Annotated in this window: 32 protein-coding genes and 1 pseudogene; 10 read left to right on the forward strand and 23 right to left on the reverse strand. The window is 37.6% G+C overall.

Translation table 11 applies throughout. From position 1 onward, the window contains the following. Nucleotides 1–78: 78 nt before the first annotated feature. The 3 genes and pseudogenes from I6E72_RS18775 to I6E72_RS18785 all read right to left on the reverse strand — a co-directional run. Nucleotides 79–2,100, reverse strand: a pseudogene (locus I6E72_RS18775) (S46 family peptidase); the annotation flags it as partial. 98 nt (nucleotides 2,101–2,198) lie between these two features. After that, complete coding sequence (locus I6E72_RS18780; protein WP_197113754.1) at nucleotides 2,199–4,289, reverse strand: bifunctional diguanylate cyclase/phosphodiesterase; 2,091 nt, start codon at nucleotides 4,287–4,289, stop codon at nucleotides 2,199–2,201. 180 nt (nucleotides 4,290–4,469) lie between these two features. Then, the gene (locus I6E72_RS18785; protein WP_197113757.1) at nucleotides 4,470–6,257 is read right to left on the reverse strand and encodes a M61 family metallopeptidase; all 1,788 of its coding nucleotides are present in this window, start codon (nucleotides 6,255–6,257) and stop codon (nucleotides 4,470–4,472) included. Between the two features lie 204 nt (nucleotides 6,258–6,461). Between I6E72_RS18785 and I6E72_RS18790 the strand changes: the two genes are divergently transcribed. The 6 genes from I6E72_RS18790 (at nucleotide 6,462) to I6E72_RS18815 (ending at nucleotide 13,557) form a co-directional block, all read left to right on the forward strand. Next, complete coding sequence (locus I6E72_RS18790; protein WP_007580677.1) at nucleotides 6,462–7,997, forward strand: GGDEF domain-containing protein; 1,536 nt, start codon at nucleotides 6,462–6,464, stop codon at nucleotides 7,995–7,997. Nucleotides 7,998–8,062: 65 nt separating this feature from the next. Next, nucleotides 8,063–9,406 carry a nucleotide 5'-monophosphate nucleosidase PpnN gene (gene ppnN / locus I6E72_RS18795; RefSeq protein ID WP_007580678.1) on the forward strand — a complete coding sequence of 448 codons (1,344 nt, stop codon included), beginning with the start codon at nucleotides 8,063–8,065 and terminating at the stop codon, nucleotides 9,404–9,406. 10 nt (nucleotides 9,407–9,416) lie between these two features. Then, nucleotides 9,417–10,190 carry a flap endonuclease Xni gene (gene xni / locus I6E72_RS18800; protein ID WP_024609155.1) on the forward strand — a complete coding sequence of 258 codons (774 nt, stop codon included), beginning with the start codon at nucleotides 9,417–9,419 and terminating at the stop codon, nucleotides 10,188–10,190. A gap of 69 nt (nucleotides 10,191–10,259) precedes the next feature. Next, nucleotides 10,260–10,643, forward strand: coding sequence for a DUF3192 domain-containing protein (locus tag I6E72_RS18805; protein WP_024591078.1), 384 nt, complete (start codon nucleotides 10,260–10,262; stop codon nucleotides 10,641–10,643). Between the two features lie 11 nt (nucleotides 10,644–10,654). Beyond that, nucleotides 10,655–12,343: a hypothetical protein gene (locus I6E72_RS18810; RefSeq protein ID WP_197113759.1), complete on the forward strand. Its 1,689-nt coding sequence runs from the start codon at nucleotides 10,655–10,657 to the stop codon at nucleotides 12,341–12,343. Between the two features lie 206 nt (nucleotides 12,344–12,549). Continuing rightward, nucleotides 12,550–13,557 (forward strand): isocitrate dehydrogenase, encoded by a 1,008-nt coding sequence (locus I6E72_RS18815; protein WP_007580684.1) that lies wholly within the window; start codon nucleotides 12,550–12,552, stop codon nucleotides 13,555–13,557. A 66-nt stretch (nucleotides 13,558–13,623) separates the two neighbouring features. Here the strand turns inward: I6E72_RS18815 and I6E72_RS18820 are convergent, their stop codons facing one another. Next, nucleotides 13,624–16,644, reverse strand: a complete 3,021-nt coding sequence (locus tag I6E72_RS18820) for an immune inhibitor A domain-containing protein (RefSeq protein ID WP_197113775.1) — start codon at nucleotides 16,642–16,644, stop codon at nucleotides 13,624–13,626. A 490-nt stretch (nucleotides 16,645–17,134) separates the two neighbouring features. Between I6E72_RS18820 and I6E72_RS18825 the strand changes: the two genes are divergently transcribed. Then, nucleotides 17,135–18,859: an acetolactate synthase 3 large subunit gene (locus tag I6E72_RS18825; RefSeq protein WP_010552970.1), complete on the forward strand. Its 1,725-nt coding sequence runs from the start codon at nucleotides 17,135–17,137 to the stop codon at nucleotides 18,857–18,859. Beyond that, nucleotides 18,859–19,356, forward strand: coding sequence for an acetolactate synthase small subunit (gene ilvN, locus I6E72_RS18830; protein WP_007580691.1), 498 nt, complete (start codon nucleotides 18,859–18,861; stop codon nucleotides 19,354–19,356). Before I6E72_RS18825 ends, ilvN begins: the two co-directional genes overlap by 1 nt. A gap of 92 nt (nucleotides 19,357–19,448) precedes the next feature. On the opposite strand, the gene I6E72_RS18835 is transcribed toward ilvN, so the two are convergent. The 15 genes from I6E72_RS18835 to I6E72_RS18905 all read right to left on the reverse strand — a co-directional run bounded on the left by I6E72_RS18835 (nucleotide 19,449) and on the right by I6E72_RS18905 (nucleotide 30,730). Beyond that, on the reverse strand, nucleotides 19,449–19,724 hold the full coding sequence (locus tag I6E72_RS18835) for an HU family DNA-binding protein (RefSeq protein WP_002962474.1): 276 nt from the start codon (nucleotides 19,722–19,724) through the stop codon (nucleotides 19,449–19,451). Nucleotides 19,725–19,934: 210 nt separating this feature from the next. Then, nucleotides 19,935–20,474, reverse strand: coding sequence for a DUF3833 domain-containing protein (locus I6E72_RS18840; protein WP_197113778.1), 540 nt, complete (start codon nucleotides 20,472–20,474; stop codon nucleotides 19,935–19,937). Between the two features lies 1 nt (nucleotide 20,475). Continuing rightward, nucleotides 20,476–20,964 (reverse strand): chalcone isomerase family protein, encoded by a 489-nt coding sequence (locus tag I6E72_RS18845; protein ID WP_024609161.1) that lies wholly within the window; start codon nucleotides 20,962–20,964, stop codon nucleotides 20,476–20,478. A gap of 54 nt (nucleotides 20,965–21,018) precedes the next feature. Further along, nucleotides 21,019–21,519 carry a DUF2878 domain-containing protein gene (locus I6E72_RS18850; RefSeq protein ID WP_197113781.1) on the reverse strand — a complete coding sequence of 167 codons (501 nt, stop codon included), beginning with the start codon at nucleotides 21,517–21,519 and terminating at the stop codon, nucleotides 21,019–21,021. Next, on the reverse strand, nucleotides 21,497–22,759 hold the full coding sequence (locus I6E72_RS18855; protein WP_165735776.1) for an SAM-dependent methyltransferase: 1,263 nt from the start codon (nucleotides 22,757–22,759) through the stop codon (nucleotides 21,497–21,499). Before I6E72_RS18855 ends, I6E72_RS18850 begins: the two co-directional genes overlap by 23 nt. Nucleotides 22,760–22,796: 37 nt before the next feature. Then, entirely contained in the window at nucleotides 22,797–23,534 is a 738-nt protein-coding gene (locus tag I6E72_RS18860) for a DUF1365 domain-containing protein (RefSeq protein ID WP_007580701.1), read from the reverse strand. Next, the gene (locus I6E72_RS18865) at nucleotides 23,527–24,783 is read right to left on the reverse strand and encodes an NAD(P)/FAD-dependent oxidoreductase (protein ID WP_007580703.1); all 1,257 of its coding nucleotides are present in this window, start codon (nucleotides 24,781–24,783) and stop codon (nucleotides 23,527–23,529) included. Before I6E72_RS18865 ends, I6E72_RS18860 begins: the two co-directional genes overlap by 8 nt. After that, nucleotides 24,780–25,490, reverse strand: a complete 711-nt coding sequence (locus I6E72_RS18870) for an SDR family NAD(P)-dependent oxidoreductase (protein WP_024591087.1) — start codon at nucleotides 25,488–25,490, stop codon at nucleotides 24,780–24,782. The genes I6E72_RS18865 and I6E72_RS18870 overlap by 4 nt, the downstream gene beginning before the upstream one ends. Before the next feature lie 2 nt (nucleotides 25,491–25,492). Next, nucleotides 25,493–25,921, reverse strand: a complete 429-nt coding sequence (locus tag I6E72_RS18875; RefSeq protein WP_197113784.1) for a nuclear transport factor 2 family protein — start codon at nucleotides 25,919–25,921, stop codon at nucleotides 25,493–25,495. A gap of 1 nt (nucleotide 25,922) precedes the next feature. Next, nucleotides 25,923–27,317, reverse strand: coding sequence for a deoxyribodipyrimidine photo-lyase (gene phrB / locus I6E72_RS18880; RefSeq protein ID WP_197113787.1), 1,395 nt, complete (start codon nucleotides 27,315–27,317; stop codon nucleotides 25,923–25,925). Beyond that, entirely contained in the window at nucleotides 27,317–28,270 is a 954-nt protein-coding gene (locus I6E72_RS18885; RefSeq protein WP_165722968.1) for a YbgA family protein, read from the reverse strand. The genes phrB and I6E72_RS18885 overlap by 1 nt, the downstream gene beginning before the upstream one ends. Before the next feature lie 8 nt (nucleotides 28,271–28,278). Beyond that, complete coding sequence (locus tag I6E72_RS18890; RefSeq protein ID WP_010552977.1) at nucleotides 28,279–28,959, reverse strand: ChrR family anti-sigma-E factor; 681 nt, start codon at nucleotides 28,957–28,959, stop codon at nucleotides 28,279–28,281. Continuing rightward, nucleotides 28,952–29,575, reverse strand: a complete 624-nt coding sequence (locus tag I6E72_RS18895) for a sigma-70 family RNA polymerase sigma factor (RefSeq protein ID WP_010552978.1) — start codon at nucleotides 29,573–29,575, stop codon at nucleotides 28,952–28,954. Before I6E72_RS18895 ends, I6E72_RS18890 begins: the two co-directional genes overlap by 8 nt. Before the next feature lie 68 nt (nucleotides 29,576–29,643). Next, on the reverse strand, nucleotides 29,644–30,222 hold the full coding sequence (locus tag I6E72_RS18900) for an LON peptidase substrate-binding domain-containing protein (RefSeq protein ID WP_024591092.1): 579 nt from the start codon (nucleotides 30,220–30,222) through the stop codon (nucleotides 29,644–29,646). Nucleotides 30,223–30,457: 235 nt separating this feature from the next. Next, complete coding sequence (locus I6E72_RS18905; RefSeq protein ID WP_007580717.1) at nucleotides 30,458–30,730, reverse strand: hypothetical protein; 273 nt, start codon at nucleotides 30,728–30,730, stop codon at nucleotides 30,458–30,460. Between the two features lie 298 nt (nucleotides 30,731–31,028). On the opposite strand from I6E72_RS18905, the gene I6E72_RS18910 reads away from it, so the two are divergent. Continuing rightward, nucleotides 31,029–32,720 carry an alkaline phosphatase D family protein gene (locus I6E72_RS18910; protein WP_197113789.1) on the forward strand — a complete coding sequence of 564 codons (1,692 nt, stop codon included), beginning with the start codon at nucleotides 31,029–31,031 and terminating at the stop codon, nucleotides 32,718–32,720. A 60-nt stretch (nucleotides 32,721–32,780) separates the two neighbouring features. Here I6E72_RS18910 and I6E72_RS18915 read toward each other — a convergent pair whose 3' ends face one another. From I6E72_RS18915 to I6E72_RS18925, 3 genes are all read right to left on the reverse strand, one after another. Further along, a complete protein-coding gene (locus I6E72_RS18915) occupies nucleotides 32,781–34,265 on the reverse strand; it encodes a cellulase family glycosylhydrolase (RefSeq protein ID WP_197113791.1) in 1,485 nt (494 codons plus the stop codon). A gap of 389 nt (nucleotides 34,266–34,654) precedes the next feature. After that, nucleotides 34,655–35,005 carry a hypothetical protein gene (locus I6E72_RS18920; RefSeq protein ID WP_197113793.1) on the reverse strand — a complete coding sequence of 117 codons (351 nt, stop codon included), beginning with the start codon at nucleotides 35,003–35,005 and terminating at the stop codon, nucleotides 34,655–34,657. An 88-nt stretch (nucleotides 35,006–35,093) separates the two neighbouring features. Then, nucleotides 35,094–37,445, reverse strand: a complete 2,352-nt coding sequence (locus tag I6E72_RS18925; protein WP_165735784.1) for a TonB-dependent receptor — start codon at nucleotides 37,443–37,445, stop codon at nucleotides 35,094–35,096. A 219-nt stretch (nucleotides 37,446–37,664) separates the two neighbouring features. Between I6E72_RS18925 and trhA the strand changes: the two genes are divergently transcribed. Further along, nucleotides 37,665–38,294, forward strand: a complete 630-nt coding sequence (gene trhA / locus I6E72_RS18930; protein ID WP_197113799.1) for a PAQR family membrane homeostasis protein TrhA — start codon at nucleotides 37,665–37,667, stop codon at nucleotides 38,292–38,294. A 133-nt stretch (nucleotides 38,295–38,427) separates the two neighbouring features. On the opposite strand, the gene I6E72_RS18935 is transcribed toward trhA, so the two are convergent. Further along, entirely contained in the window at nucleotides 38,428–40,953 is a 2,526-nt protein-coding gene (locus I6E72_RS18935; RefSeq protein ID WP_197113802.1) for a metallophosphoesterase family protein, read from the reverse strand. Nucleotides 40,954–41,252 lie beyond the last annotated feature (299 nt).

Below are 41,252 nucleotides of genomic sequence, written 5' to 3' on the forward strand. Positions count from 1 at the left end.
TTTTTTCACCCAAATTTGTATGCAAATAGCATAACATTTCTTTCTTAATGGGTGACCAAAATTACTCTACCACTACACAAACAGTAAGCCTACAAGCTCTGCTTTACCGTTAAGTGTTGGCGAACCTGAGTTACCACCGGTAGTGTCTACATTTGATAAAAAGTTAACGGGTACTGTATTCATGCCGCCCGTGTAATCACCATAAAGCTTGGCTTTAATTTGCTCTTGTAACTTTTTAGGTGCATTAAATGGGTCAACATCGGTGTTTTTAGCAAGTAATCCTTCAAGCGATGTAAACGGTGTTGCTACCAAGCCATCTTGAGGTGAGTAGCCGCCTACAGTGCCATAGGTTACTCGTAGTGTGCTGTTGGCATCGGCGTATACAGGTTTGTTTTTAGCTTTGTTAAACGCAATTATTGCGCTCATTAACTCTGGGCGAGCTGCTTGTAATTTACCTGCAAGTGCTTTTGATTTATCTTCCTCAGCTTTCATTACTTTAAAGATTGCTTTAGCGTACTGCACAAATGGGTCTTGGCTTTGATTTAGCTGGCTAAACGATTGCTCAAATAATGAATTGCGAACAGTGGCATTATCGAGTCTTGACTGCTCATACATGCTATCAAGTAACGCGCTTTGGGTTGCTTTATCAAACCCATTTTGTACTTTAAATACGTTATCAACGTCGCTAAAACGCTCTTCTTTTGGAAGTGCTGCATACAGTTCTAAAAAGTGCAGTAAAATAGCTTTGTCTACTTTGCTATCATAACGGCGCGTCATGCGCTCAAGCCCTGCTTTAATGCGAGGTAAGTCACGTTCTTGATAACCAGATTCGCGTTCGCTATTTGGCTTTTGTTTTTCGTAAGCTAAACGGTATAAACGTCGTGCTGTGCTGATCATTTGTGAGCGGTGTACATAACCTAACATACGGTCGCGTTCACTGTGCTCTTGTGATTGTGCAATTAGCTCAGATAGCTCACCTAATACGCTTCCGTATTGTTCTTTACGCTCACCATCACTATTGATCCATTGTGTTAACTCTTGCTCAAACTGTTTTTTGCGCTCAAGCATAGTGCCTTTTTTGAAGCTTTCGATCATCGAACCATAGTTTTTAATATAGTTGTTATAACCTGCAATGGTGCTTTCGTAAGCAATACGCGCTTTACTGCCGTCTTCTGAATTTTCTTCAATAAGCGACACGTATTTTGAGTTATGAACGCGTGCTTTAGGGTAGCTGCCGTTAAATACGTTATCTACCTCTGTTGCAATGCGGTATCGGTTAGTACGCCCTGGGTAGCCTGTAACCATTACAAAGTCGCCTTCTTGCACGCCTTTGGCACTTACTTTTAGGTAAGAGTCAGGTACGTAAGGTACGTTGTCTTCGCTGTACTCTGCAGGTTTTCCATCTTTGCCTACATAAGCGCGGTAAAAACCAAAGTCGCCAGTATGGCGCGGCCACATCCAGTTATCTATATCGCCGCCGTATTTACCTACGCCCATTGCCGGTGCATAAGTTAACCGTACGTCTTTAATTTCAAGTGACTTAATTAGGTAAAACTCTAAACCACCATGAAACGAATACACATTACAACGATAGCTTTCGTCGGCTTCACACTGGGCTACTAGCGCTTTTTCATTTTTTTCGAGTGCGTCGTAGCGTGCTTTTGCTGTTAGCTCGTTAGTACCTTTAATTACTTCATCTGTTACGTTGGTAACCGTTTTTGTTACATATACGCGTGAGCCCGGCGCTGCAGGTAAATCTTCAGTAGGGCTTTTAGCTAAAAAGCCATTTTCTAAAATATTGTTTTCAGGCGTTGAGTTGTATTGTACCGAGCCATAAACACAGTGATGGTTTGACACAACTAAACCTTTAGGCGATACAAACGATGCTGTACAACCACCTAGGCTAATTACCGCATTCATTGGGAATTCGGTTAATTTAGAAATAGATTCAACATCAATTTCAAGCCCCTTGGCTTTTAAAATTGATTCTAATTCTGGAATTTGGTGTGGTTGCCACATGCCTTCGTCGGCTATGGCACTACTTGAAAGTGATAAAGAAAATGTGGCTACTAATGTAGCTACAAGAGGTTTTAAACGCATTATAGAATCCTTTTTATTTGTTTCTATAACAGGTTACTCGCGATGGGACAATAAGGTCAATAGCCGTGCAATGAATTGTTACAATCGAGTGTTTAATCTTACTTTTTATCAAAATTCATCGAAAAATCAAGAAACTGTTTTGCTGGTATTGGTTTACTAAAATAGAAGCCTTGCATAAAATCACAACCCAATTCGTTCAATAAAGTATGCTGCTCTTTTGTTTCTACACCTTCGGCTACCACTGTCAGTCCTAAGCTGTGCGACATAGCAATAATTGCCTTTACGAGATTACAATCTTCATTGTTTAGTACAATACCATCAATAAAACTTCTATCTATTTTAAGTACATTAAAAGGGTATTCTCTCAAATAACTTAATGATGAATAACCTGTGCCAAAGTCATCCATCGATAAGTTAATGCCTAATGCAGTAATTTCAGTCAGTATATCTACAACATTAGTGTGGCAACTCATCAATACACCTTCAGTTATTTCAAGCTCTAAACTTTCGGGATTTACGTTTGCTTCACTCAATGAGTTTTGAATGAAACTGAGCAACCCTACGTCTCTAAATTGGCGAGGAGATAAGTTAACAGCCATTGTATATTTTTGTTGGCGTTTACAGGTACTTTGCCATGTGTTTAAAAAGTGTAAAGCTTGGCTAATGACAAACTTGCCAATAGGTACAATTAATCCTGTATTTTCGGCAATAGGTATAAACTCATCGGGTGTTACGTTACCTAATACAGGGTTATGCCAGCGTAATAACGCTTCTGCACCAATGATGTGTTTATTTTTGGCGTCAAATTGGGGCTGGTAGAATAACTCGAATTCATTACGCTCAAGGGCGCCACGCATCTGCTCTTCTATTACTAGTCGGCGCTGAATAATTACGTTCATCTTTTTAGTGAAAAATGAATAAGTATTACGACCATATGATTTTGCTTGATACATTGCAGTGTCAGCATTTCGTAATAAATCAGCAACGGTTGTACCATTTTCAGGATATATGGCTACACCAATACTCGCTGTAAGTATGTGCTCCCGGCCCTCAATTTTAAAAGGGGCTCTAAAGTTATTGAGCAGTTTTTCAGTAATTTTTAGCGCTGCATGGTGATCAGTTATACCTCGTAGTAATACGATAAACTCATCTCCACCGAGTCGCCCTACTGTGTCGTCTTTTCGAAGTGCCTCTTGCAGCCTTTGCGCTGATTCAATTAAAAGTTTGTCTCCTGTTTCATGGCCTAAAGAGTCATTTATTTTTTTAAAATCATCTAAATCCAAAAACAGTACTGCCGCTTTCTCGTTATTTCTTTGTGCTTCAATAAGTAATTGCGACAAACGATCAAGTGCTAAAAAACGATTTGGGAGTAAAGTTAGACTATCGTAATACGCTTGATGTCTAATTACTTCATCTGATTTATGCTGTTCTGTAATATCTCGAATAATAACCATTAACTGGTTATGTTCTGTTATTTTATTTATTCTTGCTTCAAAAAAAACGAGCCCATGGGGCAAAGCTAGCTCGTATTTAAAGCTCATCATCTGCTCTTTTTCTAATACAAGGCTGATATAAGTTTCAAATTTTTTGGCTACTTCCTCAGGTAATACATCTCCCATCTTTTTACCAATAAACTGCATTGGCTTGGTATAAAGATCGGTTTCATTGCTCGCATGATACTCTAGGATAGTTCCATCATTTTCCATCAGGAAAAATAAGTCAGGAATTGCTCCAAAAATAGTTTTTAGCATATCCTCATTAAATGAAGCCTCTGCTTGTGCTTTTTTCACATCCGACAAATCGATATCAATACAGTACATTTGTTTTGTATTGTATTGATTTGTAAACATAACGTGGCTGGAAAAAACCGATACGTTGTTTCCATCTTTGTCTTGTAAGATAATTTCAGATGCTGGAATTTCTATATCTTTTTTTACCCAATCACTATGTGCGTTAATAACTAACTCACACATTGGCTCTGGAATTATAAGATCTTCTATTTTTTTCCCTATGGCTTCTTCTTTGGTATAGCCATAAAGTCGCTCACTGCCTTCATTCCAATAAATAACACGACGTTCATTGTCATAACCTTGAACAGAAATAACATTTACTGCATCAAATAACTGATGCAAATAGTCGTTAATTACAAATTGATGGGTTAAGTTTGAAGTCGGGTTATCTGATTTCATTTTGAGGCTATATCCATAATAATTTTATTTAATAATAGAGAAATACTAAATAATAATTAAATTTAACTTTAATGTTAAATTTCCATATACATTTTATACGTCATTATGCAAAACAAAAAAAGAGCCGAAGCTCTTTTTTTAATGGTAGTTATTTATATTTAAACACTATAAAAACTGAGTTTAATTTTTTGTCACATCATTTGGATGTTCCACGCCAATCCATGCTTTGAATAGTGCTTTTTGCTCAGACGTTGCCTCTTTATCAGCAACTACTTTTTTAGGCTTATCAAACTCTTCTGATAATACTAATGTTAAGCTTTCAAGTGCATCGCGACGAAGATAGTCAATAGTTACTTTATCGCCTGTTTTAAACGTTTCTAAGCTGGTTTTTAAATCTTTACCTACGTGATGTTTGTTTATAGCAACAATTTTATCATCGGTAGTTAAACCTGCTTTCCACGCACTGCCACCACGGCGAACGTAACTTAACGTAAGTAACTCGCCTGTGTTTTTAGCGATAGCATCAATGCTTGCAAGGGCTTTTGCTTTTTCAGGACGTTCTAATTTCAAGCCTACTTTAGTAAGTAAGTCGTCAAAGTTAATACTTGCAGGCGACTCAACATTTTCTTGCCACCAGCTTGAGTAATCACGCCCTGTTAAATCTTTTAAGATATTAAGTACATCTATGTCTGTAAAACCAGCTGGCATTTTATGGTTGTTATAAAGTGCTTTGTGTACGTCGCGATAGCTTATTTTACCTTGGCTTTTTTCTAGCAACTCGATATCTAAAACTAATGAAAGTAATGAACCTTCTGAATAAATATTAGTGCTGTAGTTACGTGCATGATCGCCACCTTGGTTAATCCATTTATCAAAGCTTGTTTCGCTTGCGCTTTGCACTTCACGGCCCGGTGTTTGTAAATGACGATTAATGGTTTTACTCATCACTTTAAAAAATTCATCTGTGGTTTCAATACCAGAGCGAACCATTAAATGATCTTCAAAATAACTTGTTGAACCCTCTGCAATCCAAAGTAGTTTAGAGTAATTCATATTAGTGTAATCGTACGGCACTAAACCTTGAGGGCGGTATGCTTTAACATTCCACGTATGAACAAACTCATGCGCAGCGGTGCTAATAAAGGCTAGGTAATCTTCGCGGCTACCAAATCTATCGCGTGGACGTTGAATAATTGTTGAGTTTAAATGCTCTGTTGCACCACCAGCACCCGACGTAGCATGAACCATAAATACATAACGTTCATATGGATAGCCATCCCAAATTACATTACCAGTAGCAACTAATTTTTTAAGATCGGTAAGCATTTGCTCTACATCGTAGTTACCGTCGCCCCATATAACTAAATCGTATTCACGGCCATCTACTTCAAATGTGTGTAGTTGGTTAATACCCGTTTCGATTGGTGAATCAACAAGCACGTCGTAATCTGCTGCTTTAAATGAATTTTTGCCTTTTAAATTATCCATACCCGATACAGAGCGCCACTTTTTAGGCACCTCTAAATTAACGGTTACTGGCTCTTGGCGAAATGATTCACTAAACATAAAAAAGCCTGATGCATCTATAAATGCATGGCTGTCGTCAATGTGGCGAGCGCGCTTACCAAGCTCATTTGCATACACCTGGTAGTCAATATTAACTTCGGTTGGCTCATTAAGGTGTACACGCCATGTACTGTGATCAATTTTTTCCCATTTTAACTCTTTGCCATCTTCATCTTTAGCTTTGAAGTAACGAATGCCATTGGCAAGGTTTAGCATTTCATAGCGACCCGTTCGCCATGCAGGAAGTTTTATATCAAGATGTGCTTGCGCTGTTTTTGGAAACTCAACACTTACATCGCCTAAATGATGTTGTGGTTGTGAGATTTCTAAAGAATAATTTACATCGGCAAATACAGGTGCTGAACATGCAGCTAAAATAGATAGGGCTAATAACTTTTTCATAGAGACTCTTAGTGGAAACTTAATTGCCTGCAAGACTAGCAAGCCCCTATTTAAAAGTGAATTAAATACGACAAATTGCCCCGTATACGAGTTTATACGTAGTAGCTTATTAAAATTTCTAAGTTTTTTACTAGATAACTACACATAATAAAAATTTGTTGTAAACTGAAGATAATAAAATTAATTTGATGGCGGTACGCTTAGGTGTCTGAAAGATCTAATCCAACAGATAAAAAACTCAAACAAGCAATTGATGCTCGTATGGCTATTGAGAGTGCACGCAAACATCAAGTGGATATTTTGTGCGACTTTGCAGCTAAACTTTCGCTAAGCTGTAAAGGGCTTGATATTGAGTTAGATAATCGCCTTGCTAAATTTAGAAGTGCACTCAATAAAGGTATGAGCTTTGAAGACCTCTCTCCCCTTGTTAGTGAAACTTTGATATTACTTAAAAATCAAGAATCGATTCAGCAAGCTCAGCAACGTGATTTATTCAACAGTGTACAAAATGCAGGTAAACAGTTACAAAAAACTAAAGGTTTACCTGACGATACTCGCAGAGCCCTGAGAAATTTACTCGATCAAGAGATTAATAACGTTCAGTCAACCCATGGTTATATTCCGCTACTTGATCAACTTATTCTCTTTTATCATGAAGCATTGCTAACTAAGCAAGACCCTCAAGCCGATAATCAGCGCCCTGTAAAACAAGCTCGTGCAAAAAAACTACTTGAGCTGGCTAACGAACTTATACTTGAAGAAGAAGCTACACTACAAATTAATAGTATAAAAAATAATATTACAGAAAGTGACACAATCGATGCATTACTCGATGTTGCGATTAACATAATTGAAGTCGTAGTAAAAAACATTAGCAAAGAGCGTAAATCTGCACAAAGCTTTTTAGTTTCATTAAATCAAACCCTCGAAGATCTACATAATTCTATTGTCTCTACTAGCAGGCACTCTGAATCGATGAGTATTGAGTTTGATTCGTTGAATAAAAGCATTGAACTAAAAATTAAAAACCTCAACGAACAAACACAAAAAGCAACGTCAATCTCATCTTTAAAAGAACTCGTAGATAACGAATTAAAATCACTAAGCGAAGATTTTCTAGCAAAAGAAAAGTTAGAACGAAAAGATAGAGAAATGCTTAGCACTAGCTTTAGTGAAATAAACAAACGAATTGTTACTTTAGAAGATAAGTTAACAACGTATAAAAAACGCTTAAACGAACAGCGCTTTAAAAGTTTACTTGATGGGCTTACAAAACTGCCTAACCGAGCTGCATTTGATGAACGTTACAATCACGAAATGCATTTGTTTAATGTGCAGCCATCAGATGTTACGCTTGCGGTTATTGATGTTGACCACTTTAAATCTATCAATGATAGATTTGGCCATACCGCAGGTGACATTACCTTACAGGTTATATCAAAAGCGTTGCAAAAATCGGTAAGAAAGTCCGATTTTATAGCGCGTTACGGCGGTGAAGAATTTGTATTGTTAATGCCAGGTGTATCGCTTGAAAACGCAACATTACCTCTGGATAAAGTAAGAAAGGTAATTAAAAATATACCTTTTAAATTTAGAGAAAAACAAATTGAGATCACTATTTCGGTAGGTGCAACTCAGTTTAAAAAAGGCGATACTCTGTTAAAGGCATTTGATAGAGCAGATGATGCTCTTTACGAGGCCAAAAATTCAGGACGAGATAGACTTTGTACCAGTAAATAATGTCATAGCCATTATAAATTTTATGACAAGTAGTTTTTTACGATTTAGCAGTAAGGAGAACGTCTATGTTAATACAGTTAAACCCAACTGGGGTTTTAGATTTACTGTCGCAATTAGAAGTTGATTTATTAGAGCAATCTTCTGCTAGTGAGCGTTATAAGTTATTTAGAAACTGCGTACTAGCAGTGCTTAATGTAGGTAGCCATACCGACGAAAGTAGCGATATATACGACAAATACAAAGATTTTGATATTCGTTTAGTAAGCCGCGAGCGAGGCATTAAAATTGAGCTTGAAAACCCACCCGAAACCGCATTTGTTGATGGCGAAATAATTACCGGAATTCACGAGCATATATTTTCTGTTATTCGCGATATTTTGTTTATTTGTCAAAAATACGAAAAAGATTTAAAAGAGCAAAAAGCCATTACTCATATGGTATTCGATATGCTCAGAAATGCAGGTGCATTGCGTGTTAATAGCGAGCCAAGTATGGTTGTATGCTGGGGCGGACACTCAATAAACGAAGTTGAATATAAATACACAAAACAAGTAGGTTACGAACTGGGCTTACGTGGATTAAATATTTGTACTGGTTGTGGCCCTGGTGCCATGAAAGGCCCAATGAAAGGTGCCACTATTGGCCATGCAAAACAGCGCAATACCAATAACCGTTACTTAGGCCTAACAGAGCCAAGCATTATTGCTGCAGAGCCACCAAACCCTATTGTTAACGAATTAGTTATTTTACCTGACATTGAAAAGCGCCTTGAAGCTTTTATAAGAACAGCTCACGCTATTATCATTTTTCCTGGTGGCGCAGGTACTGCAGAAGAATTGCTATATTTATTAGGCATATTACTGCATCCAGATAACACCAAACAATGTTTGCCTGTAATTTTAACTGGCCCTAAAGAAAGTGAAGCGTACTTTAAAGAGCTGTGTGAATTTGTTGAAATGACGCTTGGTAAAGAAGCATTAGATAAGTTTGAAGTTATTATTGATAATCCTGAGTTAGTTGGGCAAAAGCTAAGATCGGCTATGGCCAATGTTCGTGATTACCGTAAAAGCGAAGGCGATGCCTACTACTTTAACTGGACGTTAAAAATCGATAACGATTTTCAACAACCTTTTGCACCAACACACGAAAATATGGCAAGTCTTGATTTACATCTTGATCAACCAAAGCAGTTATTAGCGGCTAATTTACGCAGAGCTTTTTCAGGTATTGTAGCTGGAAATGTAAAAGACGAAGGCGTTAAAGCCATTAAGCAAAACGGTCCATACATTTTAAGTGGCGAGCCTGCCCTTATGGAAAATATGGATACGTTATTACAAGCATTTGTTGATCAAGGCCGTATGAAACTCCCTGGCAGCAAATACATTCCGTGTTACAAAATAAAAGCATGAGTTTTATAGTTTGAAACCCCATTTACTTCTTATTGATGCGCTTAATTTAATTAGGCGCATTTACGCCGTTGACGCCAATCAAAAACATCACAGCGATGAACAAATGATACAAACGTGCTGTGCACGTGTAGCTCATGCGTGTAAAAAGCTTTTAGATACAAGTAATGCAACCCATGCGATTGCGGTATTTGATGGTGACAAAAGCTGGCGTTATCATTTTTATAAAGACTACAAACACTCCCGTGCCCCAATGCCTCAAGTGCTAAAAGATGCCTTAGAGCACTTTAAAACCGCAATAGAAGAAACCGGTATTGTTGTATTTGAGCCTATTAACGATGAAGCCGATGACATTATTGCAACGCTTGCGTTTAAAGCATCAAATAATCAAATAGCTAATACTGTTGTCTCTACTGATAAAGGCTTTTTACCCTATATAGGCCCCTACATTACAGTTTATGATTACTTTAAAAAACTCTATTTAGATGAGACAAGTATAAAAGAGCGTTTTGGTGTTGAGCAAAATAAACTCGTTGATTTTTGGGCTTTGGCTGGTGATAAAACAAATGATATTCCGGGAGTAAAAGGAATAGGTACTAAGTCTGCGCAGCAAATAGTTAATAACTATAATTCAATTGAGCATGCGGCCGAAGATGAGTCTCTAAGCCCGAGTATTAAAGCAAAGTTAGCCGCTAATATGGATATGTACGTAATCTCAAAGCACTTGGTTAGTTTACGCACCGATATAAATTTAGGCTTTAGTTTAAAGCAGTTAAGACTTAATTAGTCGCAAGTTAATAGCCTCTAAACATTACAAAACGTATACTATTATTAGTTACCGGAGTCAGAGTAAACCATATTGAAAAAATTTATCCGATATTTAATCTTAGGTTTAGGGCTATATGCACTGATAGCAGCCTTGGTGATCACTTTTTATAAAGACGATCCTCAGGCTATGATCTGGCAAGACCGAGAAGCTTTTAATAAACGTTATATCGAAAAACTATCACTTGAGCAGCCAACAACACTAAATACTGTGCTTGATTATTTAGGCAGCCCCGACCTTACTTATGCCAAACGAGATGGTGAACAGGTATTTCAGATTGTTTTTTACCGCACACAGCATAAAACATCTGACGGTATAACCACTATGGATGAATGTACTGGGTTATTATTTAAAAATGGGCAGCTATTTTTATGGGGTCCTAGTGCATATAATAAATATCAAGAACAAAATTAGGTGAAGGTTTAATGGATGAAGCTGTTTCAACTACTTTAGAGCAGCTGCTTAATAATACGCAGCTGTTTTTAAGCTATTATAACAATAAACAAAAATGGACAGCCTTATACCCCATGGCAAGTAAGCTAGCTGAGCAATATAGAGTGCTCTATAGCGAACAGCCATTCGCATTACAAGCTCGTTTAACACTTTATAATCCTAATTATTCTTATGCCACCAACTTAGTTGTTAGTCAGAGTGTAATAACCGCTGCACTTTGTAAATCTCAACACTATAACAATGCCCTAAGCGAGCTATACATAGCGGCTTCACTCATTGAGCATTTATGTGTTGGAGCGCAATTAAACAAGCTCTGTGAGCAAACACCTTTTCAAGACTCTGATAAAAACATATGGAAAATGCGTCATCAGTTAGCTGCTAAAGTAATGTTATCCAGTGGCGATTCTGCCAAACCCGTTACACAATTATTAGCTAAGTTAAGTAAATATAAACAAGCATTGGTAAGTGCTCCTAAAATAATGCTTTACGATGGGGGCATAACACTAATTGCTTTAGCAAATATTATTAGTATGAACATTACTAGTAATACGGCTAATAAACACATGAGTTTATTTAAAGCACTTACTGACTTGTATATTCGCACACCAAATTTGTTTGCACTGCAGCTAATCAAATCACTTATAGCCCATTTGGGGCCGCTATTACCGGGAAGCCGCGTTTTTTATGCCGAGCAAACCATGATTTATTTAGCGACTGATGCGCAGCAAAAACATATTTTAATTAGTAACACTAGTCCAAATAAATTAGCTTGGTTTAGCGTTAAAGCAACTCTTAACGACAACCCAAAACAATGGCATTGCGCTGATAAAACCATTAGCTTTAAAGTGTTTAACAGTGAACATGTTAAGTCAAAAAGTGTGGTTGGCGTTGATAAAGCACAGTCTTTACTTGAACTAATAAGTAATATTAAGTCACAGCACGAATATAGCTATAAAGGGCTAAACCAGCTAATGGCGGCTCACCCTCAGGTAGTTGCTAATTTATGTGAGGCAGTAAAACCTTATAATAAGGAGCATCAGGCCGCTAAAGACTTAAAGCATAGTTTATCGATGGTCGGTTATTATAATGCACCTGCGATAATTCAAAGAGTTGTTTTTGAGCAATTAGTTAATGTTACCCCACACCCTCTGCAAGCCTACGTTACTAACAGATTAAATGGTTTAGTAAAAATAATGGCCTTATTAGTCAGTAAAAATAAACATGACCAGTTTGAACACATTACATTACCTTTATATGCTTATGCTCACTTTTTATTAACGCAATGCAGTACACAGCTTTCTCGTAAAACGCTGATTGACGACACACCAAATAAAACATTGAGTGCCCCTATTTGCTCATTTTTTGGAGTAGATTCAATTAATAACGAGCAACTAACGCAACAGCTTACTCATTTATTAAGTGACAACCCATGGACAACGGCACTTTTAGAAGCAGAGCAAACACCTAAAAAACACTTAACTGATTCTCATAAACTCTGGATCACACTTAAAATTGTTGCCCAGAGTGTTTTTAAACCAGAACTTGCGCTAACAGCGTGGCAACTGCAAACATTAAACGAACAACTGAAAATACTAAATTGGCAAAACCCAACTGATTTTAATCAAAAATTAGAATCTCTCGCGTTATTTAATAGTATTTAATTTATGGGACCCTATTTAACGTCTTTATACCCATTATAACTTTGGTGTATACCCAGTATTTCTTGTATAAACTAGCAAAATGGGTGATAAGTTGATATAAATGCGCCCTTAAATTTTCAAGCACGTTCACATAAATGATCTAACAAGCGATTACTCTCTCAGGGTAATAATTTATGTGCAAATCAAACTCTTTAAAGGAAAAGTCAATGGCCAAACAAACCATCACAGTGATCAAAGGCGACGGCATCGGTCCGAGCATTATCGACTCAGCACTTGAAATATTAAAAGCCGCAGGTTGCGACTTTGATTATGAATTTGTTGATGCTGGCCTAGCTGCACTTGAAAAAACAGGTGAGTTACTTCCACAAGACACGGTTGATACAATAGCTAGAAACAAAATCACTCTTAAAGGCCCATTAACAACGCCTGTAGGTGAAGGTTTTACGTCTATTAACGTTACACTTCGTAAGCAATTTGGTTTATACGCTAACGTACGCCCTGTTAAATCATTTGTTGGCACTAAAGCACGTTACGACGATATTGATATCATTACTATTCGTGAAAATACGCAAGGTATGTACTCAGGTGCAGGCCAAATAGTAAGTGAAGACGGTAATGAAGCAGAAGCAAAATCGATAATTACGCGTGAAGGCGCAGAAAAAATCGTAACTTTTGCATATGAGCTAGCGGTACGTGAAGGTCGTAAAAAAGTAACTGCTGTTCATAAAGCTAACATTTTAAAATCAACATCTGGTTTGTTTTTAAAAGTAGCACGTGAAGTAGCTGAGCGTTACCCACAAATTGAATCAAATGAAATGATTGTTGATGCAACGTGTATGAAACTGGTAATGACACCTGAAGAGTTTGACGTAATTGTTACGACTAACTTATTTGGTGATATTTTATCTGACCTTTGTGCTGGTTTAGTTGGCGGTTTAGGTATGGCTCCAGGTGCTAACATTGGTGAAGACGCTGCAATTTTTGAAGCTGTACACGGTAGTGCACCAGATATTGCTGGCAAAAACCTAGCTAACCCAACATCTGTAATTTTAGCGTCTATCCAAATGCTTGAGCATTTAGATATGGGCGATACAGCAGAGCGTATTCGTAGTGCTGTTGCTGATGTAATTAAATCAGGCGACCGTACAACTCGCGATTTAGGCGGCAGCCACGGTACAACTGATTTCACTCAATCAGTAATTGACCGTTTATAATTAATATTTGTTATTAATTTAAATAGCCCGCTAATTTAGCGGGCTTTTTTTATTTGTTAATTAAGCTTATACCAACCTGGTGTATTTATGCAGGTTAGTATTAAACCTAAATAAACTTAACAGTAGTAATCCTAATAAACCTGCCAATGATCCGCCACTTGAACCCGAACTACTTTGTTGCTTTTGCACTGTAAGAGATAACTCTTTAGTAAAAGTATCATTGGTTTGAGTATCAGTAACATTCAACGTTACATTAAATGTCCCGTCAGTTTGATAAGTATGCCTTGGGTTTTGTAAGTTTGATACCGCACTGCCATCACCAAAATCCCAACTGTAATTATAACTATTAAAGCCGCCGGTTACTTGCGCATTAAATTGAGCGCTTAAATCATTTACTGTAACGTTTGCGTCTATGCTAAGCGGAACAGTTGCAGTTACATCAACCGCTTTAGTTTGCTCCGTGCCTTCGTTATCTGTCACTGTAAGCGTTACTTGGTAATCACCAGAGTATAAATAATTATAAGTGAGCGATTGCGTCGTTAAAGTACTTCCATCCCCTAGCTGCCAATTATAAGTATACGGTGCGACTCCACCTGTAAACGAAGCTTGAGCTGTTAATATTCCTTGGTTTATTTCATATTCAATTTCATTTACAGATAATGGCTCAACTAATGTAACTTGAGCTACAGCTACTTGCTGTGAAGTATCATTACTTGCCATAAACTCAACGCTATAGGTGCCATAGTCTTGATATTCATGAGTAGGCGTTAACTCTGTGCTTGAGCTACCATCGTCAAAATTCCACGTGAATTTATCCGCAGGCGTGAGTGCAAAACCTTCTACATTAAAATTAACGATTAAACCTGTTTTGGTAAAATTAATACCCTTAGTAACATCGTAATTAAGCTCTACTTCTATATCTTCACTATCAGCTGACTGGCTTATAATATTAAACCCAAAGCCAACCTGTGGAAGGGCAACGCCCGATGACTGTTGCGCTGAAAAACTATAGTCGGTTTTATCAGTAAACTCTGTAATAGCTGATAAATCATCATCACCTAACCCAGCTCGCTGTGGATATAAACTAAAAGCAGCATCACGAATTTGAATTGCTGAAGCAGCCGGAGTTTGCGTACTGCCTTTATTTATCGAGCGCTGATCAGCATCTACCACTAATGCAAAACCACTACCTGGATGCTCGGTAGTGTTATTATCTGCTTGAGATTCATTGCTGTACCACAATAATAACCCCGGTGAGTACTGCTCTGCTTGCAAACTACTGTCAACGCCAGTGTATGAACGCAATTGTAAATAGTAATGTGATGGCGATGCATATGTGTAACTACCTATTTTTTCAAAGCCATTAAACTCAGTGTTAATTTGATCTTGTGCATTATTTTGCCAAATTAAGGTATCACTTTGCTCAATACGCATATCATCCACAACAAAACCATAATAATGTGTGTTCGCATCTGTTATGTATTCAATTTTTAGATCAATCATTTGCCCAGCATAAGCTGATAAATCAAACTTATGGGTTAAATAGCCGTTAGGTTGCTTAGCATCACTATTAAAAAATGAATCACCTGATATATACGGACCAATGTCACCATAGTATGGGTTAATTGCTTGCGTATAATTACTAGCAATAGGCTCCCCATTTACTTTTACCTGTACTAAATCATAGTCGCGCTCAATACTGTAATAAGCAATAAAGCTTAAAGTAAGTGCCTCAGTCGTGTTTGGTAGCGTTACTGTATTAACTAAGCTATTACTAATATTGTCGCCCGTATTTGAATAGTATTGAAAATCACCTTCTACTGGCGTTTTAAATTTTTCGAGTCGAGATGGCAGTGTTATTTTTATTTGGCTTTGCAGTTGTGAAGTACTCGCAGTATTAATTAATGTTTGCTGTGCGTTAGCATCTATCGCATCCATATCAAGCGTGAGCTGATTAACCCAATTACCCTGGTATCGATTTTGTAAATATTCAAGCGCATAAGGGCTAAACATAACAGGCTCAGAGCCTCGTGGAGAACCTGCCCAACTTCCTGTCGACATAACTGACCAAGACGCGACAGGCTCACCTACCGTGTTAGATTGTAAGTCGTATTCATCTAATAATCCCAAGTCATGCCCAAACTCATGCACCACCACGCCAATCCCAGCATCAATTGGATTAATTGTGTAACCAGAGAGCTTAATACTGCTGCCTGCAATCTCGCTCGGCCCGCTATTTTCATCAAATACATAGTAGCGGTGCGACCAAATAGCATCAGTGCTTAGGTAACCGCCACCTGCTTCCTCGCCAATACTTGAATGAAAAATCATTACATGGTCAATAATGCCATTGGGTTCGTTAATAATTCCATCGCCATCTACATCATCTAAATCAGTTAAATCATAGTCCGTTAAATTAATATTAAACTTTGCAACCGCCTTCTCCACAGCCTCTTTGACTAAAGCGGGCGCATTTTTATCACGTGTACTGCCTTGGCGTTCACCATATATTTTTGCATTGTTATCAGCGGTTACCCAGCCATATACCTGCCCGTTAAAGTTTAAGCTATTACCAGACGCTGCTTTATAATAATCAGCAGCCGTTGATATGCTTTGTCCATCAGGGCCCGCATAACCTTCAGTATTAAAAAGCATTTGCTGATAGTGTTCAGTTGAATAATCAGCGTAAAACATATCTGTGTCCTGCTCTACAAGTCGATTATCGTCATGATTGAGGTCAGGAAAATCAATTAAGATAGCTAACACTTTTACATCATTAACGCTTTGATCAGGCACTAACGACGTTGAAAAAGCGGCTTGTTGTTTATTTGTGTTTGAAAAATCCGTAGAGGAGGATTTAAATTGCCTAAAGCCATTTTTAATTGAGTGATTGGCAACTTCTTTGTTACTCATATATGACTTAAATGAACTATCTAACTCACTAGAGGATATTTGGTCTCTTTTTTTAAGCCAATATAAAATACGTTCTTCGTTAGTTATACCAACATCATGCGGGCTTAAATTATTAGCCGCTACTATAGGGCTTAATAGCGTAGTTAAAAGCGCAATTAACGTCACTTTTTTCACTGTATTTTCCTCAAACATAATTATGTAGTAATCATACCTAATAATAGAAATTTAAACATGCGATAAAAACATATAGTTAACATGTGCAATAAAAGTTAATGGTCTTTCACACTCTTTTATAACTAAAATCAAACACACAACCTAAAACGCATAATTTCTGCTAGATAACTCAGTTAAATACAGTATTTCTGAAGATTTAAATTAAAAAAAGCTACAAAACGAATTTAAAATGCAAAAAGCCACTTTCGAGGTTGACATAAGGGTTCAAAACCCTTAAAAATAAACCTATACAGAATTTTTAATTTAAAAGCAGTGTTTTGCTAAGTAGAGTAAAAACTATGAACACACAAATTAACCTTTTAGTCGTACTCGTACTGGTCTTAGTTATAAGCCCAGCGGGGATGTATTAAAAGGTGATACTGCTTTTTAAAAACCCTCGCACTACGCGGGGGTTTTTTTATGCATAAAAAAAGCGCACAGAGGAATGAGGATGAGTAAACAAGAATATAATGGCTCTGAACTAGTAGTTCAGGCATTAAAAGAGTTAAAGGTAAAATACATATTTGGCTACCCCGGTGGTTCGGTTTTAGACTTATATGATGCACTTTTTCAGCAAGATGATATTGAGCATATATTAGTACGTCATGAACAAGCTGCCACACATATGGCTGATGGTTATGCTCGTGCTACTGGAGACGTTGGTGTTGTACTTGCAACCTCAGGCCCTGGCGCTACAAACTGTATAACGGGTATTGCAACGGCCTACATGGATTCAATTCCTATGGTTGTATTATCAGGCCAAGTGCCTACAAGTTTAATTGGTGACGATGCATTCCAAGAAACTGATATTGTTGGCTGTTCTCGCCCTATAGTTAAACACAGCTTTAACTGTAGAAGTGCTAAAGAAATCCCAACAATCTTAGCTAAAGCCTTTTATATAGCCAGTACAGGTCGTCCTGGGCCCGTTGTAGTTGAGCTTCCTAAAGATATGCTTAACCCTGCTATAAAGTTTGAATACGAATTTCCTAAAACAACAGAGCTAAGAACATACAGCCCTAATACTAAAGGGCATTCAAAACAAATTCGTAAAGCGGTAACAACTATTCTAGAGGCCAAAAAACTGGTTATCTACTCTGGCGGTGGTATTGTTATTTCAAATACGTCAGAGCAATTAACGCATTTAGTTGAATCGTTAAATGCACCCATTACCAATACACTAATGGGGCTTGGCGGCATATCAGGTGTACATCCAAACTTTGTAGGTATGCTAGGCATGCACGGTACGCTTGAGGCCAACAAAGCAATGGCAAACGCCGATGTGATTTTAGCGCTTGGTGCTCGTTTTGATGACAGGGTAACTAATAACGTTAAAAAGTTTTGTCCAAATGCCACAATTGTACATGTAGATGTAGATCCAACTTCAATTTCAAAAACAATCAAAGCGCATATACCGGTTGTAGGTTGCTTAGCAACAGTACTAGAACAACTACAAACGGGTATTGATAAAAGCCCAATTAAAATAGATCGCAGCGCGCAAGAAGATTGGTGGCGCCAAATTATCAGCTGGCGTGAACAAAAATGTTTAAGCTACAACACAGATGGCGACAAAATTAAGCCACAAGCCGTAATTGAAGCTGTTTATAAAGCCACTAATGGCGATGCTTACGTAAGTTCTGACGTTGGTCAGCACCAAATGTTTGCAGCGCAATATTACCCATTTAAGCATCCTCGTCAGTGGATAAATTCAGGCGGCCTAGGCACTATGGGCTTTGGCTTACCTGCTGCTATGGGCGTAAAATTAGCCTTTCCGGATAAAGAATCTGTATGTATTACGGGTGATGGCTCTATTCAAATGAATATTCAAGAGCTATCTACCTGCTTGCAGTACAACCTAGCTGTAAAAGTTGTATCACTTAATAACCGCTCTTTAGGTATGGTACGCCAATGGCAAGATATGGTTTACGGCGGTCGTCATTCATCATCTTACATGGACTCACTGCCTGATTTTGTTAAGTTGGTTGAAAGCTACGGGCATGTGGGTATTAAAGTAAACACACTTGATGAGTTACAACCTGCAATCGATAAAGCTATGAGCATAAACGATCGTTTAGTCTTTTTAGATATTCTTGTAGACGAGAAAGAACATGTATACCCAATGCAAATCAAGTTAGGTGGCATTGATGAGATGTGGTTACGTAAAGGAGTAAAAGCATAATGCGTCGGATTTTATCTATTCTATTAGAAAACGAACCAGGTGCACTGTCACGTATTGTTGGGCTTTTTTCACAACGTGCATACAACATTGACAGCCTAACTGTTGGCACAACTGATGATCAGTCGTTATCACGTATTACCATTACCACCATGGGTGATGACAGAGTGGTTGAGCAGATCACAAAACAAGTTAACAAATTAGTCGACGTGCTTAAAATTATCGATTTAACAGAAATGAGTCACATTGAGCGAGAGTTATTGCTTGTTAAGGTATTTGCTCAAGACGAGACGACTCGTGCAGCGGTTACCCGCGTAGTTGATGTGTTCCAGGGTGTTATTTTAGATATGGGCCGACAAAGCTATAGCCTGCAACTAGTGAGTAGTACAGACAAAATAGAATCGTTTTTAGACACACTTCGTCATGAAACCGATATTATTGAAGTTGTACGTTCTGGTGCTGTTGGCATTGGCCGAGGCGATAAAGCCTTAAAAGCATAAATTTATAATATAAAGGCATCAGTTGATGTCTTTATTAAACATAAAAAAAAAGAGCTAAATAGCTCTTTTTTTATTTTAATTCGTTAAACCTATTAAGGGTTTACTTGGTCTTTAAGACCTTTACCTGCTTTAAAGCTTGGGATAGTTGCCGCTGCGATTTGGATCTCAGCACCCGTTTGTGGGTTACGGCCAGTGCGAGCTGCACGTTCTTTTACTGAGAAAGTACCAAAACCAACTAATGCTACTGAATCACCTTCTTTTAAAGAAGAAGTTACAGCACCTGTAAACGCGTCAAGAGCACGAGTAGCAGCGGCTTTAGAGATTTCTGCATCAGTAGCAATTTTTTCAACTAATTGAGCTTTATTCATTGTTAGATTCCTATTCGTTATTATTTTGCCTTCGCAAAACCTATCTTTATGCATTTTTAAAGAGTTAGCAACAGCAAATTGCATTTTTTGCTTAAATTCTTAAAAAATGAGTAAAATTTAAATAATTCTCGGTAGAATACAGCGTGTTGGGTTAACAAAGACTTAATTTGAGTACAATTTTGGCGCAAGTTAAGCAACTGGGTAAATAAGCTATATTTTTTCGATAACTAAGGTCACTTCCCCGACCTCGACTCCAAACTTAACAATAGATGTGCGGTTTATCAAGCGCGATTGTGTAACCAGGTACATCCAATCGTCAAAATTCACTTCTAAAGTACTGCCATCGTATGGAAGCTCTACATCATAATTCCAATGAAATACGCTGCCGTCACTTTTGCCTTTTGCTGTACCTATAACATCAGCTGCTGTCCCCGTTAAACTATTGCCTTCATTTAACGTTATTTTCCAGATTCGCTTTTGGGTTTCGCCATCATCATAAACAAAGTCTTCTTCAATAACGCCCTGGTTACCGTCCCAAGTCGCATTCATATCTACGACAAGCTTTCGGGTCAATTCGCCTTTAAAGTCTTGTACAACACCATAGGCTTTCAAATTTCCGCTAAAAAACGTTTTAAAGTCGAAATTTGGCGATGTATTTTTATAATGTTCAACATTTGGTGCCGAACAGCTAATTAAAAGTAGAGCCGAGAGGCTCATAACAGCTGCTTTTAACGTGTTTAATATGTTCATATTAATTCCCTAATAATTGCTTTCGTAATTTTGGTTCAGAGGTTTTTTCATCAAGCCAAATAGCTAAAAAGTCACTCGAAAATTGAGGTTCATCAATTTCACCCATTTTTTCATCATTATGATAAAAAGTGCTCATACCTTGCTCATTTGTCACTAATGTTAGTGAGTCACCCTTTTTTATATCAGGCCAAATAGACAACAATTTACTGTCGTATTTATCTGCCAGCCCTGTTTTTCCAAGATGTTCCCACTGCTCATTTGTTGCTTTTACTATTTCTTTAGCGTCAAAGTCACGTAAATAGGTAAGCTTAAACTTAACAGGATGTGTTTCTGCGCTGTAATTACCTGAAGGGGTAAATAGCACAGCGTCATATACATCCCAAAATAAATACTCCATTCGTGCTTCGCCTACTTTATTAAATTGTGTGTTAGCTAAAACAATTGAAGTGGTAAGCAAATAAAAAGTAACTGCCTTTAGTAAAAATTTCAAAATAAGCTCCCTTTGAGTCAATGGGTAATGTTACGAAATAGAAATTGTGGAAGATCAGCGATTGATGAATAACTTGATTTTTTGGTTTATAAAAAGAATAACAGTAAACACTGTAGACCAAAGCGCCCCGTAAACGAGCCAGAATTGCCATAAAGGTAAACCTAAACTTATTACTTCAAAGCGCGCTCCAGCCCAATAACTTGCTGGCGCAAATGCCATACATACCAAAAAGGCCTGCCAAAGCTTTAATTTACTCAAAAAAAACATTGAGGTATTTAAAGAAAGTAGTAATGCAGCCCATAAAAACACGAGCCATAGAGGGAAGGGATAAACTTTAAATTCTAACAAGCCTAACTTTACCGCTATAAATTCTAACAATAGTGCTAAAGGTAGGGCTTTAATTAATAGTAAGGAGTCTTGTTTTTTCTGCTTTGACAAACAAAACATTAAAACAATAATCAAGCCACTAAAAAGTAGCAAATTGGCTTCAAGCAGCAGTGATAAAAACCACACTGCTTGAAATAAAACAAAATTAGTAACCGAGCGCAATATCATCGTTATCACTAGTAAAACGAGGTTTACGCGCCATTAAATGTACCGTACTTGTTGCTCTGGCTCTAAACGCACCTTCACAATAAGCAAAATAAAATAACCATAAACGATAAAAGCGTTCATCAAATTTAGAGCGGTCTAAATCAGGCCAGCTTTTTATAAAACGAGTTCGCCAGTCTGCTAATGTTCGTGCGTAGTGAGCGCCAATATCATTAACAGTATGAATAACCATATCGGTATTATTTTTAATCTGCTCACTCATTTCGTTAAGCGATGGCAAACATCCGCCCGGAAAAATATACTGCTGAATAAAGTCAGAGTTTTTTAAGTAGTGCTTATAACGCTGATCGCCAATAGTAATTGCTTGAATAAGCATGGCGCCATCGTCTTTTAGGAGCTCACCACACTGAGTGAAAAAGCTAGGTAAATAGTCGTGACCAACCGCTTCTATCATTTCAATAGAAACAAGCTTGTCGTATTTACCTTTTAGTAGTCTGTAGTCGAGCTTAAGTAATGTTATTTTACTTTCAAGACCAAGTTCAACAATCTTGTTAGCTACATAATCATGTTGCTCATCAGATATGGTTGTTGTTGTTACATGGCAATCGTAATGTGTGGCTGCATATATAGCAAATGCCCCCCACCCTGTACCAATTTCAATTACTGAATCATTTTTTTGAAGCTCAACTTGCTCACAAATGCGTTTAAGCTTGTATTGCTGAGCCTCTTCAAGTGTGGCTTCTTTTGTAGGATATACAGCACTTGAATAAAGCATTTCTTTACTTAAAAATGATTCGTACAAATCATTACCTAAGTCGTAATGAGCAACAATATTTTTCTTAGAACCCGATTCTGAATTTTTGTTTTTTATGTGATTAAATCGGTGTGCGATATTACTAAAAAATGCGAATTTTTTTTCAAACTCATCGAGTTGCTTTTCGTTTATAGCAAATATCTCAATGAATGAAGTTAAGTTGTCACAAGACCAATGTCCCAAAATATACGCTTCACCAGCGCCAACGCTCCCAGATAACGCAAACGCTTTATACATAGCTTTATCATTAACTGTTACTGTTGCTTTTAACGCAGACGATACATCACCAAAAACTGTGCGCTCATTTCCTTCAATTAAAACAACTTGACCTGTTTCAATTGACGAAAAGGCTTTAGTCACTAATTTTTTATATATATTAGTTAACCAACTAGTGCTTTGTTCGCAATTTAAGCTCGACACTTTATCCATTAAAATACCTATTAATTGTCCTGACTACCTATGTGCTTTATGGCTTACCTGAGTGACCTAGAAAAGGTACTCGCTTTATAAACAACTTTAATGCTTGATAATAAATACCTTTGAAAATAGACCATGTCATGGCCGGAAAACGTTTAAACAACTTATTAATCTCTTCGTTAGTGAGTTCTTTACGTTTCAAGCGAAGTGTTGCATCAAATAATAACTCTTCATTTCGCTTATTTTCAATGTGTATCAATGTTTTATCAGGCGATTGTTTAACATGCCAATGATAGTTCATATCTAGATTCATAAAAGGTGATACGGAAAAAACCTTCTTAAAGTTCACTTTTTTTTCTAAAGGGACTAAATAATAATGACGTTCGTTCCATGGTGTATTACTCACTTCAGCTATCATGTACTTAAAACGGGTGTCGTTGTGGCCAAAAAAGTAAAAATTAACAGGGCTAAAATACACACCAAAACAACGAAGCTGCCCTAACATGTAAATATGAGAAAAGGTTTCAGTAATACCTAAATTGGCAAGTTGATCATGCGCACGCTCAATAAGAGGTCGTTTAGCAAGTTCTGAGGTGTCTTTAAGATAATCAGCTTCATTAAATTTTAACGCTTTTAAGCCTGACGTACCTATGTGCTTATGCACACCATTTAGTTGTTGAGGATTATTTAAATCTACCCACATCATATACAAAGGGTAACTAAAACGATGTTCTTTAACAGCAAAACGGCGATGTTTTACATCGCCTAAATACACTGCACTAGTCAAATTCGACCCCAAGTTGCTTGGCTACATCTACACCACTGTGTACGCCATCTTCATGAAAACCATTGTACCAATAAGCACCACAAAAATAACTATTGTTTTGTCCATCAATACTGTGTTTAAGCTTTTGAGCAGCAATTGACTCTTGGTTAAATACAGGGTGATGATAAGTAAACTCGCGCAAAATTTTACTTTGGCTTATTCCTTCAAGGTGATTAAGCGTTACACAAAACTGTGTATCCGATTGTATACCTTGCAAAATATTCATTTGGTAAGTAACAACAGCTGCTTTATCAGTGTTGTTATTAAGTAGGTAGTTCCAACTTGCCCATGCCGCTTTTCTATCAGGTAAAAGGTTTGTATCGGTGTGCAGCACAACTGAATTCTCAGTGTAAGCTATTGCACCCAATACTGACTTTTCTTGCTCAGTAGCATCACCAAGTAGTGCAAGCGCCTGATCTGAATGACAAGCAAATATTACTTTATCAAACTTACTTAATTCACCATTGGCAAACTCTATTGTTACTTCATCATTTTGACGCGTAACAGATTTAATATCTGTATTAAGTTTAATTTTATCAGCAAAGCCTCTGATCAGTGGCTTAATATACTGACGAGAGCCACCTGGTACTACATACCACTGTGGTCTATTTGTTACATCTAAAAGGCCATGATTAAAGAAGAACTTAACAAAAAATTCAACGCCTACATTTTCCATTTCTTTAATACTGGTAGACCAAATAGCTGCGCCCATCGGAAGAATATAATGGTATTTAAAAAAGTCATTAAAGTGATTGTCACTAAGCAATTGCCCTAATGATTGATCAGACTGGTAATCATCTTTTTCATGTAGTGCTTTACACAATTTGTTAAACCTAACAATGTCGTACAATAATCGCCAAAACTTAGGTCTAAAAATATTACGACGCTGTGCAAACAGGCTTGTAAACGTATGGCCATTGTATTCAAAGCCAGTGGCTTCGTTATGAACACTAAAGCTCATCTGCGTTGTTTGTTTATCTACACCAATACGCGATAGTAACTTTTCAAAGTATGGGTAAGTTCTGTCATTAAATACAATAAAACCAGTATCTATTGCGTATTTTATGCCGCACACATCAACATCAACCGTTGCAGTGTGGCCACCTATATAATCATTTTTTTCAAATACGGTTACATCGTAATGTTTATGAAGCAAATGCCCACATGTTAAACCAGATACACCAGTTCCTATTATTGCTATTTTTTTCAACGGGCTAATCCTTTTGCGATTTTAAGCCAAATTGGGAGTGGCAAAATACGTAATGCTTTTAATATAAGAGTAAAACGGTACGGAAAGTGAACATCTTTTCGGCGCTTATGTATTCCCTTAATCATATAGTCTGCGGCTTTTTCAGCGGTAACAGCCATAGGCATCGGGAAATCATTTTTATTAGTAAGCGGAGTTTTCACAAAGCCAGGGTGAACTAAAGTCACATCAACATCATCTAAATCAACAGCTAAGCTTTTTGCTAAGTAACTTACACCCGCTTTTGATGCACCATAAGCTTCTGAACGAGGTAGCGCAAGATAGGTAACACTTGAGCTGACCAAAACAAGCTGACCACCTGAATTTATTTTAGGAAGTAGCGCCTCAAGGCAATACCCCATAGAGAGTAAATTTACGTTTATTACACGCTCAAACAATGCACTATCAAAATTTCGCGCGTCATCTATGTATTCACAATTACCGGCGTTTAAAATAACACGGTCAAAATGAGGAAAGCCAATAGTAGACTCTTTAATGTCTTGTAGATTAGTTGCATCAAATTTACACGCTTGAATATTGTCGTATTTAGCAAGCTCAGCGAGCTTTTCACTATTACGGCCACAAGCTATAACAGTGTCTCCCAATTGCGCATATTTAATTGCTAACTGCTCACCAATACCAGAAGTAGCACCCGTTATAAGTGTGATCATAATTAACCTGCCCTTTTATCAATTAGCTTTATAACACTACCAAGTAAAGGAATATGTTTGTACAGCAACTCGCCCACATTCAAGTAGTCTCTGTGCTTGATAATTTTGCCATTTTCAAAAATAAGCTTGCTATGACCTTCTACCGATATAGTTTTACCTGATGAAAGCTTTGGATGTGCATAGTGCATAGTCCAATAGATAAAAGCATTGTTGCCGCTATCAAACGAATCGCTAATATCAAACTGACAATGCTTAACATTGCTATATAAGTTAGCAAAGTACCTGCGCAATTCTACAATGCCATTAATTTCATGCATCGGGTCTATAAACTGTATGTTGTCACAGTAAATATCACTCAATAAATCAAGATTAGTGCTATCAAGCTGTTGGTATATTTCAACAAATTTATCTACTGGTAACTGGTTATCCATATCACACCTTAAATGCAGCAAGTGCACGTTCTCGTGCCGCTTTATGATCAACTATTGCTGGCCAGTAACATTCCTTATCTTTACCTATTGCGGCTAAATAAGTGTGTGGAAAATGAATGTGTTTATCTGGCACGTTTTCAAGCTCTGGCAAATACTTACGGATAAACTTGCCAGTTGGATCAAAGCGCTCGCTTTGTCTGATAGGGTTAAAAACTCTAAAGTAAGGCTGAGCATCACACCCAGTACTTGCAGCCCACTGCCAACCACCATTATTAGAGGCTAAATCGCCATCAATTAGGTGCTGCATAAAAAAGCGCTCACCTTCGCGCCAGTCTATTAATAAATGCTTAGTTAAAAAGCTCGCAACAACCATACGTAAACGATTGTGCATCCAACCGGTTTGCTTTAGTTGTAGCATTGCAGCATCCACTAACGGGTAACCTGTACGCCCTTCACACCATGCTGTAAATTCATTTTCGCTTTTACGCCACACTACGGCGTTATACTTTTCGTTAAAGTTATCACCGCGCGAAAGCTTCGGAAATTCAGCAATTAAATGCCTGTAAAATTCGCGCCAAACAAGCTCGTTAATCCACGTAAACGTTTTACTTTTTGACGTAGTTAAAATATCAGGATAACGCTGCTGAATATTAATAAGCAGCTGTTTTGTGCTCACAATACCAAGTGCTAAATACGGGCTTAAACCTGATGTGCCTTTTACGCTGGGTATATCACGCTGATCGTCGTAGCTTGTAAGTTTGTCACATATAAAATTATCAACTACGGTTGAGAGTGTTTCGTCGTCAACCGGCCACTTATCCGAGCATCCATCACTTTTTAGTAAGTCGCTTTCATCAAATTTTATTGGATCAGAAGTTAGAGGCCATTGAGGCAAACTAAAATGTGTATCTTGATACTGCTTTAGCCATGCTCGCTTAAATGGAGTAAACACTTTATACATTTCATTACTTTGATTTTTAACCGTTCCAACAGGTGCAATTAAATCACCTTCGTACAAAGTAAAAGTAATTGAAAGCTCATCGCATTCGTGCAAAATTGCTTTATCGCGGTTTACTTCATTAAGCTCATATTCTGTATTAGCAATTACGTGTTTTACATCGTTTGATTTACAAAAATTAATAAGCTCACGCGTACAATCACAAAAGCTTGGCGCTTCAATAACATGTAAAGTAATGCCGTAATCAGCAAGCTGAGATTGAAGATAAGTAACTCGGCGCTTGAGTAAGTCAATCTGAATAGGCGCAGTTTGGTGCTGTTGCCACTGTTTTTCAGACACAAAAAAAATGGCGTGTTTAGCGCCATTATTTAGCGCTTGAATTAACGCTTCGTTAGAAAAAAGGCGCAAATCGCGCCTAAACCAAAATAATGTATCCATTAAATACCAAATCGTAGTTTTAAATCGTGAGGGTAAGGGTTAAAAAATACTTGTTTTTCAAGGTACTCATTTGGGTGAACCTTCAAATGATGTTTTAACAAGGTAAGTGGTACATACAATGGCACCAAACCTTCGCGGTATTCATCTATCGCATCACGAAGTTCTTGTTTTTCAACCTTCGATAAATCATTTTTAAAGTAACCTTGTAAATGCATTAGCGTGTTGCAATTATTTCTGCGAGAAGCTGGCTTTTTAAGACCCGTCATCAAACCTAAAATATATTCATCAGCAACTGCATTTATATCGTCGCCTACATAAGTCCCCAGCAGGTTACCCAAATCACGATAAGCTTGATAGTTATGAGCCATCAACAAGTACTTATACTGAGAGTGAAATTGAGTAAGCTTATGAACCGTAAGCGGCTCTTGTACTAATTTTTGCCAGTTTTTAAATACGTAAATTCTCATTACAAAGTTTTCACGTAAATGCATGTCGTTTAAACGTCCGTTTTCTTCACATGGCAATAATGGGTTGTGCTTCATTATTTGCTCAGCAAAAAAACCAACGCCTTCTGAGGTATTACCTGTTCCTGCTTCATTGTATATTTTAATGCGCTCCATGCCGCAGCTTGGGCTTTTTGCACAAAATACAAATCCGCTTAATTCTTTAGCTTGTTCAGTTGCAACTTTTTTACCATATTCAGTAAGTTGTTGGCCTACTTCGCCGGTGCCATCTGGGCGGCATACTTTAATAGTATCGCCCACTTTAACTTGGCGAATAGTTGGACGAGGTATCGGTAAACCAACAGCTACTTCCGGACAAAACCGTGTGTATTCAACGTGTTTACCTAGCTCATCCATACAAAAATTTGACTTTTTATGTCCCGTGTCAAATCTAACTTTTTCGCCTGCTAAGCAGGCGCTTATACCTATTTTTATTATATCTGTGTGCATATATTCTCTTAGTAAATCAAATTACCTATTGGATTTAGTAACTTGCTGAAGCCCTTATTAAAATGTAGCGCACTACTGACAACTGTAAAGCATAAACATCCATCTTTCGTTAAAGGTGTATGTTGATGACTACCATCTTGCCAAATAAAGTCGCCTGGTACGTAATTACCATCTTCATCACTAAACTCACCATCTAGTAGTAAAGTAACTTCAAATCCGGTATGTGTATGCTCAGGAATTTCGCCACCGGCATCAATATGTAGCAAGCTAGAACGCAGCGCACCATCATCAAGCGAAACGCGAGATCGTGCCAGCTTACCAACTTGTGTAAATTTGCTATGAGAAATACGTGTCAAAGCACGTGGAAGCTGATAGTTATGCTCATTCACTTTAATAGAGACAGGCTCTACTTCGTAAACTTCATCGATAGAATCATCAGACATGATCATATCGAGAACATTTAGTTCAAATTCTTCAAGTAAATCAGATTTCTCAGTTTGAGGTTTCTCAAATTGACCAGGCTCTTCACTAAATAATGCATTTGCATTACTAGCTTCAATTTTAGCTACTTTAGCTTGGCACACAGGGCACATGTCTACGTGAATAGAAACGGCTAAACTCAATGATGTAGCAAGTGATGCATCGCAATACTGTGTCAGTAAAGTTTCACTCGGGTGATGTTTAATCATGCTGATCTCCCATTTCATTACGTAATTTTTGCAAGGCCAAACGTAACCGTGATTTTACCGTGCCTACTGGAATATTAAGTTGATGTGCAAGTTGCTCTTGCGACATATCTTGAAAGTAAACGCCTCTTACCACTTCGCGTTGAGCAATCGGTAATTTGTCTAAATAACGCTTAATTTGCTTATCTTCTAAATGATCACTGTATTCGTGATGCGTATCTTGTGAGTCGTTTAGTAACGGCCAAATATCTTCGCTTATATTTTCTTCTTTATTACTTTTCATTTTACGAAGCATATCGAACGAAGCGTTACGCATAACGGTATAAACCCACGTAGTCGCAGCGCCTTTTTCACTATGATACAAATGTGCTTTACGCCAAACAGACGTTAATGTTTCTTGCACAAGCTCCATGGCTTGGGCTTCAACACCAAACTGCTTAATTCCAAAGCGTTTAATTTTTGGCGCAAAGTATTCAAATAAATATGAAAACGCTTTTTTGTCGCGTGATTGCGCAACATCTATAAGCGCTTGCATGAGCTCTTTACTCGGCGTTTCTGGCATGGCAGTGTACTTACCTGTATTAGGTTCACAACGTGGTGACTGTTGTTGACTTACCATAATAATTTATCCCGTTATTGCTTTTGTATTAAGTAATACGGACAATAATTAATTTAGGATCATAAAATTTAGGCAAATTCGTTATTAATCACAGTATGGAGGAAATTCAGTAAGTTATCAAAATTCGTTTCAAACGCAAGTTGCTGTTTTTTCTCAATAGAAACAGGTAGGAGTTCAAGCCAACGTGCTGCAATCCAGGGAAGCTTGTCAAAATGAGTTTTCTTGTACAACAAATTAAGTTCCGGATTACCTTGAAACACGTTTTTAAGCGCATCGTGTAATAGGTAATGTTCACCAATTTGGTTGTTAGAATCTTTGTACCAATACGGCGTATTACAAGGCGATACCAAGCCATGGCGTAATTCGTCTTCGTCTTGATAAACATCATTAATTTGCACATTTTGCGATGCAAATACATCAATTAATAATACATCGTTATCGTCTTGGTCAAAATCAATAATATCAACAAGGCAACCTTGCGCGCTTATATTAAAAGGCGTGTCATGCTCGAACGTACAAAGCACAAACCCTGTATTATTTTTTAATGCGGTTTTAACCATATTTAAATAGCGAGGCTCAAATATGCGTAATCGCGTATAACCTTCAGGTAACATAAAAATGGGTAATGGAAAAATCGCACGTTTCATAAAGTCTACTTATTTCAAACACTCTGCCTTTATTTACGTGCGCTTTTGCTAAGTCGATCAGCTTTGTATGAATCGAATTAATTACCAGCTATATAATTGGCTAAAGATTAAACCAACCTCCCATAGCTTTAAACACTTGAACCGAGTAATAAGCGCTAATCATACTGACTACGGGTGCTAACATTAATGCAAATAATCCAAGTTCACTGCTCATCGTTTTAATCCTTTAAATAATTTATTTTACGTTTTTTATACTAGTGTCAGTATTTTTAAGCGTTGTGCTATCTGTTAAAACAGGCTCATCTAATAACCCCTCTAAAACAGTTTTAGCATCAAAATAAAGCGTTTCCTTTAGTGATTTTTCAAGCTCGATTGTGGTTTGCTTAACATAGCTTGCTACACTTTGAGTTAATATATCAGTTACATCTAGGTCCACCTCTGTTGCGTGTACTTGCGCAGAACCTAATACTAATAAACTTGCCATAGCGATTTTAATTGAATGTTTCATAATGGTATTCCTTGTTTGTGTATTGTTTAGACGTAGTTATATACTCAAGGGTTGTGCCAACATAAAAACAAATCTTAACCAGTTGTAATTAAACAACTTTACACACATCACTTTAATTTAAAAAATTCATCCCTCGTTAATTTAACCATTTAATTTAATTTTTTGACTACTTTTTAGTTAATAAATAAAAGGATTTAAATGTATTAATACCGTCACACTAAATACATTTAGCGTTTATAAAAACGTCATATCTACCCGCTAAAGTGCACACCACTATAAATAATTCAAAAAGTGCAGTATGACTCTTTCATCACGTCGAAATTTTTTAAAAACCTCAGCAGCAAGCATATTTACCGTCGCAGTATCGAGTGCCATTACAGGTTGTGCTCAAACATTAATAAACAAACCTCTATCGGCTATTGAATTTAAACACGGTGTAGCGAGTGGCGATCCGCTTAGTAATGCTTTAATAATTTGGACACGTGCAACCACTTCTCAATCAAATTTTGAAGTTACTGTTGCTTGGGAACTGGCAAGTGACTCTCAATTTAAAAACATTATTCGCAGCGGGCAAGAACAAACAGATAAAAGCCGAGACTTTACAATAAAAATAGATGTGCAAGAACTTGCTCCAAACACAGAGTACTTTTATCGGTTTATGAGTTTGAATACACAAAGCCCAATTGGCAGTGCTAAAACACTACCAATAAACAATGTTGAACAAGTAAAAATGGCTGTTGTGTCGTGCTCAAACTACCCTGCTGGGTACTTTAATGCCTACACAGATGCCGCTAAGCAAAAAGATTTAGATGTAGTACTGCATTTGGGAGATTACATTTACGAATACCCAATGGGCGGATACGCTACCGAAAATGCCGAAAGCATTGGCCGCCAATTAGCAGCCGATAACAGCGGTGAAATTATTACCCTTAGCGACTATCGTAAACGCTATGCTATTTACAGAACAGACAAAGGCTTACAAGCACTTCACGCTGAAGCGCCATTTATCGCAATATGGGATGATCACGAAGTAACTAACGATACCTATAAAAGTGGTGCTGAAAATCATACCCCTGATGAAGGTGACTTTTTTAAGCGTCGCGCAGCAGCTATTCAAGCCTATTACGAATGGCTGCCAATTAGGCCACCTATGGGCGAACAAAGCCCGCAAATATATCGCACCTTCGATTTTGGTAATTTAATAAGCTTACATATGCTAGATACGCGCGTAATAGCACGCGATAAACAACTCGCTTACAGCGACTACAAAAACCCCGAGACCAAGCAAATGGATGTTGCGCACTTTGTCAGTGATTTAAATAATCAAAATAGGCATTTACTAGGTAACACACAACTAAACTGGCTCACCAGTGCAATAACTAAATCAAATGCAAAATGGCAAGTATTGGGCCAGCAAGTATTGATGACTAAAATGTGGCTACCTACTGAAATATTCTCGCAATCCGATCGCACTAAAATACCTCAGGTGTTAAAAGAGCTTGTTACCATTAAAAAAGCAGTGTTAGCTAATAAAGCGGTAACACCCGAGCAACTCGCACGCGTAAATACTTTAATGCCTTATAATTTAGATGCGTGGGATGGTTACCCAAGCGAGCGCGAAGCATTATACAAAAGCATTACCGCATTAAATAAAAAGTTAGTCGTGGTTGCAGGTGATACGCACAATGCGTGGCATGGCACATTAAAAAATGCAAAAGGCGAAAGCGTAGGAGTAGAGTTTGCAACACCTGGTGTTACATCCCCGGGTATGGAGCATTATTTAGCGCTTAATACAGCACAAGCAAAGCAAATGGCTGACTCGCTTTCATTGTTAATAAACGATTTAAACTATTGTGACTTATCACACCGTGGGTATATGCTACTGACTATTACTAAAGAGCAAATCACAACCGATTGGCGCTATATAGATAACATAAACTCACCAAGCTACAATATTGTTGAACAACACCAAAGTGTTTATAAAGGCTAATACTTTTAAAAAGAAGGTAAATGTATTATTTACCTTCTTTGTATATTTTATAAAACGTGCTTAATTACAAGTATAAAGAAGCGTCCACGAAGCATCACTTCCTGGAAGGCTATTTGTATACCAATTTGCGCTGTATGCATTGCCTTGATATTGCATTTTATCGTCGGTGTTATTGTGAGTAAACGGGCCACCTGAGTAATCTTTGTTCACCCAATTAGGGTATGTATTAATGCCATTACAATCGGTTGAACTTACAACACTGCATCCATTTGTATCAACACTTGTACCAGCGGGTGTATCTGGGCACTGATCAATATCATCATTCACACCATCGTTATCCGCATCGCTTTGTGGCTCAACTACTTCAACAACACAACCTATATTATTAACAGTTTCACCTGCAGGTGTATTAGGGCATTGATCAACACTATCGCTAATACCATCACCATCACTGTCAGTTACTGCACAACCAATACTATCAACCGTTGTACCTGCGGGAGTATTATTGCACTGATCAAGGCTGTTACTTACACCATCCCCGTCGCTATCTAAATCAACATTGCTACTACCACCACCCCAACCTTGAATGATCTCTTTAACTTTAGTACCTGACGCGGTTAGTGAATTCCAACTACCGCCTGGAGTAAATAACGATGCACCTTCGTTTTTATCGTTTAAAGCCCAGTTAGCGTGACTAATATTGTTTGTTTTAAAAAATGCCATCCATGCATCGGTTTCATTGATATTAACACCACCATTGCCATCAGCATTGACTGTTCCCCACTCTGTGGCGAATAGTGCAATGCCGTTATCGAGTGCTGTTTGTGCTTTATTTCGATACGATTGACCATGCGTGCCAGCATAAAAATGCAGAGTGTAAGCAATATTGGCACGATCAATTGGGTTTTGTGATGCCACATCAACATCTTGCGACCACGTAGGCGTTCCAACCACAATTAAGTTATCAGGGTCGATTGCTCTAATTTTATCAATAACTGTTTCTGCGTAAGGCTTAATATCGTTAACCCATGAGATTTGTAACGGCTCGTTATAAATTTCATAAATAACATTGTCGTACTGCCCATATTTGGTAGCTACGTCTTCAAAAAAGCGAACTGCAGTTGCTTGATCGGTATGTGCTTCATGGCTATGAAAATCAATAATAACGTACATATCTTCGCTAATAGCTGCGTTTACAACAGTATCAAGACGGCTCATATTGCCCTCCCAATCAAAGTTCAAACTACCACCAGTACTCGTACCATGGCCAATAGCTGCACGAATTAATGTTGCATTAAATTCAGTTTTTGCCTTTGCTACTGTTTCTGCTGTATAAAATTTTTCAGCGCCCCACCCCGTATTACTCCAAAATAGGCTAGGTCCTGCAAAGCTTGTGTTTTCTCCACCCGCAAGAATTTGATTCCCACTCACCGTTAACTTCTCAACAGCGGCATTAGCCATTGTTGAGCATCCTAATAATAAAGCTAACGATAAGCTCGCCACTTTAAAATCCTTTCTTTTGTGATTATTTGAACTGTTATTCATCGTATTTCCTTAAATTGAAATTATCAGTCGTCATTGCTTGACGTAATAAATTGATAGAAAACCAATACTTAATAATTAAACAAAGTTAATTTGGCGAGCATAAAGTATCATTTATTTATTAACATTAAATGAATAAAAAGGTACAAGGAGAAGGATTTTAATTAACTAAATATCAACAAGTGAGCGATTTAACGAGGTTTGAGGATTTTACTGGGTATATACAGGCATTTACACGATGCGGGCAAAAAATCTCGGTTACAAAAAATATGTATAAAAATGAAAAGGCGGTAATAATAATTATTACCGCCATCAATAATAGCTAAATATCAGGGATAAATATGCGGGAAGAAAATTAATAAGCCAACCAAACCGAGTTCTAATTAAGTGGCTTATTTTTTAGTGGGAAGTACTTTTCTGCCCAAACGGTATGCATCGGCTATGCTCAGCACCCAAATTATAATCATTAAAGGTACATACTTATATTCAGCGAGTTGAGCGCAGGCGTCAGAAGGTTGTTGCGCGGCTTTTAAAATGGCCGTAACCGACATGGGGATTTTTCCGTGTACAATTTCATTTGCAGTACACTGTGCAATCGCAAATATATCTTGAAGGGTTAAAATTAAAAGAACAGAAAAGACACCCGCAAAAATAGCGCCTATAAGGTGTTTTTTTAGAGAAAAATGCCCCGCTCCAGGATAAACAATGGCGGTAAGTAAAGCAGCTTTTAGATCTTGTTTCATTTTTACCTAATATAAATTCACTTTAACGTGATCACATAAAAAAGCCACTTTGCAGTGGCTCAATTAAAATATCAAGTAGTTAAATGTATTATTGTCCACCAAACCCGAGAGTTAACTCAATACCAACAAAGCGAGGTGCTCCTGCAACAAATGTTGGGTTGCCAAATCCCCCTCCAGTATTACCTGCATCAACTAAATACTCTTTATCTAATAAGTTACTAGCAAATACACTAACAGCCCAGTCATCACCATTTGCGATACCTAAGCGCGCACTGACTAATCCAAGCCCAGGTTGGCTAATATCTAAGCCTGATATTGGCGCATTTGCTGGCTCAAAAAACACTTCAGAGCGGTAGCTATATATTAAAGAGCTCGTTAAATTAAGTGAGTTCGACAATTCTGTTGAATAAAACAGCCCCGTACTAAACGTCCACTCTGGTTGTAGTCTAAATTTATTGCCTGCGAGGTTACCGTTATTACTATCATCATCTATTTCAGCATCAAGGTAAGCCGCATTGGCAAAAACCTCAAACTCATTATTAATTAACGCCCTTACCTCAGCCTCTGCGCCAACATTAGTGGCAGAGCCCGCATCAGCAGAAAACGCAACGCCTTCATCATCCTGTAACGTAACCTGAAAGTTAGAGTAATCTTGATAAAATACAGCGACAGAGTAATCTAAACGCCCGTCAAGCGCTTTGCCTTTAATACCGGTTTCGTAGTTCCAAATAATTTCCGCTGGGACTTCTGATATAGAGGCTTCGACATTTCCTTGTTCGTTGTTAGCCGAACTTACTTCAAGTACTTCCGAACGACGCCCTTTTGAAACAGTCGCATACATATTTGTAGTAGGGTTTATTATATAAAGCGCATTAAAACGTGGCAGCCAATCATCATAATCAGCATCGCCATAGAATGTTTCACCATTTGTATCAACCGTAAACAATGGCGCTTGTGTTAAAACACTATTGGGTGCTGCAGAGCTATAACCACTGCGCTTTTCTTCTTTTATATAACGAAGACCCGCTGTTAACTCTAATGCTTCAGTAGTAGCATAAGTTACATCAGCAAACGCTGAGTACGCTTTGTTTTCACCATAGTTTGTAAACTCTAGTGAATATGGCAACTCGTTTACTACACCACCTGTTAATGCTGGCGTTAAAATATTAACGCTACCATCATTATTAATACAAGGAACACCTGAACCCAATACGCCCAAGCAATTTAAAAATATAGACTCCTCTGTACTAAATGGAATACGCTGGCTACCATCTTCTTCAAAGTAACTCACACCAAAAATACTAGTAAACTTATTCTGTGTATAAACAGCGCGTAATTCTTGGCTAAATTGATCGCCCTCAGCAGCTTCTGCAAATTCTAAAAACCATGCTTGCGTACCATCAGCATCAAACACTTCTAAAGAGTCAAAATTACGCCCTGCAGTAATTGAGGTGATTGTTAAATCGTTACTTACATCCCAATTTACAGTCAAATTTAAATCGTTAACTGTGCGCTCTACACCTAAGTCTTTTTTTCCAAACACAGACTCTGCATACGGACTACCTGGCATTTCAACAAAGCTATATGGACTTGTATCACCACCGGTTGGTGCATAAAGCCCATTTTTAAAAGATGTACCCGAGTCATCATTTTTTTCATACGTATACACCAAATCAATCGTTAAATCGTCACTAGGTGTAATACGTAAAGACGGACGATAAGAAAAACGCTCAATAGCATGCATATCATCTTGCTTAAACCCAGCCGGATTTTGGGAGTTACTATCTCCTGCAATATTTTTTATAAACCCATCACGTTCACGATAAGTAAAAGCAACACGGCCTTGCAATAAATCATTGCCACCCGTTACAAAGCCACTAGCACCTTTGGCCGAGTAATTACCAACGGATGCTTTTAATTGAGCCGAAAAATCTTTTTCTGGTTTACGTGTTGCTACACTAATAGCACCTACAGAAGCTGCTGTTCCAAACAGTGTCGCTTGTGGTCCCTTAACAACTTCAATCCCTTCTACATCAAAAAGCTCAAAGTATGAGCCACGAGAGCGTGATACATCTGCTCCGTTATAATAAATAGACACACGAGGGGATGATTGAGACGACCCACTATCAGACGTAATACCACGAATTACAAAGCCCGGGTTGTTAGGGCTTTGCTCTTGAATAACAAGCCCGGGTGTTATTTCAGATAAGGTGTCTAGTTCACCTATACCCAAGCTTTCTAAAAAGTCGCCATCGTAGGCGCTTATTGTTACGGGCACATCTTGTATTGATTGCGCACGCTTTTGAGCAACAACCACTATTTCATCAAGTTCTTTATTTATGGTTTGATCTGCAAAACTATTTGTTGATGTAACGCAAATCATCGCCACAGACAATTTAGTAAGTTTAAGAAAAGGCCGTGTTGTTAATTTATTTTTCATGTTTTTCACTGTTCGTCCGGTTAATTGTTTTTAGGAATGACCAGTAATCTAACGAACTATTACGACTTTTTTACGTCTTATTAATTACGCATTGGTTAAATTGATGTTTCAACTTTATGAAAAACAATAAATTATTGTATTCATATAAAAATTATAATATTGAAAAACTCAGCGTACACTTGTACACTAAAATTCATTCAAATAGTGGTAGGATCTGTTATGTCGTTAGAAGCGCCCTATTCTAAAAAAGAAGAACAACTAAACGTAATTAGCCATGCACTTGGTATTGTATTTGCCGCGTTTGTAATGTGGGATTTATTTAGCCAAGCCACCAGCACTAAAGCATATATTACTACTGCAATTTACGGCAGCAGCCTATTTGTGCTGTTTTTATCATCCACTTTGTACCACGCCAGTATTCAACCGCGCTTAAGAGCCTTTTATAAAAAGTGCGATCACTGCGCCATATACTTATTAATTGCAGGCACCTACACTCCCTTTTTATTAATCTCATTAACCGGTGCTTGGTCATGGGCAACACTTACATTTATTTGGGCGGTGGCACTGGCGGGCGTGGCGTACAAAGTATTTGTAAAAAATGGTAATAAAAAAATATCACTCGCCACCTACTTACTCATGGGCTGGTTTGCACTGGCTATTGTATATCCGCTTTATTCAAGTGTTGATGTAAAAGCACTTTACTGGCTACTTGCCGGCGGTATTTTTTATAGTTTAGGTACATTATTTTACAGCGCTAAAAGCACCCAATTTAGCCACGCTATTTGGCACTTATTTGTTATTGCTGGGTGTGTTTGCCATTATATTTCAATTAGCAATTACGTTTATTGATAACGACTTAAAGTGCACAACAAGCAGCACATCGAAATATTTAGAGGATCACATATGTAAAATCGATATAAAGTCAGGCTCTATATCGATTTAAAATACACTAAATTATATAAATTCAAAAATAATGAGGTCTTTACCCAGCATTATCAACTTTTAAAACCAAAGCAAATCGACCGTCTTTATGTGTAAAACCCCAAACAGAGTTATTGTTATAATTATAACCCCACAAATAAGTCCCACAACTGCTGCTTACATCACTTGGCGCACTACCAGCACCCGATTGAAACATAACGCTAAAGTCATCCGAGTAAGAGGTAGCAGTAAAGCAGTTTTCATCTAAAAACGCGTCCCAAACACCCGTTTCTTCATTGTATCGACCAATAGTTAAAGTAGATAAATCAACGCCTTCGGGAGCTGTTATTGCAATCGCCATTGCATCGGCGTCATCTTCAGCGGTGATCACACCATCTCGAATAACATTTGTTGGATTATCGGTTTCCACTGCATCTTTATCAAAAAACAACTCTGAAGGAGAGCTGGTTTGCACAAATCCGTTTGTGTTTTTATATGAGCCATCTTGGTTTAAATTACCATTAATGTACAAAATATCAGATACAGTTGTAGCATCCTCGTCAGTAAACCAGCTCAATGACAATAATTCATTCATTGCTTGCTCTTCTCGAGGAATACTATAAGCATCAGCAAAGATTGTATATTCACCTTTACCTGTCCCTAAATCATCTTGATAGTTTGCATCAACGCCCACCTGCTTTTTATCTTGGGTATCGGTAGTTAACACTTCAACACTGTTATACGTTAAATTAAAACCATCTAAAATAGCCGCTTGCGTACCAATATAACCGGCTTCATCAGGTGTTTTTGTTGTTGCCCAATAAGATTCGTAAGGAGAAACAACACGCTGTAACGCATCGCTCGTATAGCTTGCACTATCACCTACATTCCATTCAATAGGGATAATTTCTTCAATGGTTTTACCTGCTGAATCAACATCATATTGCACCCAAGCATTTTGAGGTTCATCCCAATATGTGCCCATGTTCATATCTGCTTCTGAGAAATTAACCGGTGCATAATAGTTTTTAAACGTAATTTGACGACCATTAACTTCAACAATCACAAATGAAATTTTGTTTGACTTTTCATACTTAGTTAAATCTTTAGTGTACTGACTATTTGTTCCTTCGTAGTCACCTACTTGAGCAAAATTATCCTGCGCTAAACCCGTTTCATATTTATCATGAATACCATAACGATTGTTATACGCTTTCCAAGATGCATTACCGGCAACAATTTGCGTAAAGCCAACAGATGGATTCGAATTATCTGGATGAATTAAGCTACGAGAGTATTGATGATCGTGCCCAGCAATATAGTTAACTTTATATTCACTCAATAAATTAAGGACGTTATCCATTAAGCCAGGTGAAGACTCATCTTGCAGCTGTAAATAACCTAATTGACCAGTATCAAGCCCTAATATACCTGGCTCAGTTTCATCCTCATCTCCACTTGTACCATCGCTTTTTAACGAACTAATATAGTCAAAATATTCATCATAATTATAAACAGACGGACGCTTTTTGGTTGATAAAGCTTCATGACCAAACATAACGATATGATCAACCGTAGTCCCTTTTGTTTCTAAAACATTTTTTAACCAATCATAAATAAGAAGCCAAGTACCTTCATAGTTAACAGACACTAAATCACTGGCATAAAAGTCTATAGCAATAAATAGGGTATTGTTTTGAACGGTATAGTACATAAGATCTTCAATACCTTCGTAACCCACTATTTCGCCGCTTTCTAACCCTTTGCTTAATAGTTTTCCTGGGTATTGTTGATACAAATTGTACCCTTGATCGAATTCCTGTGAATCTGCATCGGTATAAGCATCAACACCATTATCCATATTATTAACAGAGCGATTATCGGTAGTATCCACAGAAGTAGTAAACCAACTTAGCCAATCATAACCGTCTACAATTTCGTGATTACCACGCACAGGTAAAACAGTCATTCCGGCTTCAGTTAAAGGCGTGCCAACCTTATTCATCCATTCAACATATTCATTTTCTGTGCGTACATCGGTCATATCACCTACGGCGAGTACAACTGAAACCCCCTCTTCTTTTATCTTAGAAACAATAGGGTCAACTAATAAAGCAGGAAGGTGTTTAAAATCATAAGGCGTATCTGAACGTTCACTACTTGCGATTTCGACCGGCACGCCGCCAGCAACAAGCGGATCTCCATTTTCATCAACAAAAATAGCGTTATAAGGGTCAGATACGTCAATCTTCCAACCTTCACCATCAAAAATGTCATCATTATTAACGTCATAACCAATATCGACAGATAACGTTATACCATCGTAGGTATGTGTAATTGTTTGTTTATAATCATCATCATCTCGACCTTGAGTATCGGGTATAACCGCAAAGCGCCAAACATTATCACTATTATTTTCTGCAAGTTTATTAGCTCCTTGCGTCACCGTAGTACTTACCGTAGTACTTACCGTACTTTCATTTTCAACTTGATCAGAATTTTTTGTTGAATCTAAATTATCAGAACCACATGCAAAAAGAGCATTGGAAATAACAACTATTAAAGCGGTTTTGCTTAAAGCCTTCATTAGGGTATTTACCTATTATTTAATTATAATTTTATGGCAACTTAGCTTCACAGCTGCCAAATAGAAATAAAGTAAATAAGGTACAGGGGAAGTATTACAATTTTATGGAAATTAACGTGATATAAACCTGAAGTGAAAATTATTAATTTGGGGGCAAATAGTAATACGCAAACAAATTAAACAACAATTAAGCAAGACAGCCACACCTAAATTTAGGATGGGTGATGAGATGGACGCTCCCCAAAACGGCGTCAATGCGCCAAACTGGTAATTGAACTCACTCAGTTAAAAGGGAACGT

This window comes from Pseudoalteromonas sp. NSLLW24, from assembly GCF_015864725.1.
GTDB lineage: Bacteria > Pseudomonadota > Gammaproteobacteria > Enterobacterales > Alteromonadaceae > Pseudoalteromonas > Pseudoalteromonas arctica.

Coding starts and splice junctions, on each gene's coding strand:
- I6E72_RS18890 (WP_010552977.1), bottom strand. CDS start 28,959: ATGATTAAACATCACCCGAGTGAAACTTTACTGACACAGTATTGCGAT.
- I6E72_RS18910 (WP_197113789.1), top strand. CDS start 31,029: ATGACTCTTTCATCACGTCGAAATTTTTTAAAAACCTCAGCAGCAAGC.
- I6E72_RS18835 (WP_002962474.1), bottom strand. CDS start 19,724: ATGAATAAAGCTCAATTAGTTGAAAAAATTGCTACTGATGCAGAAATC.
- I6E72_RS18810 (WP_197113759.1), top strand. CDS start 10,655: ATGGATGAAGCTGTTTCAACTACTTTAGAGCAGCTGCTTAATAATACG.
- trhA (WP_197113799.1), top strand. CDS start 37,665: ATGTCGTTAGAAGCGCCCTATTCTAAAAAAGAAGAACAACTAAACGTA.
- I6E72_RS18900 (WP_024591092.1), bottom strand. CDS start 30,222: ATGAAACGTGCGATTTTTCCATTACCCATTTTTATGTTACCTGAAGGT.
- I6E72_RS18935 (WP_197113802.1), bottom strand. CDS start 40,953: ATGAAGGCTTTAAGCAAAACCGCTTTAATAGTTGTTATTTCCAATGCT.
- I6E72_RS18920 (WP_197113793.1), bottom strand. CDS start 35,005: ATGAAACAAGATCTAAAAGCTGCTTTACTTACCGCCATTGTTTATCCT.
- I6E72_RS18855 (WP_165735776.1), bottom strand. CDS start 22,759: ATGGATAAAGTGTCGAGCTTAAATTGCGAACAAAGCACTAGTTGGTTA.
- I6E72_RS18870 (WP_024591087.1), bottom strand. CDS start 25,490: ATGATCACACTTATAACGGGTGCTACTTCTGGTATTGGTGAGCAGTTA.
- ilvN (WP_007580691.1), top strand. CDS start 18,859: ATGCGTCGGATTTTATCTATTCTATTAGAAAACGAACCAGGTGCACTG.
- phrB (WP_197113787.1), bottom strand. CDS start 27,317: ATGGATACATTATTTTGGTTTAGGCGCGATTTGCGCCTTTTTTCTAAC.
- I6E72_RS18850 (WP_197113781.1), bottom strand. CDS start 21,519: ATGATATTGCGCTCGGTTACTAATTTTGTTTTATTTCAAGCAGTGTGG.
- I6E72_RS18785 (WP_197113757.1), bottom strand. CDS start 6,257: ATGAAAAAGTTATTAGCCCTATCTATTTTAGCTGCATGTTCAGCACCT.
- I6E72_RS18780 (WP_197113754.1), bottom strand. CDS start 4,289: ATGAAATCAGATAACCCGACTTCAAACTTAACCCATCAATTTGTAATT.
- I6E72_RS18875 (WP_197113784.1), bottom strand. CDS start 25,921: ATGGATAACCAGTTACCAGTAGATAAATTTGTTGAAATATACCAACAG.
- I6E72_RS18825 (WP_010552970.1), top strand. CDS start 17,135: ATGAGTAAACAAGAATATAATGGCTCTGAACTAGTAGTTCAGGCATTA.
- I6E72_RS18885 (WP_165722968.1), bottom strand. CDS start 28,270: ATGCACACAGATATAATAAAAATAGGTATAAGCGCCTGCTTAGCAGGC.
- I6E72_RS18815 (WP_007580684.1), top strand. CDS start 12,550: ATGGCCAAACAAACCATCACAGTGATCAAAGGCGACGGCATCGGTCCG.
- I6E72_RS18895 (WP_010552978.1), bottom strand. CDS start 29,575: ATGGTAAGTCAACAACAGTCACCACGTTGTGAACCTAATACAGGTAAG.
- I6E72_RS18915 (WP_197113791.1), bottom strand. CDS start 34,265: ATGAATAACAGTTCAAATAATCACAAAAGAAAGGATTTTAAAGTGGCG.
- I6E72_RS18925 (WP_165735784.1), bottom strand. CDS start 37,445: ATGAAAAATAAATTAACAACACGGCCTTTTCTTAAACTTACTAAATTG.
- I6E72_RS18905 (WP_007580717.1), bottom strand. CDS start 30,730: ATGAAACATTCAATTAAAATCGCTATGGCAAGTTTATTAGTATTAGGT.
- ppnN (WP_007580678.1), top strand. CDS start 8,063: ATGTTAATACAGTTAAACCCAACTGGGGTTTTAGATTTACTGTCGCAA.
- I6E72_RS18840 (WP_197113778.1), bottom strand. CDS start 20,474: ATGAACATATTAAACACGTTAAAAGCAGCTGTTATGAGCCTCTCGGCT.